Origin of the sequence: Fodinibius salipaludis, from assembly GCF_002287075.1 — a bacterium.
Lineage (GTDB): Bacteria > Bacteroidota > Rhodothermia > Balneolales > Balneolaceae > Fodinibius > Fodinibius salipaludis.
On sequence record NZ_NSKE01000002.1, the window covers coordinates 57,672 to 115,342 of the forward strand.

Consider the following 57,671-nt stretch of genomic DNA (forward strand, 5'->3'; position numbering starts at 1 on the left):
ATTCTTCCGAAACTGTTTTAAAAACAGGTTTTTCATCTTTAAGCCCAACTTTATATGAAAACTCAGAGGCCTGACGTACCACCCGGCCAAAGTATTTATTTCGCTTTTTTAGCGTATCCATAATCCGCTTCTTAAGCGAAATATTTTCAATCTCTGCCCGAATCAATTTTTGATCCTTAAGATCTAAAATTGACGTCGTTCCCTTAACTTGGATTGGAAATCCGTTTTTATGATTGATAATACCCTTAAATTCTTGATCATTGAAGTAGGCATCCTCATCTTCCTTATCAAAACGCCCCTTTATTGAGCTCATATATTTATCAGGAAGAAGATCCCAAATCTTAATCTGTTTTAGTTCATTTTTGCCATAGCCAACAAGTTCACGGAATGCCTTATTTGCCATCACAATATTACCCTGCACATCAATATCTACTACAGTACGCTTTGATTCTTCGCGTAGCTTATCAAATTCCACTTTCTGATCAACAAGCTGCTCTTCGGCACGCTTACGTTTGGTAATATCATGCTGATAGGAAACCCAGTGCGTTATATTGCCCTCTTTGTCAGTCAATGGATGAATATCCCACTGGTTAACAAATTCCGATCCGTCTTTGCGATAATTAATAGCCTGACCAAAAAAGGATTTTCCCTCCTTCAATCGCCGCTTTAATTTATCCAGCACATCACGATCGGTTTTAGGTCCCTGGAGAATACGCGGAGTTTTTCCAATGACTTCTTCCTTAGAGTAACCTGTCATCTCACAAAACCCATCATTTACATATACAATTCTGGGTCCCGGTTTTTCAAGAGTAAGTTCTGTAATCAATATGGAATCGTAGTCACTGCGTATGGCCGATTCAAGGAGACCTAATCTCTTCTCCAGTTCATTGCCTTCCTCGACAATATTTTCTACCAATGATTTAACCTTTTTGAATGACTCTTCATCCTTGCACCATTTTTTGAGTGCATTAGTATCTGGTGATTCCATATTAAAAAATTTACTTAATCCTTGTTTAATAGATGATAATGGGCGATTTATGTGCCAACCTTGCTTTTAATACTTCTAATCAACAAGAATACAAATCCCAATCATTCCGAAAAATTCCACTTTTCTTAAAGAATTTTAGCTAAAAAGTACTTTAACATTAAAATAAACTGGATTTACTGCCGATCATAAAAAAACCTTAGGAAGCCAAAACCCCCCAAGGTTTACATAAAGAGAGCCTCAACAGCTCCTATTTTAGCAACAGTTTAGCAATAGTATTCAGCTGCATATTGGAAGTACCTTCATAAATCTTTCCGATCTTCGCATCACGGTAATACTTTTCAACAGGATATTCTTTCACATAACCATATCCCCCAAACAGATCTACAGCTTGAGAAGTTACATTCTCAGCAACTTCGGATGCATGGTACTTGGCCATAGCCGCTTCTTTCAGAAATTTATTGCCATTTTCTTTAATCCGTGCAGCATTATAAACCAACAATCGAGCCGTTTCAATATCCGTTGCCATTTTTGCCAGTTGAAATTGCACACCCTGGAAGTCAGAAATCGCTTTCCCAAACTGTTCGCGCTCCTGAGTATACTCCAGCGCTGCATCAAGCGCTCCCTGGGCAACACCAATCATCTGTGCCCCAATGCCAATCCTACCCTCGTTCAACGTTTCCATTGCAACCTTATAGCCTTTTCCGACTTCACCCAACACATTTTCCTTCGGAACCTTGCAGTTTTCCAGCAAAATTTCGCAGGTTGAGCTCGCACGAATACCCAGCTTATTTTCTTTTTTTGATACCGAAAATCCTTCGAAATCACGCTCAACAATAAATGCTGTTATCCCTTTATATCCGGCACCGGGATCTACCGTTGCAAATACTAAAAAGATATCGGCCTCATTAGCATTGGTAATCCACAGTTTAGAACCGTTCAGTACATAATGATCCCCCTCCTCTTTGGCCGAGGTCTTCAATGCAAAAGCATCACTGCCCGAACCGGCCTCCGACAAACAATAAGCACCTACCTTTTCGGTAGCCAATTGTGGCAGATAACGCTCCTTTATATCATCACCTCCGAAGTTTAGAAAAGCATTATTGACCAATGTATTTTGCACATCCATAAAAACACCCGCCGAAGCATCCACGCGAGAAATTTGCTCAATCGCTACAATCGACATGAAAAAAGATCCGCCGCCCCCGCTATAACTTTCGGGAATTTCTATTCCCATCAATCCCATATCAAAAAATTGCTGCACCAGTTCGGGATCCAGTTTCGCCTTCTCATCCATCTCCTGTACTTTGGGCTTAATTGCGCTCTCAGCAAAATCTCGTGCCGCATCCTGCAGCATCTTTTCATCTTCAGTTAGCGTTGTTAGTGCGGGCATCTGTTGGTCTACATTTTCCATGGAACAGCTTCTTTATATTCAATTGGGTTCAAAATTTCAGTCTTAATATAGCGATTCGTTTTTAAAAATTCGGCCCTAAATTGAAACCGGTTACATTTCCTGACGCATATTAGTAAAGTAACCACAACCTCATTATTTTCAAGCGTTATAATCAAGACGAAATCCGTATTATGAGCAACTCCGATACAACCAAGCAGTCTCTTTTCGATGAGTTCCCTCCCGTATCAACCGAGGAATGGGAAGAAGTAATTAAGCAGGATTTAAAAGGCGCCGACTATAAAGAAAAACTCCGGTGGGAAACCGGCGAAGGCGTTGAACCACTTCCGTTTTACCGACGTGAGGATATTTCTGATCTCGACCGTACAGCTCCAATTCCAAAATCATATTCGCGCACCGGGGCCAACAGCTGGGAGATACGCGAACCCATTTACGAGGATAATATCCCCCAAGCTAATAAAGCGGCTCGCAATGCACTCGATCGCGGGGCTAATGCCCTGCAGTTTCAAATAAATATTCGGCGTACAGAAGGGATGCTCGGCGGCGATATCCAGGGATTACCTATTCAAAACCAATCCGACTTCACAACACTTTTAGACAAAATTTCCTTAGAAAATACGCCTCTACATTTTGATGCGGGCATAGCTTCACCTTCCCTACTGTCTATGCTTTGGAATGAAGTTCGGACTCAGAATATCGATCCCAAAAAAGTCCGGGCAACCTTCAGCTACGATCCGTTTGTATACCTTCTTCAACACGGACAATATTCAAAAAAACGGAAAGAGGTTGAGCGCGACATTTTCCATATTGCCCAATTTTCGGCAGAACATATGCCCGCTATTCGGCCGCTGGGCGTTAACGCACGATTTTTTCACAACAGCGGTGCTACCATTGCACAGGAATTGGGATATGCTATAGCTTCCGCATCAGAATATTTAGCGATACTATCCGATAGTGAAATAAATCTGGATGATGCCGTACAGTCATTGTCCGTTAGCTTATCAATCGGCTCAAATTATTTTCTGGAAATTTCCAAATTCCGTGCTGCCCGGCTGCTTTGGAAGAATCTTATTGAAGCTTACGGTGTAGACCCGGAAGAGAATCCAGCTTATTTGCACGGAGAAACCTCGCGCTGGAATAAAACACTTTACGATCCATATACCAATATGCTTCGTACCTCCACCGAGGGTATGTCCGGCGCTATTGCGGGATGCGACTCCTTAACAGTCTTGCCATTCGATGAGCACTTCCGTCAGCCCGATGAGTTTTCACAGCGCATTGCCCGCAATCAGCAGCTAATTCTAAGTGAGGAAGCCTATTTTAATAAAGTTGAAGATCCGGCTGCCGGCTCGTATTACATCGAAACGTTGACTGAAGAAATTGCTGAAAAGGCCTGGGAAAATTTTCAAGATATTGAAACGGAAGGCGGACTATTTACAGCCATTGAAAACGGAACGGTGCAATCAGCTATTCAGCAATCGCAAGAACAGCGCAATCAGTCCATTGCCAAACGAGGACGTACATTTGTGGGTACGAACCAGTACACTAATGCTGACGAAAACAGGAGCGATGATATCGGCGGAACCCAACAAACAAGAGCCCTCCGCGAATCCGAAGACATTAGCATAGAAAGTGATTCTGAAAACCTTGTAGAATATCTGGGTGATGCTTTTTCACAACAAGCTAACATTGCAGATATCATTAACAAGCTATTTGACTTAGGCCGTCAGCAATACCGAACGGTGGCACCCTATAGAGGTCCCCAAGCTTTTGAAGAGCTTCGCCTGGCTACTGAAAACCACCAGTCTACACCCAAGGTTTTAAATTTGCCGCTGGGTAATAAAAAATGGCGCAAGGGACGTGCAACATTCTCTTCCAATTTCTTCGGCTGTGCCGGCTATGATATCGAAGACCCTATTGGCTTTGGGGATGTGGATGAAGCTATTGATGCCATTAAAAAAGAACAACCTGATATTGCGGTGATCTGTAGCTCGGATAAGGAATACAAGGAACTCGTCCCGGCTATTGCGGATGCGGTTTCTAACCTTGATGATCCACCGATTTTAGTGCTCGCGGGATATCCGGAAGAAGATATTAAGAAGTATAAAGAAGCCGGCATTGATGAGTTTATTTACTCGAAGTGCAATGTGATTGAAACACTGACCCGATTTCAACAAAAACTTGGGATAATTTTAAATGAAAAATGAAAAATTAAATTGGGATTACCCCATTCTTAATTTTTCATTCTTAATTCCTAATTGAACTATGAGACCTGATTTTTCTGACATAGATTTCGATGCTTCGATTTCTGCCGATCAAAAAGGAAATGACAACGAATCGTGGCAAACAGCTGAGCAAATTCCCGTTAAGCCGCAGTTCACTAAGGCTGATATCGAAAATCTTGAGCACCTTGACTATGCAGCCGGGATCCCGCCGTATTTACGTGGACCGTACTCCACCATGTACTGCTTTCGTCCGTGGACAATACGCCAATACGCCGGATTTTCGACCGCTGAAGAATCTAATGAATTTTATCGCAAGGCACTGGCTCAGGGACAAAAAGGGCTTTCCGTAGCCTTTGACTTAGCTACACACCGGGGCTATGACTCCGATCATCCGCGCGTTTCCGGGGATATTGGAAAGGCCGGGGTCGCTATCGATTCCATCTTGGATATGAAAGTACTGTTCGACCAGATTCCGCTGGATGAGATGTCGGTTTCCATGACCATGAACGGGGCTGTCATCCCAATCATGGCGTTTTATATTGTAACGGCAGAGGAACAGGGCGTATCCAAAGAGAAGCTCTCAGGTACCATACAAAATGATATCCTTAAAGAATTTATGGTGCGCAACACCTACATCTATCCGCCCAAGCCGTCGATGCGCATAGTGGGCGATATCTTTGAGTATACCTCTCAGCACATGCCGAAATTCAATTCCATTTCGGTGTCCGGCTATCACATGCAGGAGGCCGGTGCTACCTCTGATATTGAGTTGGCCTATACCCTTGCTGACGGACTCGAATATCTGCGAACTGGAATCGAAGCCGGACTCGATGTAGATAAATTCGCTCCCCGCATCTCGTTTTTCTGGGCTATTGGGATGAATCACTTTATGGAGGTTGCCAAGATGCGTGCCGCCCGCATGCTTTGGGCAAAGCTGGTAAAACAATTTGATCCCAAAAATCCCAAGTCAATGTCACTACGTACCCACAGTCAAACATCGGGATGGAGCCTCACCAAGCAGGATCCGTACAACAACGTAGCACGTACAACCATTGAGGCTATGGCCGCGGCACTCGGACACACACAATCGATGCATACCAATGCCCTCGATGAAGCCATTGCCTTGCCTTCTGATTTCTCCTCCCGTATTGCCCGCAACACACAGACGTATCTTCAGGAAGAAACTGGCATCACTAAAGCCGTTGATCCCTGGGCAGGATCATACTATGTGGAATACCTGACTGACCGCATTGCACGTCGTGCATGGGAGCTGATCGAAGAAGTGGAAGAGCTTGGGGGTATGGCTAAAGCCATTGAAACCGGTGTGCCGAAGATGAGGATCGAGGAAGCAGCTGCCAAAAAGCAGGCCCGTATCGATTCCGGCAAAGAAACTATTGTAGGCGTTAACAAATATCAGCTTGACAAAGAAGAGCCGATTGACATTCTTGAGGTTGATAATGAGAAAGTCCGAAAGGCGCAGTTAGATCGGCTCGAAAAGCTGCGAGCAGAACGCAATGAAGAAGAAGTACAATCAGCGCTTGACGCTATTACAAAAGTGGCAGATACCGGTGACGGTAATCTACTCGATATGGCAGTTAAAGCAGCTCGCAAGCGTGCAACATTGGGCGAAATTTCCGATGCTATGGAGAAAGCGTTCGGACGTTATACCGCAACCGTTAGATCCGTATCAGGTGTGTATTCTTCAGAGATAGATAAAGACGAAAACTTTAAAAAAGCGCAACAGCTGGCCGATGAATTTGCCGAGCTCGCGGGACGACGTCCCCGTATTATGGTAGCAAAAATGGGGCAGGACGGCCACGATCGCGGCGCCAAAGTAATATCCACAAGTTTTGCCGATCTCGGCTTTGATGTGGATATCGGTCCGCTCTTCCAAACACCCGAAGAAGCCGCACGACAAGCGGCCGAAAATGATGTGCATATTTTGGGGGTCTCCAGCCTGGCCGGCAGTCATAAAACACTCGTTCCGCAAGTACTTGACGAACTTGAGAAATTAGGCCGTGATGACATCATGGTAATTGTTGGCGGCGTAGTTCCGGAACAGGACTATGAGTATTTATATGATAAGGGGGTTGTCGGTATTTTTGGACCCGGCACAGTTATTTCGCTTGCCGCCCAACAGATTTTGGAGATATTAATTGATGCTCAAAACTAATTCATTCTCATTAAATTCTGCGGGGGTCCAAAACCGGCAGGGTTTTTAACTGTCTTTAAATTTGTCTGACGAAACCAAAAATAACAACCCTTCCCTCTCGGTAAATGAGGGTGTTGAACAAAACAACGCTATCAACAGAAAGGGATTGGAACGTTTTAAAAATAAAGGCTCGTCTCTTTCACTGGATGAGTACGTCGATGGCATCAAGTCCGGTAACCGAACCATTCTAAGTCGTGCCATTACGCTTATAGAAAGCACCAAGACAGAACACCGAGAACTGGCACAGGATATCATCGAGCAATGCTTACCCGATACGGGTAATTCCATACGATTAGGAATCACGGGCGTACCCGGTGTGGGTAAAAGCACCTTTATTGAATCGCTCGGCAATCACATCATTGATCAGGGAAATAAATTAGCGGTGTTAGCCATTGATCCAAGCAGCACACGCACCAAGGGCAGTATCCTTGGTGACAAAACACGTATGGAAACGCTTGCCACCAATGACAACGCATTTATTCGCCCATCACCTACAGGAGGTTCCTTGGGAGGTGTTGCCCGTAAAACACGCGAAACCATTTATCTCTGCGAAGCTGCCGGCTTCGACACTATTTTTATTGAAACGGTGGGCGTTGGACAATCCGAGACGACCGTACATTCGATGGTCGATTTCTTTTTGCTATTAATGCTGGCCGGGGCCGGCGATGAGCTTCAAGGAATCAAACGCGGCATTATGGAAATGGCGGATGCCATTGCGATCAACAAAGTTGACGAAGCCAGTGAAAAGGCGGTCAACCAGGCAGTAAGGGAATACAAAAACGCACTGCATCTATATCCCGAAACCAAGTCGGGATGGAGTCCAAAAGTTACCACTTGTTCTGCTTTAACAGATCAGGGTATTTCTGAAATATGGGAGATGGTACAGGAATATATGCAGCAGACCAAGGAAAATGGTTACTTTGAAGACAATAGAAACCGCCAAGCCAAACACTGGATGTACGACACTATTTCCAATAGACTTACTGAGCATTTTTATGATAATCCCGCCGTAAAAAAGAAACAGCAACAGATTGAACAGCAAGTATTAAATGGGGAGATAAGTTCTTTTAAAGCTGCACAAAAACTGCTTGATCTATATTTTAGGAAGATGGAAAATTAGAATTCCTTTAATACCAACACGAGTCCAGTCACAGGCAATTCTGAATAATATTAAACTACTACTCGCTAGATCGTAATACGATATCTCCGTCCTCACTCTCAATTTCGACTTTAGCCTGTCCCCCATTCAGTCTATAAACGGTTCTTTCCTCTTCACCACTTATTTTAGAGAATGCTCCAAAAGTATTGATATCAGTATCATCATGAGCTATATCAATGCTGCCACCTCCATCTAAAATCTCTAATTCCATATCACCGTCATCTATATTAAAGTAGTATTTTCCGGCATCTGATAATCCGGTGCCGAAATATAGGGCTGCATCATCTCCCCGAACATCAATTTCGCTAAACCGTCCGTTATCTACTCGAAACTCTCCATCGTCAAGGGTTACCGCAAGTTTACCCTGCCCTTTATCCATCCGGACAACACCATCATCAATTTTGAATGAAAAATCTTCTCCGGTAGCATTTCTTACGCTGATATCAGAATCATCTGCAACCATATTGATTGCTCCTCCAACATCAGATATGCTATACGTTCCATCGTCGCCCTTTACATCTATTGATACCCCTCTGGGAATCTCAATAGTAATTCGGTATTCCCTCTCAACCTTTCCAAAGCGAAAATTGGTATTGTTACGCTCGGCTTCTTCTATGTAAAGATCTCCGTTCCGTTGTTTTACATTCATCTTAAAATCATCTTCAGATCCCCACTCAATTCCATCTACATCAACACGATGATAAACATTAACATTGGCATCAAACCGATCGCTGGACCTTATTTCAACATCCGCATCATCGCTATCCAAAAAGACCGTTCCGTCTGCAGCGATACCATAATCCTGATCTAAATTATATTCGTTATTTTGAGCTTCTACAGACAGTGCCCCGACCAATAACAGCACTGATATCATTATAGAGACAGAAAATTTCATATGGAAAAAGCTTTTGTTAAAGTTGAAAACAACTTTACGCAAGATATGCTAAATTGTTATAAAAGATAGAGGCTACTAACTAAGCTTCAGCTCACTCTGCGCGGATGAAAAGGCTACATCATCTTCATCAATATCTTGATCCCCGAGGGCTTCTTCCATTTCACTTCGAAGCTTCTGGATGGTCAATCCGCTGGTAAGCGATCCATTTTTAGCAATAGAGATACGTCCCGTTTCTTCGGATACTACTACCACAAAAACGTTATTGGTTTCGGTAATACCTACTGCTGCACGGTGGCGTGTTCCAAATACTGACGAGATATTCTGATTCTGTGAGATAGGCAGATAGCAGCTTGCGGCTACAATCCGGTTGTTTCGGATAACGATGGCCCCATCATGCAGAGGGGTGTGTTTGTTGAAAATAGTTTTTAAAAGCTCGCTGTTTACTTTTGCATCCAGTTTTACCCCAACGTCGACCAGGTCTTGCAGTGTTGAACTGCGCGCAAAGACAATCAGTGCCCCGGTTTTGGTATGAGACATGTCACGGACGGCATCAACGACTTCATCAATAATGGTATTGGGATTGGAGTGCACGAAAAAGCGGTCGAGATTCGTATTCTGTCCCAAGCTATAGAGCAGTTTGCGTATTTCGGGCTGGAAAATGATGAATACTGCTAAAATCCCCACATCCAAAATACCGCGAAGTATAAAGTTGATGGTAGTGAGTCCCAGTGCGCTGACGGCCGCATTAATGATGATGATAAAAACGAGACCGACGGCGGCTTGAATGGCAAATGTACCACGGATCCACCGGTATAGGTAGAACAGCACCATGGTGATAATCAGGACTTCGACGAAGTCCCGGACGCCGAATTCAAGGAAGCCAATGGGGATCAACGGTGTACCTCGTTTTTCTGGATGTTATTTAACGGAATATAAGTATTATTTGGCGAAGTTTTAGGTAGGTATTTGATAAGACCTTATATCATTAAGTGGCAGTTATTAAGATAATGGGAAGGAAGGTTCCCAAAAAAATCATGTCCATTTTTTGTCAGCAAAAAATGAACGAAAAAAACTGTCGGAGGAATCGTAGATTTTGTACTATTTAGAACCTCAAATCAATATATCGCTCTAAATCGTCTATAGCTCTTTACTCAATGTTTCCCGCGATTCACCCCGAACCCCCTTCTTTTTTTCTCCCTATTCCACAAGGCGAATAGCTTGTCCAATATAAATTATAATCTATTTTAAAAAGTCCCTTTGCCCAATTTTAGGAAAGGACAGAGTAGGGTCAGATTTAAATTGCAGTTGGGACCTACTTAACCAATGGGGAGATAATACATTACGCAGAAAACCTACGTAACAAGAAAAGTAATGTTAGTGTCATTCTGAACTTGTTTCAGAATTTCAACCCCTCCTACACTATTCAATCCAGATCCTGAAATAAATTCAGGATGACATGCAGCCTGACAGAATTCATAACGAACGCAGATTCCATCCGATAGACAGCAAACATCTACTCAGCTGATGTAATTGCGTTGAATACCTGTAGCGAATCGTGGGCTTCTTTGACGTCATGCACGCGGATGATGTTGGCCCCATTGAGCATGGCATGGTAATGAACAGCAATGGTACCTGTCAGGCGATCATCAACAGGACGATCGTTAAGAACTTGACCGATCATTGATTTACGTGAGGCACCAACTAAAATGGGACATCCCAAATCCTGCAATTCCTCAAGGTGGGCAATCAGTTTGAGATTGTGATCCAGTGTTTTGCCAAAACCGATCCCCGGATCTACTATAACATTCTTTAATCCCTTCTCTTTGGCCTGATCAATACGTTTCTTCAGAAATTGCTTGATATCTGTAATCACTTCATCGTAGGTGGGGTCTTTTTGCATTGTTTTGGGATTACCCTGCGAGTGCATCATCACGTAACCTGCGTTGTACTGCACGCATAAGTCGACAAAACGAGGTTCTTTTTGAAGTCCGCTCACATCATTAACAAAATGAGTGCCGAGCTTAAGAGCTTCCTCGGCTACGCGATATTTGGTAGTATCAATCGAAAAGAATGTGTCAGGAAATTGTGTTAGGGCTTGTTCGAGAATCGGCAACACACGATCAAGTTCTTCCTGTTCAGTGACAGGCTCAGACCCAGGTCGGGTTGATTCACCGCCTATATCTATGATATGAGCTCCCTGGGAAATCATAAGTCCAATGCGTCCCAGTGCTGCTTCCACTTCATTAAAGTTACCGCCGTCAGAAAAGGAATCGGGTGTGGCGTTGAGAATCCCCATTATTTTGGGACATGAGAGGTCGAGGGTTTTGTCTTTGGTTTTAATCTGGTAAGCCACAGTAATACTGCTTGTTAAAAGATATGAATTATTTGCTCAAGGCTTTGCAAAAGCTAACATGTCATCCTGAATTTAGTTCAGGATCTCAGTTAAATATTTAAAGTAAAATTTACAGATTCTGAAACGAGTTCAGAATGACGCAGTAAATTTCGTTTTGCAAAGTCGAACTTGTTAATAGTTATTAGGCATCCCCAGACAAATAACTAATAACCAATAACAACATTAATCCCAGGTTTCCTGGAGATGTTCGCGCTTATCTTCTACTTCTGCCCACTCGTCAGCATCGGGCAAATCTTCCTTGGTTTGATTGATCACGTGATCGGCCCATTCTTCAGCCAGTCGTTCGTTAAGATCAATATAATGCTCCCACTCCATGGGCACTTCGTCATCGGGATAGATGGCCTCAACGGGACATTCCGCCACACAAGCATCACAATCAATACACTCGATGGGATCAATGGTAAGAAAGTTTGGCCCCTCCCGAAAAGCATCAACCGGACATACCGCCGCACAATTGGTGTATTTGCAGTTGATACATGGTTCTGTTACTACGTATGCCATTGGATTTTAAAAATTCTTTGGTGTTTACAAAATTGGACTAAATATCACGGCTTCTGGGGATAGATGCAACGTTTTATGTTCCCTAAAACTAATTTAGATGGACTCTTAATTTTGTACTTTTCTATTACAGCTTATTGATTTTATGCACAGCAGTATGATGTTTAAAACGGCCTTTCTTTTTTGCCCCTCGTTGGCTTTCTCCCTACTTCGCGAGGAGAAAAACTCTTTGATACAGTCCAAAACTTACTAATAGCGTACCTTTCCCTAATTTTAGGGAGAGGACAGGTGTGGGTCAAAATAATGCCGTTTAAAACCCATCTGCTGATATAAGAGGTATATAGTTATAGCTATAAGGCTAACAGAGTATTGGCTATATAATGACTATAGTTAATAGTATAAACAGCATATAGCCTTAACTATATTCCCCAGATACAGTAATCTATAAGCTTTAAAAGTACTGTTACATTAGATTAGATACATTACTTCAGCAATACCTTCACACTGTCCAGCGATCCATCATTCGGGGCTGGCTTGGTAGCCATTAAATAGTTGATTAGCTCGTAAATGTGGATATTCTGGAAAGTTCCAACTTTTTCACCCTGCTTAAAATCAGGTCCGTGAGCAATAAAAAAGGCCTGCATGGCTTTTTCGTTGTTGTCGTAACCGTGGGTTGCACGAGGTAATGATTCTATAAATTCATCCTGATAATCCTCATCCAGGATCGTATAACCCAAATCAGCAATCATAATAATATCTTCTACCCGCCGGTGATTCTTAAGATGATACCGCTCGGGCAAGTCTTCTTTTTTATATACGCGGTAGTTTTCTTCGGCAGATTTTAGCGCCTGATATACCTCCTCTTCTTCTCCTTCTTTGGGTTGAATTCCGGTCATGGGTCCCCAATTCACCCGTTCCGTATCATCCATATCGATTATTTCATCGAGGCGAATAAGCTTGTCAGCCGATAAATCAACCATACCATGATCAGAAACAATGAGGATATTCGTATTCTCCCACAGATTGTTCGCCATCATCTGATCTTTCAGGTATCCCATAAGACGGTCAGCGCGCTTAATAGCCTGCTTTACCGAATCGGATTCCGTACCGTACCGATGTCCCTTGCTGTCTACATCACTGTAATACAATGTGGCAAAATCAACGGTCTGATCACCGGAATCAGTCATCCATTTCATTACGGTATCGATACGTGCACTGCCGGGCATGTCATCGTCATAGGTTTTCCAGTGGGTGGGACGCATATCCTGAATATCAGCCTCGGAACCTACCCAAAACATGGTCCCCGTTTTAATACCCTGCTTTTCAAGCGTATTCCAGATTGGCTCCCCGCCATACCACTTACCATCTTCTACGGCTTCACGATCCCGAATTCGATACCACTCCTCCCACTTGGGATCGTACATGGTATTATTCACAAATCCGGTATTCTCGGGATATAAACCCGTTGCAATAGAATAGTGATTGGGGAAGGTTTTACTGGGGAAAACGGGAATCAATCCTTCCGCTTGTACCCCATTTGCAACAATAGCATCAAAATTTGGGGTGTCAACCTTTTCCAGATAATTGTACTTAAAACCGTCAAACGAAATAAGCAGTGTTTTTTGGGGATGTGATTGCTGCTCGCTACGGCAACCTGCAAGACCAACAAAAACTGTCAACAGTAAAATCGTAATTGCTCTACGTTTCATAAGCAGCGTGAAGTCATTCATTATAATATTGCTTCCTCGTAAGTGATTAGACGCGAAGATATTACTTTATCAGTCATATATCAGCATTCTTTTGTGAAATGATTTAAAATAAAAAAGGACAGCCCGAATGGACTGCCCTTTAGAAAGTAAATAAAAGACTGAATTAGAAGTTCACAGTAACACCAGCATTAAATCTTCGGGGAAGCCCAAAGAAGACTTCTGCATCATCAGCACTATGATTTACACCATTTGCCTCGTATGCATTATACTGACTATTGTCAGTTGCATCTTGAATATATGTATTATCCAAAACATTGTATATGTTCAAAAAGAGGCGTACATCTGCACCGCTAAATATATTATTCAGATCGTACTGCATATGCGCATCAAGTACGGTATAATTAGGCGCTTTCCAAGACTGCTCTCTGTCAGCAGTGGAAGGATCATTAGGATCATAAGTACGGCTAAATGGGTCAAAATCCGCATAGTGATCAAAGAATGATTTACCAACAATTTGGAAATGGAATCTATTCGTTGGATCGACTGATAAGGTATAAGAAAGTTGACGCTGTGGGGCATTTCCAACTTTAAGCCCATCTATTGAAAGAGCCAACTCTTGGTATTGATCTTGGCTATAATCAGCTAAGTAACGTGCTTGTACATCACTTTGGTACTCCCAAAAGTTGTAAGAACCATTAACATCCAAGCGTAAGTAATTTGTAGGCTTGAATGATGTCTCAAGCTCAATACCGCTATGGCGTTGATCAAGACCCGAAATATTAATTATTCCTTCAGTACCATCTTGTTGGGTAACTCCCCGAGTAAATGAACGATCCTTTCGGTCTGTTAAGTAATAGTTGGCACTAATTGCATACGCTTGCTTTGAATAACGAAATCCACCTTCATAGAAATAATATTTCTCATTTTCAGGATCTTCATTTATAGCACCTGAGCGATCGTCAATCACATTATCAAAAATTGGCACTTTTGAAATTATACCAAAGTTAACAAAGCCATCAAGTGCATCGGTAAAAGAGTATAATCCACCGGTTTTTACTTGATATCCTTGAATATTAGGAGATTCACGATAGAGATTCTCCCCTGGATTTTCAGGATCCTCGGTAAAGTGATTATCATATGTATATTTAATATTAGTTATACCTGCAGTAGCATAAATACTATAACGTTCTTTTTGAAGTTCTCCCTGCAAATAACCACCAATCCAATCAACGGTATTGGTAAAATTGTAATCAACCTTATCTCCTAAACCGGTTCTTCTATTAGGATTAAAATCATTTGCATTATCAATATAGTACTGACCTCCTAACAGATCCCGCACTTCACGATAGTGCTCAATTTCAGCGGTTCTCCAGTCAATACCACCACCTAATTGCAGATCACCAAGGTCCGCATTTACCTTTAGAATATCTCCTACTGACCATTGATTATTACGGCTGTTTCGAAGAATTCCAATTGACTCATAATCATCTTTAGTTCCTGAATCAAAATCATTTTGCCAACTTCTTGCAGTTGAACTATTTACTGCAATTGTTTTATCCCAATCAATTTGATAAGGACTAGGACCAAAGAAAAATGGCTGTTCAGATGAACTAACACCATTCGCGTCTTTATTAAAGACTTCTCCTAATGTTCCAGTTCCACCACCTTGACCACCGGAATAGTAAAGTACATTCGTTAAACTAATACTTTCAGTAAGTTGAGAATACCAGTTTAAATTAATTTGTGGCTTATGGAAAAAGTTTTCACGCTCATTGATTGAATTAGCAGAATAACGATCGCGAATTGAGTTTCCAATCCAACCATCACCGACATATTGCTTCCCATTATAACTACTACTTACAGGCGCAACATTTTGGTTAAAAAAGTACCCTCTGTCCTGAAATTGATTTAATCCTGCATTATCATAAGAGTCTAAATCTCTTGCAAAATCATGGCTAAAAGTAGCAATATTTTGTGCATATAAACGCTGTCCGTGACGCTGTGGAGCCCCTAAAGCAAACAGATCAAGACGGTTATCTTCATTCACTTGGTAAGAAGCACCAAAGTAATAAGCCCACGCATCCGTCCAAGTACCATCCACCATACCTTCACCAGTCTTACGTACGCCTACAGCACTAAAGGCAAACTTATCGTTAATCAAGCCAGAGTTCAGAACTACTGTGCTTTTGCGAAAACCAGCATTCCCTATCTCTTGCTTAAAACGGCCTCCCGCCTCATTCTCGGCTGGATTTGTAATAATATTCATTGTACCACCAACAGAAGGAACGGCAAGGTTTACATTACTCATACCGCGCTGTACCTGCATAGATTGAGCAACATCTCCAATTCCATCCCAGTTTGACCAGTAAACCCAGCCATTTTCCATGTCATTAACGGGAACACCATTAATCATGACAGCTACATTAGTTTGTGAAAAACCGCGTACATTAATACGTGCATCACCTGAACCACCACCTTGAGCAGTAGAGTACACTGAGGGAGTTGTATTTAGTACTAGCGGCAAATCTCGAGAACCTAACTGATTCTCTATCTGTTCTTGACCAACCTCTGCATAAGCTACAGGTGTTTTTTGGTCAGAACGAGAAGCAAACACTTCAAGTGCCTGCAAAGACTGACTTGAAACTTTCATTTCGAAATTGACTTCCACATCAGAACCATCAATAGTAACCTCCTTCCGCTGAGCAGAAAATCCGACCATTGTAACTCGGACTGTATAGGTACCATTTTCAAGATCATCAATTTCATAGTTACCATTGACATCGGCAGAAGCACCGGTTGTGGTCCCTACTACAACAATATTGGCACCCGCAAGTGGTTCGTCAGTATCAGCTTCGGTGACGGTTCCTGTGATAGCATGTTGTGATAATGCTACCATCGGAAACATCAACAAAGCAAAAAGTATACTTGTGTATCTTTTCATAATCAGATAGATATGTTCGTTTAGATTAGTGATTAGTGTTGTGCTTTAGAGAGCACGGTATTTTAAGCAAAATTTAAACTAACAGACCGTTGAGAACAGAAGACAGTTAATTGACTTGGTAGCTCTCAATCGGTCGCTAATATAAAAAACCTGAGTAACTTATTATACTCTTGTCTTTGTGAAGATGAGTATACAAATCCTAAGATTAGCATACTGTTAACTCTTTCTATTGTGTTGTTTCCAGAAACAGCATAACAAGCTTAAAAGCAATATTAAAATACCCCACCAATATTGGTCTCGTAATATTGTGCGTGAATAATTTTTATTTATTCTAATCCTTTACTTATTTCTGTAACATTTTGATAGGTTTAAAACACTTAATCACACATTAAGCGACTTTACTTTAACCGGTCATAATTGATTTGCTTAGAAGAGCTTTTCTCGGAACTTTCTCCATTATTTTCATTTTAAGTAACGTTGGTTATACCTCAAATAAATTTCAAATAATTAATTCATCTATGAAAAAACTACTTTCCGTTATATTATTAGCGGTTTTTGTAACACTATCATTAAATACTATTAGTCATGCGCAGGACGCCGACAAAGACCTGGGTATTGGCTTCATGGTGGGCGAACCCACGGGCCTTACTGCCAAATCATGGACGGGGGGCGGCAATGCCATTGATGTAGGCGTAGCCTGGTCGTTTGGACGGTACGATGCCATTACCATACAGGCAGACTATTTATGGCACAACTATAATGTATTCAGTGATGTTGAACAAGGAAGCTTGCCCCTATACTATGGTATTGGCGGACGCTTGGTACTCGGAGAAAATGACTCCTATATCGGTGCTCGCATACCGGTAGGGCTTAATTATCTATTTGAAGATGCTCCTGTTGGGCTCTTCATTGAAGCTGCCCCCATCCTCAACGTGGCTCCATCTACTGACTTTGATATTGATGGCACGCTGGGTGCTCGATTCTATTTCTAATACGAATTTTACCGTATAAACTTCAAAAGGGATATATCCATTATGGGTATATCCCTTTTTAGATTTCAGGGTAGAGCACTGGAATTAGATAGAGGGAAGGTAAGGTTACTATCCTCATTCCACTGTTCTGCTGCAAAATAAATCAAGATCGCAACGCAAAACGCTGCGATGACCCTCTTTTGATTTCTCCCTACTTTGTAGGAAGAAAAATTCGTTAATGAAAAACCTAATTTCTCAAATCCCTCTTAGAGAAGACAGATTTAGGGAGATTGACTACGTGAACCATCATTTTCAATCCTTCTGTCCTCCTTTTCTAAGGAGGAACTCATTCATTAAACTTATTAAAGGTAATGATACTATGCCTCATTGCAGAAATGGAGCTTAGCCTACTCAACGAAGTTTTTTAACACAGTTAAGGAGAATTGATAATTAATAAATACTGGCAATGAGCCCGATGACCTACAAGATAATCTGATATCCTTCCTTCGCCAGTCCTATTGATTTAAACACACTGCCAAACTCAGTATTCAGATGATCATCCAAGCTGCGAAGCTGTTTATCATCAGAATCGGGGTCGTGATGGGTGATAAAAAGGCGTTGAATATCTAACCGGACAGCAAATTCGACCACATCCTCCCAGGCTGAGTGCCCCCATCCTTTTTTCTCTTTGTAGGATTCACGATCGTACTGTCCATCATGAATCAATAAATCTACGCCACTCAAAAATGCTTCAAGCTTTGTATCATAATCTGACTTTTCAGACGGCTTCAGAATCAGCTCATTATCCGGACAAAAGACAATCTCTTTTCCATCAATAAAAATTTTATAGATAGCTGTTTCAATAGTATGATTGGCTAACATAAAGTCAACATCATAGCCCTCGTATTTCATGCGCTTCATGGGCTGGGTAATATATTCAAGGTTGGCATCAATCATATCCAACGTAACGGGAAAGAACGTTTTGGTAAGATGGCCATCCAAAATATCTTTACAACCACCCTCTTCGCCCTGTTCGGGCATATGAATGCTAAAATGGTTTTTGGAGCCGTAGATAGGTTTAAAAAAAGGAAACCCCTGAATGTGATCCCAATGCGGATGTGTAATAAAAATACGCCCCCATATTTTACCCGGCTGATCTTTAAACTTATTGCCCAGGTTGCGTATACCCGTTCCGCTGTCCAGAATTAAAACATCATCCGTCCCGGGCACATCAATTTCTAAGCAAGTGGTATTTCCTCCATACTCCATATTTTTTTTATCAGCACAAGGAGTGGAACCACGGACGCCCCAAAAGGTGACCGTTATATCTTGCTTAGCTTTGTCCATTAAATTTTATCATTTCATGAACCTTCAACCGTCTGCAGGTTATTACATAACTTCTCCTACCTATCATTAGACTTCTTTATATCTGCTGTATTCCAAGCACAGAGGAAGTTTTGTATAATATCTTATAGGATGATGGAATGAGTTAGAAAAACAAACTACACCATTAATCACCTGACTGTTCTCGAATCTGATCCATTTTTTGTGTGATCGATTCCATCTTTTCCTGTTTACTCTCTAACTTTTCTTCTACTTCTTCGATTCTATTTTCGACCTCATCGAGCAAACTATTTCCACCGTTGGAAGGTTTAAAATAGGTTTTTTTCTCTTTGTACTGCAGAACTTCTTTTTCTAATTGCTTGGCTTCTTTTTTAACCTGACTATATTCTTTGCGAAGCTTTTGGATTTTACTTCTGTCTTCGGGGTCCAAATCAGCCTTAGCCAACTCCTGATCAAACTTATCTCCTGATTTAGCAGCACGCATGCGATCATAAATCACATCACAGGCCTCGCGGTACTCTTTCCACATCTTGTTCTTATGCTTGATGGGAACGTAGCCGACATTTTTAAACTCTTCCTGCAAACCTTTGGCAATATCTACCGCCTCAATAGGATCATCATGTTTGCCCAGCTCGCGCAGTTTCTCAAGAATTTCTTTCTTCTTTTCCAGATTTTCTTTGCGCTCCTCTTTCACTTCTTTGAAGTGCTCCCGGCGACGATCATAAAACTCATCCATCGCCCCCTTGAACTTCTTCCAAATCTTTTCTGACTTATCACGCGGCACCGGACCAATCTTCTTCCAACGATCCATAAAGCTCTGCATCTGCGAATGCCCCTTTTCAAAATCATCGGTATGCTTTACTTCATTCGCCTTGTCAATAAGCTCCAGCTTCTGCTGATAATGCTCTTCTTCCTGCTCACTTATTTTATCCTGATTATTTGCCTTCCGCTCATTAAAAGCATCCGTAGCCGACTTAAAGCGTGACCAAAGCTTATCCTCCGCACGCTGTGGCAAGTTCCCTACCTTTTTCCACCGGCGGTGGAGCTTATTAATTTTTCGAGCAGCCGTCGCCAGATCCTCCTCTTCCAGCAACGCTTCGGCCTCTTCAATAATCTTTTCCTTCTTATGGGTAAATTTATCTACCTTACTTTGATGATCGGGATCATATTTATACTTCCGATCGTAATACTCATCCTGCGCACTTTTATATCGGTCCCATACTTTGTTTGATTTTTCTTTGGGCACACGACCAATCTTTTTCCACTGCTTAGTCAGGTCTTCAAACCTTTCCTCAATCTCATCCCAATTTTCCGTTTCGTGCGTCATTGACTCAGCGACATTCTCCATCTTCTCAAGAACTGTCAACTTGAGCATCAGGTTATCTTCCTCTTTCTGACGCTTCTGAACCAAGCGGTCTACCTTATGATCATTGAACGTATCGAGCAACTCCTCAAAACGTTCATCAAGTTCCTCTCCTTTCCCATTGGGCAGCGGACCCGTACTGTTCCACTGTCCTTTCATCTGACTTACCCGGCGGGTCGCGGTCCAGGTCTCATTAGAAACAATGCCCTCAAATTCTTCCAGGAGCTCTTTCTTAGTTTCGAGGTTTTCCTGCTTTTTCTTTTCGAGCTCAGCATAATGCTGCTCTTTTCGCTCTTCAAAATCATCAACAATATCGTTGAACTTTTTGTAGAGCTTTTTCACCTGCTCATCACCGGTATCGGGACCTTCAGCCCAGCGGTGACTTAAATTATCGAGCTCTACTGAAACGTACGACCAATCATTCTGCTTGGCCAGCTCTTGAGCCTTACTTACAATTTCCTTGTAATAATCCAGCGGACTTTCTTCATCCGAAGACTCTTCAACAGCATCATCTTCGTCAACTACTTCTTGCTCTTCTTCAGCCTCTTCTTCAGCTGTATCTTCCTCATCCTGCTGTGGTTCAACTTCGACTTCAGTCTCCTCGTCAGCAGCTTCTGCTACTTCTTCATCTTCAGTCTCTTCTTGTGCTTCAACTTCTTCGGTCTTAGTCTCTGAAACCTCTGGTGCAGGAGATTCTTCATCATCAGCCTCCTCTTCTGCCGCTTCATTGGCTTCCTCTCCCTTTTCTTCTTCAGCTGATGCAGCATCGGTTTCCTTTTCAGTCAGATCCGATTTTTTCTCTTCGACCTGCTTTTTCAATGTGTTGTAATCCCCTATAGCCTCGCTGTTCTCAATCTCATCTTCAAGCGCTGTCAGATCCTCAAGCGTTACATCACCGGCAAGCGTTTCTTCGATCCTTGCTTGAAGCTTCGAAAAGGCATCTTTCAGCTCAGAAATCTTATCCTCAAGATCATCGGGACTTACTTCGCAAAGCTTCTTACGATCAACTTGCTCGTCCCCTTTTAGGAAAAGCTCATTATTTTGGGTTAAAATTACGTATTCATCCTCATATGCATGTTGGGATGTTTCCTTGTTCTCTTCCATAGTAGTATCCACGGGTACCTCTAATTCTAACGCTTGTCGATTCGAAATTTTACTTCAAAACTCATAGCTGCTTTTGAGTTTAACCAAGATAATATTTCTGTGGAACTTATTACAATCCATCTCGGATATCAAAACATCCACAAATAAAAAAGCCGACCCACGTGGGCCGGCCTACTAATTATTCCCTCTTTTAAAAACAGAAACTAATTCTCGTTGTGGATATATACATCGCGCGAGGGAAAAGGGAAATTGATACCCTCTTCATCAAATCGCTCTTTAATTCGTTTGGTCAAGTCAAACTTAAGTGCCCAATAGTCCTCTTTTTTAACCCATGGGCGAACATTTAGATTTACAGAGCTTCCTCCCAGCTCCGAAACGGCAACCTGTGGGGCCGGCTCCTCCAAAATGCGATCATCCTCATCAAGTACGCCTTTAATTGTTTCCATGGCGTGATCAATATTGTCATTATATCCAAAGCCGATAACCATATCCAATCGCCGGATATCATTTACAGACATATTCTTAATATTTGTGCCCCACACATTTGAGTTGGGTAAAACCATGGCCACATTGTCGAACGTATCCATCTCGGTAGTAACAAGGCCAATTTCTTTTACTGTGCCCGAGACCCCTGCAATATCAACAGCATCCCCGACATTAAAAGGACGCATAATCAACAACATCACACCGGCAGCAACATCCGCAAGCGTTCCCTGCCAGGCCAAACCGATCGCCAAGCCGGCTGCACCAAGAACGGCCACCAAACTGGCTGTTTGAATCCCAACCATACTTAATACAAAAATTACAACAACAGTAAGACCAAGAATTTTGGTTACTTTAGCAAGTAAAGGAGTTAAGGTAGCATCTATGGTTTCAGATTTTTCAGCCCGTTTGCGCACCTTTTTACTTAACCATCCCGCCACACTCCAGCCAACAATCAGTACAAAAACCGCAGCTAATACCTTAAGCCCATATTGAACTAATATTGGTACAATACTATCAATAATTGAATTAACCTCTTCCATACCCTATCTCCTTTGACATTAGTTAATGTTCTATTAAAAAAAGAAGGCAGCCCAAAACGGACTGCCTTACAGTATATTAAATTCAGTATTATTCTTTGACGATTTCCCGGATTTCTGAAAAGCCTTTTTTAACGTCTTTCCAAAGCTTTTCGCTATCCTCCTTTATTTCCTCAAAAACATCATCGCCTGAGTTCTTAATCTTATCCAGTTTTGCACGCAGACGAGACCGTTTCTCTCGCAGCTCATCCATTCGATCTTCGAGCTTAGCTTTCAGATCCTGAGACTCCTTATTAACTCTCTTTTGGAGCTCATCAATCTGGGTATTCCATTCTCGGAGCTGCTTCTCTAACTTGTCGATGTATTCTTCTCGTGAAGCCATAATAATATTGTTTTTAGTTTGATTTAGTTATCTCACCTATTCTAAATGGCTGCGCAACATCCAGGCAGTCTTGGAATGTACTTTCAACCGTTCCGTCAAAAGATCGATTGTTGCTTCGTCTTCTGCATCGTTTGCGGGTTGAAGTGCCTCCCGGGCAGTACGCATTACCTGCTCATTACCTTCTGCAAGGCGCCGAACCATTTCCATCGCATCCGGCTCATCTTGTTGTTCATCTACAGATGTTAATTCCTTAAACTCTTTGAATGTTCCCGGGGCCCGGTACCCCAATGCCCGGATGCGTTCGGCAATTTCATCGACAGCTTCGGCAAGCTCTGTGTATTGCTCCTCAAATTGTTCGTGTAACGAATGAAAAAGCTCACCCGTTACATTCCAGTGATAATTGTGTGTCTTCAAATACAACATATACGAATCGGCCAATACCTTTGAAAGTGCATCGGCAATAGCTTTACGATTTCCCTGACTGATTCCAATATTAATTTCCATCGGTTTTTCTCTCTTTGTTTTGGTACTCATAACTGAACACCTTAATACTTTTTGATTCTAATTATTCCCACAGTTGCAGTTTACACTGCAGCAATAATGCTTATTCTTACTCTTAAAATACGCTTGCAAGAGCTCACAAAAGAATTCTTTTAGATCCTGTAAAAACATGCTGCTCTGTTGTTTGATTTCACCACATTGTTAATACAGGAATATGAGATTAATCATTCCAAGAAACCAATAAAAGGTACTTATAGAGAATATAGATATTCCCTGATAACTTAGGAATGGAAAAAAGAAAATATCTATAGCGCAATCTGCAGATTCAACTGAATTTGGGAGAAATCAGCCCCTTGGTCAACAGGATATATATAGTTCAACTGCACTTCAGAAAAGTCCGTCGGAAAGATATTAACTCCGCCAACAATAGACTCTGAGCTGGCTCCGATAAAATCTCCTTCAAAATAATCCCAGCGGGCAAGAAGCTGCGTTTTCGGCGTTACAAAATATCCGCCCGTCACATAGTACCCATAAGGATTGTATTTCCAACCGGCATCAGCATTAATGGTTGAATAAATAAATTCACCGGCTAACATCATTTTCTGATAACTGATACGCGTATCGGCTCCAAGCAACAGTTGTTCGCCCTCAAGCTGCGACAACAATCCCGCCCCTGATGTAGGATTATCACTCTCTTCATAAGAGGCATTTAATCCCATTATAAATGTATTATTTGAATTGTCGCCAATTTCTGAATTCGTCTCTATCCTTGCCGTATACAAAAACTTGTCGTCATCATTGGCATTAGTACCAAAGCCATTGCCGTTAAACATTCCAGCCGTATACTTAAACTTACCATCCGCCACCTTGCCCTGCATTTGAAGACCAACCTGTCGTTTGGGCGCCAACTGGTTAACAACCGACGACCGGTTAACAAAATCAGTCGCCGCTGCCCCCGTCAAGTATTCATAACTGAACGGAGACTTAAATAATCCTGCTTTTACTGAAAAGTTTGGCGTCACATTATAATACATATTTGCATCAAGCAGGGCAGTACTACTCACAAAATTTGTCTGCAGCTGGTAGCCGAACTTATTGTCGAACTCTCCATACACCTGCAGACGCGCATTGCCGACAGAGAATCCATTTTCACCGGTTACACGCTCAAACTGATAGTCGCCTATTGTTTGGAGTAATCCGCCAATCGAGAAATACTCATTTTTAAGCTGATCATTAAACTGCTCAAAATCAGATGATGGTTTATCCTGGGCCTGCAATGACATCCCCATAAAAAAGAACAGTCCAAAAAGAACAATCGATTTAAAAAGGTTAGGAGCATCTGTAGTCATAAAAAATAGTATTCGTTGGTGAGGTTATTTACTTCTAATGAATAAGAAATTGTTCAAAATCGAAAGTACAGCGACCGTTCCATTTTGGCCAAGAGGGCTAACCGGACTCTGCTTCTTTCTTCCATCGAAATCGATCAATCAGACGCATCATATCAGCCGGGATTTTGGCCTCAAACTGCACTTCTTTTCCATGTCGTGGGTGCTTAAAGGCTAATCGGTAGGCATGCAGCGCCTGACGGTTAATAAGCGGCTCCCCCTCTTCTTCGGGTGCGTAATGCTGGTCGCCCACCAACTGGTGACCAATATGTTCAAACTGTACGCGGATCTGATTTTTCAATCCCGTATCCAGCTGTACTTCCACCAGCGTGTTCTCCAGAAAGCGCTCCTTCACCTTGTACGACAACCGCGCCGGAGTAGCCCCCTCTTCACTGGGATCAACAACAATATTTCGGAAACCATCCTTAATAAGCTTTAAGTGATGCTCTAACACTCCCTCGTCTTCTTCAATCACACCACGCACAATTGCAAGATAGGTACGCTTGGGCTCATGATTACGGAACTTCTCAACAAGATCATTATAGGCACGCTCATTTTTAGCAAACACCATCAATCCGCTGGTATAGCGATCAATACGATGCACTACGCCCACACGAACACCGTGCTTGGCCAAATGATCGGCAACAAGGTCGTATAAATTCTTAACGTCACTATCGGGAATAGGAACGGCAAGTAATCCCGCCGGCTTGTCGACGACAAAAATATCTTTATCCTGTTTAACAATGTAGAAAGGTCGTTTTTTAGCCATCACAAACCAAGCCCAAGCGGCAGATAATATTAAATCACTTGCTACTCAACACCGTGCACTTCCTTAAGAATAGCTTTTGCCTCTTTATCATTCTTCTGCATTACCCGGTGCTGCAAGTTTGTAACAATCTCTTGCTGGGCCTTATCAAAAGCCATCTCCTTGGCTTCTTGTTCAGTACCCGTACGCAGCAACTCATAAACATCATCAGCCCGAATAACACTATAGAGCTTATCCTCATTAAAAGCATGAGCGCGCCGCTCCTCGTATTCCTTAAACAGCTCAGGGAACTCATCGCTGCTCTCGGCCCGGTCAATGACTTCAACATCCTTGGGACCTTCAGCGCTAAGTGGGGTTTTACAGAGATAAAATAACTTGTGCTTGTAATTCATAATCCAAAAACCTTAGTCAATTTTAATACCAATAACATTCAAACCGCTTTAATGTAAGAAAAAATCTTCGCACCTTCGTAATTCTTCACCCACAAAATTTTATTCAACGCACGTTTTTATGCAACAACCCGCCCTCAAAAAATTACGTAGCGCTATATCAACCATCCTGCTACTCCTTTTTCTTTTGGGAGGATGTTCCTCTCCTGCCACAATACAAGAAGCCGGCCAAGACAAATCATCCCAAAACCAGCAACAAAACAGTGCCGATAAAACCTCGGACCCTCCCGGGTTCTGGCTGCTTCCGCAAATCGACGGCCCCCTTTATGATAACCTACAATCACAAGGCGTTACCCTATCACAAAAAGAAATTTATACTCCCGAGGGTAACTCGCTCAACCAAGCCGTAGTAAAAATAAAAATCGGTGAAAGTCAGGCCGGCACCGGATCATTCGTATCTTCAAACGGACTATTACTCACCAATTACAGCACTGCCATTCAAGGGATTGCACAAAACAGCGATCGCAACCAAAATTATCTCCAGAATGGTTTTTATGCCCAATCCCGCGAACAAGAAATCCCGCTCGAGAACTTTAGCCTGCTCATCACTATTGAACAGGAAGAGATTACTGACCGGATCAACCGGCAGCTTGCCGATTCACTGACCTACCGGCAGCGACGACAACAAAAGCAGAAAATCGAGAAACAAATTATTGCAGATCGACAATCCCGTAACAACAATTTAGTCGTAGAGATCAACGATACCTGGAGTGGCAACCGACAGTTTATGTCGGTCTATAAAGTAATTCGAGATATCCGGCTGGTACATGCCCCATCCAATCCCAACATAAAAAATGCTGCAGATTACGCCTTTTTGAGAGCGTACGAAAGTCCAAATGGACGAAACAAAACTTATAACAAATCCAACGTTCCGTTTCAGCCGGAAAAGCACCTGGCAATTGCTGATGAGAAAGTTGCTCCTCAAGATCTTACGTTAACCCTTGGCTTCCCCGGCGAAACACAGCGCTACGAAAGCAGCTACGCCATCGACTTCTACCGGAAAAACCGCAACCCCGTACTAATTGATACCTACAAAGCCATCCTCGATGCAGAAGAATACGCTGCCGGCCAGGATTCTGCCACAGCTATTCAAAACGCACCGCTTCGCTCCTCACTAAATCACAACCTGATATACTACCAAGCGCTACAACAGGGTATTGATGAACACCATATTATTACAAAAAAACAGACAGAAGAAGAACAATTTAAAAAGTGGATCAAACAGGACTCACTACGCAATATTAAATACCGCCGTGTGCTAAGTCAGCTTGAACAATCTTATAGAATAGCATCCCAAACCGGCGACTTGCTTTTTGCATTGGTCAATACCATAAACAACAATAAACTCCTGCAAATAGCCGGACTGTACAATTCGTATTACGAGCATATAAGTGATCCCACTAATACTGAAATCAGCAGCACTAAGAAAAAAGGAGTTTTGCAGCGACATCAAAGCATACTCAGTGAAACCAATATCGAAGCCCAAACCCTGATGCTTGGGGACATGCTTTACACGCTCGCTACCCTGCCCGATGGAAAGGTCCCCTTTCATCTTATAGAACTATTTAGCAATAGCCAGGAAAATGCCCTTAAAAAAGAAATTACCTCTTATTTAGAAACACAAAGCAGCCAGTCTATAGTATACGACCTGAATCGTGCTAAAGAGTTTCTAAACCTGCCTGCAGACAGTGCTCGTAACCATCCAAAAGATGAGCTGGTCAAACTTTATAATGAGCTATTGAGCAGCTATCAATTCAGCCGGAAGAACTATTCGCAGCATGTGCCCTACCTTCGGCCGGCGCAAAAATTATATGTGCAGGGCCTCCTCAAATTCCGTGGCGAATCGCTCACCTATCCCGATGCTAATGGAACATTGCGGCTGAGTACGGGCCGGGTAAAAGAATCGGGGGATAAGAATAGTATTGTAAATTTTGTATCGACCACCGATATTTCAGGCGGTAGTTTTGGCAGCCCGGTACTAAACAATAACGGAAATCTTATTGGTATCGTAGCAAAAAGAAGCCCCAAAAGCATGATCAATGATCTGCTTTATATGCCCAAGCGTTCCCAAACCGTTAACATGGATATTCGCCATATAATCTCCCGAATATCGGAAATGTATAATAACTCAAGCTTGTTAAAAGAAATGCAGATTTCGGATAGCAGAACCAATTAATCCTTAAATTATTACACATCAAACCACGCTTTTTTAGCACATGGGTTTTGATATTACGATAACACTCCTTGTTCTTATTCTTGCATTTTTGGCTTTAGTATTTGACATATGGACTCCCGATGCTATCCTTATGACGGCTGTTGGAGTTGTTACTGCAGCAGGAGTTATTAGCCTTGAGCAAGCGGTTCGTCAATTTGGCAACACCACCATTTTAGCCCTTGGCACCTTATATATTGTTGCCGCATCCCTCCGTAACAGTGGTGCGCTCGATTATGCCAGTGAGTTCATTCTTGGTAAAGGCAGTCAAAACATCAGAAAAATATTATTCAGGATGACGCCAGGCGTTTCAATTTATTCGGGATTTCTTAACAACACCCCAATAGTTGCGATGGGTATACCCGCTATCCGTCGGTGGGCACGTAAATACAATGTCTCATCCTCAAAACTGCTTATACCATTATCATATGCAGCTATTTTAGGGGGCATGTGTACATTAATCGGAACCAGCACAAATCTAATAGCTCACGGGTTGCTACAGAGTAACAACTTAGCTGGATTTTCATTTTTTGAATTAGCATGGTTAGGAGTTCCCTGTGCTATAATTGGCTTAATCTATATCATTATTTTTAGTCCAAAGCTTACCCCTGACCGCAGTGATATTCGTGATGAGGAGGAAGCTCAGCGTAAATCACTGGTTGAACTTGAGATAACTGAAGAAGCTGCCCTTGTTGGAGAAACGGTGGAAGAAGCGAACTTACAACAACTGCCGGGGTTTCAACTTGTACGCATTAACAGGCATGACAACGAAATCGCCCCCGTACCCGAAGATGAAAAGCTTCGCGTAGGAGATCACTTATTTTATGCTCCCCAAAAGGGATTTTTGGATCTTGCCCCAGACCTTACTGATTATCCCGGACTAAGACTTGCCTTTAAACCGCCGCGAGATATTAAACGAGACGAAAAAAAGAACCGGGAACTCCACCAAGTGGTTGTTAAAGAAGGTTCTCGATTAGTGGGATCCACGGTAGAAGAGGCAAAGCTTTTAGATCGTTTTGGCGCTGCCGTCACCGGTGTAAGAAGAGGCGAAAAACGGATACGTGAAAACTTGGGGGATTTTGTTCTCCGTCCCGGGGATGTATTACTGTTAGATACGAAACGCGGGTTCCAACAAGCCCATGAAGATTCTCAAGACTTTTACCTGACAAGTGAGGCTGGTGGTGAGGCCCCTTCTTCTAACAGTGGAAAAGACCCAAAAAATGATTTAGGCAAAGATCTATATGTTTCTCTATTCGTACTTGCTGGCATCATTACATCAGTAACCGCTGGAATTTTCCATATTGCATTAGCTGGCATTCTGGGGGTAGCGGTATTACTGGCTTTTAATGTTATTGAACCGGGTGATGCAAAAGAATCAATCGACTGGACCGTGTTAATTGTTATTGGCGCTGCTCTGGGACTTGGCAAAGCGATGGAGGTCAGTGGGGCAGCAGAATTGATCGGTAATGGGATGCTTAGCATAACCAGCGATTATGGCCCCCGAATTATACTTACTGGACTCGTTTTGGTTACCGCTCTACTTACCGAGACCATTACGAATAATGGTGCAATAGCCCTAATGTTTCCCATTGCACTATCCGTTGCTCAATCACAGGGATTTGATCCTCGAGCATTTATTGCCAGCATTACTCTGGTATCTTCTATGGCCCTGTTAACTCCTATTGGTTACCAGACCAACCTAATGGTATATGGTCCGGGCAATTACAAATTTACCGATTTCTTTAAGGTCGGCTTTCCCCTTGCCATAACACTTTGGATTATTGTAATCATTTTAGCCCCTATAATATGGCCGTTATAAAATCTATATTGTTAGCTATTGTTTAATTTATATAGACAAAAAAATTCTATAACTATTATCTTTCGGGTTCAATTTACCTTATTGGGATTTTATTCATAAATGGAAGAATGGCTACGAAAAACATTTAGAATTGCCGAGTGGCTACCCAACTATGACAGTCAAAAGTTTGGCGGCGATCTTACAGCCGGCCTTACGACGGGGGTCATGTTTATTCCCCAGGGGATGGCGTATGCCGTTATTGCAGGCGTCCCACCCATCTACGGACTATATGCCGGTGTTATTCCCTTGCTTATCTATCCATTGTTGGGTACCTCTAAAAACCTTTCTATCGGTCCTGTAGCCATCGACATGCTGATTGTAGCTGCGGGTGTTAGCCTTCTTGCGGAACCGAACACTGATCGCTATATCACGCTCACAATCTTACTTACCATGATGGCTGGTGGCTTGCAACTGTTAATGGGATCAATGCGACTCGGATCGGTCCTTAATATTTTCTCACGACCGGTTATTGCTGGCTTTACACTTGCGGCGCCCCTCATCATTGCATTTAGCCAGGTTAACAATTTATTCGGGATTGAACTTTCTCAAACCCAGTATATTATTGTCATTATTGAAGATCTTATAAGTAATTTTGACCAAATCCATTGGCAAACGTTCACATGGGGTATTGCTGCCATTGCGATAATGGCCATTATACGGTATGTGAAACCTATATTTCCTATTTCAGTTGCTATACTAACCGCCAGTATCCTTTTATCTTGGATGACGGGAGCCGATCAGCTCGGCATTCAGTTGGTGGGGGATATTCCAACGGGATTACCTGCTCTTTCGCTCCCCGATATCAATTTTAACAATATGCGTGAACTTCTTCCCACTGCCCTGACCTTGGCCCTGGTACAATTCATGAGTGTTGCTTCACTGGGACAAACATTTGCAAAACGCCACAACTATATTATTGATGCCAACCACGAGCTGGTAGCAATTGGCGCATCCAATTTCTTTGGCAGCTTCTTTAAGTCGATCCCCGTATCCGGTAGTTTTTCTCGTTCAGCGGCCTCGGAACAGGCAAACGTCCAAACACCGTTGGCCAACATCATAACTTCTGTTGTGATCATTGCTACCCTCTTGTTTTTAACCCCTATTTTCTACTTCCTGCCGATGCCGATATTAGCGGCCATAATTATTGTCTCGGCCCTCAACCTTATTGATATTGAGGAATTTAAATTTCTATATAAAACCCGATACAGCGAAGGACTTATTGCGATCTTTACGGCTGTTAGCACGCTGCTTATTGGTATCCAAGAAGGTATTTTGCTGGGCGTTGTTGCCTCGATGATTCACATGCTCTATAAATACAGTCGTCCCAATGTAGCAGAACTTGGCATTATTCCGGGTACCCGGCTTTTTAAAAATCTGGAGCGCAACCCTGAAGCCAAACCCATTGATAGCCTCATGATTCTCCGCGTTGATGCCTCTTTCTCTTTCGTTAATGCCGATTTTTTCCGGGATTACATTATCGAGAAAAGCCGGGAGCGCAATAAGTCAACGCGCTATGTTGTTATTGACGGCAGCACTATAAACACTCTCGATACCACAGCTATTGAACAAATTAAAACAATGGTGGGCACCCTTAAAAACTGGGATATCGAGCTTTATATTGCCGGTCTTAAAGGACCTATACGGGATATTGTCAATAAGTCCGGACTACGTGAGTTTATGGGTAAAGACCACTTTTATCGTGATCCACACGAAGCTGTTTCCCACATCCTCGAACTCATTGACGAAGAAGATGAAAGTTCTCGTCTTTCTGATTACGAAGACGTCACCGGCTAATTATTTATCCAGTTTTCGTAACAACTCGGGAATCATCATCCAACGAAAACGAGCCGTCCCCGGTTTTATCTGCTTCCATTCTATTGCGGGGTGCTCAATGCTAACCAATCCCCCTGACGAGATTCGCGCCACATATTCTCCTTCACCATTACATAAAAGAGAAGCTGTTTCTTCGAGCAGAGGATTGTGCCCAACTATCATTATACGATCTATATTTTCTGACGCCTTTTGCACCACCGAAAGATAATCTCGTGCCCCTCCATAATACAGGTCTTTATTCCAGCTGATAATATCAGATGTTAAATCAGCAGCCTTTGTGAGAAGCTCGATCGTTTCTTGAGCCCGCTTAGCAGTAGATCCGATAATATATCCGGGTCGGACTCCTGCCTGCTTGATAAACAATCCCATTCTTGATGCATCGACACCTCCCTCTTTGGCCAACGGTCGATCAAAGTCTTTCTGTTTTCCAGCTCCATGGAGTGACTTCGCATGGCGCATCAGCATTATCGTCTTCATAATTTCTATTTCTTACCTATGAGTAAATCTTCTGAGAACCAATCTAACCCACATTTTAACTGAATCAAAACCATCGTCGTTACATTACGCTTTTGACCACAAATTTATTTTAAGGATATGCTTGGGAGCAAAATAGGTAAGCGTAGCACCGCGGGCTAACATAAAAAGCGTCATTCCCAACCACAGAGCATGATTCCCCAAATAATGAACGCCAATAGCATAGGTAGGCAAAAATACGACAAGCGTAGCAACAATCATGGAATCGCGCATTGGTCCGGTTGCCGTTGCCCCTATAAAAATACCATCCCATATGTATGAAAAACTACTTACTACAGGACCAGCAATCGTCCACAGAAAATAAACCATCGCTGTATCGATTACATCCTGCTGGTTGGTAAAAATCTGCAGGATTCGTACATCAAAAACAGCATATACCAATGATGCCGTCACGGCAATGCCCGTGCCCCAAATAAAGCAGTATTTCACGGCCAGCTTCACACGCTTTTGTTGGTTTGATCCCGTATAGCGACCAATCAGACTTTCAGCAGCATAGGCAAATCCGTCAATGCCGTACGAGACAATCATCCAGAGCTGCAACAGTATAGAGTTCGCAGCCAGCACCACATTTCCAAACTCAGCAGATTTTGCCGTAAAAAAGGAAAAGGTAAAAATGAGGCACAACGTGCGGATAAAAATATCACGATTTACCGTAAAGAAATTTTTCATGGCCTCCAGCTCCAGAAGTAGATCATGCACATAACCGCTCAACCAGCTTCGGTACTTATAGATCAGCAGGACCACTGCCAGCGTTATCCCGGCATACCGAGCAATAAGCGTTCCCATCGCAACGCCGTCAACGGTCATTCCCATACCGTAAACAAACAGCACATCAAGTCCGATATTAAGACTGTTCAAAAAGATAGTGACAATCATTGGATAACGAGCATTCTGCATCCCCAGAAACCAACCGTTAATAGCATACAGTGACAACGTTGCCGGGGCGGTAAAAATACGTATCTCAAAATAGATGCGGGTGTAACGCTCCACTTCGGGGGATGCCTCTACGAGCCAAAAACTAAGGTCGGCAATCCATGCCTGCAGCAGTACAATTAAAACCCCAAAAACAATGGCCACGGTTAACGCCCGTGTCAGTGTCATAATGCTCTCGGTCTGATTTTTCTCTCCAAAAGCCTGGGCCGTAATTCCGGTCGTACCCATCCGCAAGAATCCGAATCCCCAGAAAATAAAATTAAAGATCATGCTCCCTACAGCAATCGCTCCCAGATAATATGCTTCTTCGAGATGCCCTACCAGTGCCGTATCAACTGCTCCAAGCAGAGGCACGGAGAGATTGCTAATAATATTGGGAATCGCCAGGTTTAGAACTTTCCGGTTCAACGGACTTACAAAAATTTATCGTTTACATTAGCTGATGAATTGTAGCACAGGCATTTTGAAATGGCTAAATATAACTTAATCACAATAGAATTACGATTCTGTAAGGCCGGTGATTTTCCCTTTTTATTTTTTACCGCAATTAAATTCTATCCCCGGTCAATTGTTTTTATTTTGATAAAAATCAGATCCGAACCAAGAACATATGGAAATAAGTTACTGGCAAAGTCGATGGCGAAAAGGGAATACCGGCTGGCATATGGATACTGTTTATCCGCCCCTTCCCACCCTGTGGAGTCGCCTTGGTATTAAATCTGATGCACGAGTTCTTGTACCGCTCTGTGGCAAATCCCTGGATTTACTGTGGCTCGCAAAACATTCTGAAACCGTTACCGGCGTTGATGTATCTCCGAAAGCTCTGCACCAAGTGATGCAGCAACATAACGAGCCATTTGTTCAGGATTCCAGTCACGGCTTTACAATCTACCGTTCCGATTCCCTGGAATTATGGGAAGGAGACTTCGTAAAACTACCGGTAACCCAAATTCCTCCGCAAGATCTTATCTACGACAAAGCTTCTATTATAGCTTTACCTCCTGAGCAACGACCACATCACGCCAAAAAAATTATTGATCTCTGTAATACTGATACCCAAATTTTGATACAAACCTTTGAGTACAATCAAAGTGAGATGAACGGTCCGCCCTTTTCGGTGGATGAACAAGAGCTACAAAAGCTCTTTGGCAACCAGTTTGAACTTGTATGTATGCGCGAACAATCAAAGCTGGAGGAGCTGCAACAATTTAAGCGGCGAGGATTATCTTCTTACCTAACAGAAAAGATTTTTCACCTGACACCATCAAATCGTGGATAAGAACATACATTCGGCATAAAAATTAATATCGGAAAATATTTTCCATTTTAGACTTCCAGTTGCATATCAGCAAGTCGGCATGTATTTTCAAAGTCATATTTTCAAAAACCACTTTAATTATATACGTATCTGCACATGGATATTGAAAAGCGTAACAGAATATTAAGTATTGTACTGGCAATAGTCATCATTGTATTAGGGTATTGGCTGTACCACTCAATTGTTGACCCTTACGAAGAAGTTATTGAACGCGAACAGATGACCGAACAAGTTCGCCATCGAATGGGGCTTGTTCGCGATGCCTTGGTCCAATACGAGCAGGATAAAGACAATTTCCCTCCTACTGAGGGCGGACTCGACACTCTTGTAAGCTATTTAAAAACGGATTCTCTGATGGTCGCCAATGGGGACTCTCTTTTTGCACCAGCAGATCCAAATAAAAGTTTCAATCCGGACTCGCTGATATATTCACCGAGACCACCCCACAAGAAATTCGAGTATGCGCTCAACGATACCCTACGTCCGAATATTTATCTATTAGAAGATCCGGATACCGAAGATCGCATCGGGTCGCTTGAAAAAACTACTGAACTTAATGCTGCCAGCTGGAAATAATGACAGATGGAGGAACAACATCCTTGCTTAGGACTTTGCTTTTTTGAAAATCAGCTCTTTTATGCTGTCAACGATCCAACAAGTTCACAAAAGCTGGCGCATATAGGATGTTACGACTTTAACTTTGATATTACCGAAACGCTGCTTGGAAATTCCGAGCAGCACTTTCGGGGTATCAAGCAAACTATTGATCAGTTCAAGGAAGAGTACGAAATTCGTCATCTACGTATTCTTTCACTTCCTACTCAAGAATGCTGGACCTCAGTCCCCAAAATCGTTTATGACGATTCCGATGAACGAGAAAAACACATCAACATTTTGATGAGCGGGATTGACCGCAAAAACATCCAGCCCACCTGGTACACCCTAAGCAATCAAGATTATAAGTTTCTATTGCTTCGGAACAATCAATCCTTCGAAGGGTTTCGGGAATTAACCGGGAATACGTCCACAACCGACCTGGTCAGTGATTTTGAAATTGGTTTGCGCTGGGTTCAACATGCAAATCCCGGCGGATCGTTTATGACGGTCTGTTGTTACCAAGACTGCATTTCTGTAGCTTCATTTATTCTCGGGAAACTGCGCGGAGCCACCTACATTCCCTACGACGAAGTTCAGGATTTGCCCTATCTGTGGCTTCAGCATACGAAGCAACTTAACTGGATGGGCGGCCTGCACGAAGAGATTTATGTCTATGGTCAAAATGCTTTTCAAGTTATTGAAATCCTGGAACCTTTTTGGGATGATGCCGGAACCATTACCAAGATGGACACCCTTGATAAAATTCAAATTGAAGCTGATGAACAAACATATGGCTTTAACCTTGAGTCGGCCTTCCCCGCCATAATGTTAGCTCTCGATTATGATTGATAGCTGAATTGATTCGGCAATTATCTCTGTCAGTATTATTTTTTGTACCTTTACATCTAAATAGGGTTTTCAAAAACAGAATCAGCAGCATATGCGCATCATTACCGGCACGCTAAAAGGCCGTCAGATAAATATTCCAAACACGTTAAACGTTCGTCCCACGGCGGCCCGTACCAAAGAAGGGCTTTTCTCGATACTCGATGCCCGAAAGTATATCCGCAATGCTAATATTTTGGATCTTTTTGCCGGGTCGGGCAATCTGGGATTTGAAGCTATCTCACGGGGGGCTTCAAAAGTACTATTTGTAGATAACGACCGCAGGAATATCAAGCATATTGAAAGTGTAGGGCGGGAGTTTAATGTAAGTGATCAAATCAGGACAGCGACATCACCGGTAGAAAAGTTCTTGGAAGGCATGCCGCTCCCCTACGATATCATTTTCTCTGATCCACCCTACGACTATGAATATATGCACGAGATGATCGAAACCATTACCTCTGATGGCTGGCTTGCAGAAAATGGGTGGTTAATTCTGGAGCACGATAAGCGACATGATTTTACCGATCATCCGCACTGTTCCTATTACAAAGAATATGGACGCACCCATGTAAGTATTTTTCTTGATCAACCAGGAATTGAATTTTAAAATCTACTATTTATGGAAACGCTGGCCCTGTATCCCGGTTCATTTGACCCCATCACCTACGGACATCTGGATATTCTTGAACGTGCAACCGAACTTTTTGATGAAGTCATTATAACCATTGCCGTAAATAATAAGAAAGAAACCGTCTTTTCGGGGGATGAGCGCGAAGCCCTCATCAAAGAGTGCTTAACAGACAAACCATGGGCCGAAAGAGTTGAGATTCAACAGTTTACCGGCTTACTGGTTGATTTTGCTAAAGAACGGGATGCCCAAACATTGGTGCGCGGGGTTCGACAAGTATCCGATTTTGAATACGAATTCCGCATGGCCCTTACGAATCGGCGGCTGGCGCCCGAGGTTGATACTGTTTTTCTGATGCCCAACGAGCAGCTTACCTTTATATCGGCGTCGTTGGTTAGAGAAATTGCGTACTGGGATGGCGATTTATCCTCTTTTGTGCCCAATCATGTGGCACAAGCACTGCACGAAAAATTCAAGGATAAAGAAGAGAAGTAATTCATATTGACTTCTACTCAGTAACAATTCGTTAGGCTGCCAATCTCTTCTTATCAACACTTCCGGGATATCCATCTCATAAACACATAGAAATAGAGCGCACTTTTTGCTATTTTCAGTACTTTCTAAAACTGATCTCAAGAACTGATTTGATAGCGTTATGATCTCAAAACGAGCGCAAGCTGTTTCTCCCTCCGAAACTCTGGCCATCTCAGCCAAAGCAAAAGAACTAACGCGTCAGGGTAAGTCTGTCGTCTCGCTCAGTGCCGGCGAACCCGATTTTAAAACGCCCCAACATATTTGCGAAGCTGCTATTAAAGCCATTAATAATGGCTTTCACGGCTATACAATGAATACCGGCACGCCTGAGCTGCGGCAAAGTATTGCTAATAAACTACAGCGCGACAATAAGCTCAATTATGATCCTTCTCAAATTGTCTGTACCAATGGTGCTAAACAAGCTTTAGGCTTTAGCATGCTGGCCATGGTAGACGAAGGTGATGAGGTTATCATCCCCACGCCCTACTGGGTCTCATACCCGCAGATGGTAAACGTAGCGGGTGGCACTCCGGTAACCGTACGTACCTCATTTGAAAACAACTATCGCATGACGCCCGAGCAGCTCGAAGATACCATCACCGAAAACACCAAAGCGGTAATGCTCTGTTCGCCCTCTAATCCCACGGGCACCTGCTACAGTGCCGATGAACTTAAGGCTTTGGCGGATGTACTGGCTGATCATCCAGAGGTGAATATTATTTCGGATGAAATTTACGAATACATCGTTTTTAAGGATGAGCATGTGAGCATCCTAAACGTTGCACCGGAGCTCAAAGAACGCACAGTACTCATTAACGGATTTTCAAAGGGATTTGCGATGACCGGCTGGCGACTCGGATACCTGGCAGCACCTAAATCATTTTCCAATGCCGTTGCTAAAATTCAGAGTCAGGAAACTTCAGCCCCATCCAGTATTTCACAAAAAGCAGGCGAAGCGGCTTACCGCGGAAACCTTAATGCCGTCCGCAATATGCGCGACTCATTTGAAAAACGACGAGATTATATCGTGGATGCGTTATCAAATATCGACGGACTCAAATGCTTTAAACCATCTGGTGCTTTTTATGTATTTCCCGATATCTCTCACTATCTCGGTACCACATCATCAGATGGAACTACCATTGAATCAAGTACCGATTTGTGCATGTACCTGATCGAGCAACACGGGCTGGCCGCCGTACCCGGCGACGCTTTCGGGGAACCTAACGGCCTGCGACTCAGTTATGCATCATCCATGGAGGATCTGCAAGAAGCGGTCAAACGATTACAAACAGGACTGCAAGATTTAACATAGCATACTGTAAATTTGTACGAACAAACGAGTTTGGCACATTTTATGCTATTTCTCACTGCTATTAGAACCAAATAAAAGTATTATCAACTATGCCAACATATAAGTACAAACGCGAAGACGGAACGACCTTTGAAATCAAGCAAAGTATTAAAGACGACGCTCTCGAAGAATGTCCCGAAACCGGACAAAAAGTGAAGCGCGTAATTTCCGGCGGTGGCGGCGTTGTATATAAAGGTGACGGCTTTTATGTTACGGATTACAAAGACAGTGACCGTAAGGAAAAGCGTGCCAAAGAAAAACAGCAAGCCAACGGAACCTCAAACAGTTCAAACGGGACTACCTCAAAAACTGAAAACACCAATTAATTCAATATCAAGCGTGTGAATGAATCTCGCTCCCAAACACATGAAGAAGCATTAGAGCAATTTATTTTGCTTTGGGGAGAGATGGCATCGGCCTGGGGCATTAATAAAACGATGGCCCAAATTCACGCTCTACTATATGCCGAGTCTGATCCGCTGGATACCGATGCTATTATGGATCAGCTGGATATAAGCCGCGGTAATGCCAACATGAATCTGCGCAACCTGCTGCAGTGGCAACTGATCCACAAGGTACATTTCAAGGGCAATCGCAAAGATTTTTACACCGCTGAGAAGGATGTCTGGAATATCGTTTCCACCATCATCAGGGAGCGACAGCAGCGTGAGGTAGCACCCATCCGGCAGAATCTGAACAAAACTCTCGACCTTTTTGAAGAGAAAGAATCCCTCTCTGAAGAAGAGCAGAATTTCCGGGAACGTATCGAAAAATTTACCGAGTTCCTGGAGATGTTTGAGCGGTTTACGGAGGCTCTCCTGCCGTACATCAACAAGAAGAACCTGAAATTCTTAAAGCATCTGGTTAAACTGGCCGAGATGAAACATTCCATCACAGGACCAAAACCGGATTCTTCATCACCACCTCAACATCATGAGTAAAAAAACAACGCGTGAAATTGGCGATGAGGGCGAAGAGCTGGCCGTCGCCTATCTTGAGTCAAAAGGCTATACCATTCTGGAGCGGAACTATCATTTTGAGCGCGCCGAGGTAGATATTGTAGCCTATGATAATGAGATGTGTATCGTGTTCGCTGAAGTCAAAACACGCTCCTCAAATACCTTTGGCGAACCGGAGGAATTTGTAGATGAAGAAAAGATTCAGAATGTCTATAAAGCGGCCGAAGCATGGATTTACGAGCGTAAAATGGATGGTGTCCCGGTACGATTTGATGTAATTTCCATTCTACAGAAAAATAATGAAGCTCCCGACATCAAGCACTTTGAGAATGCTTTTACACAAGGACGATAACACAGGCCTTTAATCTTCTTGTTGACGAAAGAGTCGGGAACGCAAGTCTTTCAACTTCTCCAACTGCTCAACAAATTTTTCGTCATCCAGCAACGTTGAACGCTTCTTTTTATCAAGCAGTTTGGATTCCAACAGATCTTTTCCCCGCACAAATAAAGGGGCTGTTGCCAGACTTGCCAGTATATAACCGCCTATCCACGGCAAGCTTACTCCTGCTAAAAACAGGATAAACGCTATCAGTATATAATAGAACGGCAACATTAATCCCACTAAAAATTTTACAGAAGCCTCAAATGCTTCGTCCTCCAAGTAGCTGTTTACCAGCCACCGGACAAGCTGATAGGGCGGCGCATTGTTAAGCAATGAAAAAAAATAACCAGGACTCAGTATCACATCCTTAAGATCAAACGAAACCGGATCCACTACATCCCGGACAGTCAGATCATATTGATCAGCTGTTTCCAGCAAAAACCTCGACTCCTCAACCAACTCGCCATTTAGCTGATTGCTAATAACTGTTGCGCGACGATTCACCAGCTCAGGATCCAACAACTCTTCCCGATTGGACTCCAGATCATCCAGCATCAATTGGTATAAATCATAGTACTTCTTATTGGGAATATGCAGTGTCAGCTTTTTGAGGCGATCCTCAATCTGCATTTTCACCTGATGGGCAGTCTCGCGGTCATCATCCTGATACGCCTGTTTGTACTGTAAAGCCGGAACCGGCTCACTATACTCTATGCGTACGGGTGTTCTCGACTTCCGATGATTGCCATAACTGATGCCAACCGGTACAATCTGCAGATCTAATTCCCAGTTGTATTTCTCTTCCACGCCAAAAACAATACGCGTAAATCCTTTGCTAAGCGGACGTATGCGTCGCCCCATAACTTGACTTGCCTCAGCAAACACAAGCAGCGCATCATTCCGAGCAAGGCACTGATAACACTCTTCAAATATTTTCTCATTGCGTTTTATAGTTCCGAAACCATCTCTGGCGCGATAAACCGGAAGCATGTTCAGCGAATAGAAAAAACGATCCAATATAGGATTGCCAAAAGCCTCGGCACGGGTCAGAAAGTGGACAAAATGTCTCGTGTTGTTAACTATATGCAACGCATCCAGAAAAGAATTCTGATGGTTTGCAATAAACATAACCGGTTTATTTTCCGGCACATGTTCTCTTCCAATCACCTTTATATCCGAATAAAAAAGGTGCAATGCCGGACGTATAACACCATACCTGAAAAACTGATACCAGAGATAATTCTTACGCATTGCTAAAAACTTGTTGTAAAGCTGATTTTCCTATCGACCAGTACCACCCAATTCCCAAGCCGGTAACGATATGCCAAATGCCCCACCAAGCTGCGACAAGAGCCATACCTCCCAATCCCTCAAAAAAGTTAAAAATGAGTAGCAGTCCCAAACCGGAATTTTGGATGCCGGTTTCAATAGCAATTGACTTTCGATCTTTATAAGGTAGATTAAATATCGATGCCAGCGCATATCCGCCCGACAGGGCAAAAGCGTTGTGGAAAAATACAAGAGCAATTACCAAATGCACATAGCTCAAAAAATTATCAAAATTCATGGCAAAAGCTACGAGCACAAATCCCGCAAAAAAGATAATTCCAAATCCTTTAATATAGCTTGAAATCCTTTGGGCCACCTTTTCTCGATAATGACGAACGGTCATTCCCAATATAAGTGGAATACCCAGAATTAAGCCAATGATCTTAAAAACTTCCCATAAATTTATATGGATGTCTCTCAATATGATACTGGTAGGTTCATACAAACTGGCCCAGAGCGTGAAGTTAAAAGGAGTCATAATAATGGCCGAAGTGGTAACTATGGCCGTCATACTTACCGACAACGCTGCGTTGCCCTTGGCCAACAGCGAAAAAAAGTTTGATACATTGCCACCCGGACAAGCTGCTACCATAAACATCCCCAGAGCCATACTCGGATGCGGTTCAAAGAAAATCACCAGCAGAAATGTAATCGCCGGCAACAAAAAAAACTGCGAAAAGATACCTACTATGGTAGATTTGGGATCTTTAACAACGCGTTTGAAGTCTTTAATCGACAACTCCAGTGCCACGCCAAACATAATTACAGCCAGCGATATATTCATCACCAGCAGCCCGCCTTCACCTAAATTCAAGCGTAAGGCGTCAATAGATTCATTCATAGTTTATCAAATTAATAATCACAGTCTACCTATCATTACAGTAGACATCTAAGCACTTGAAACTGCTATTTAAATAAAACAAATTTTACTGCATTTCTCAGTTATTTCTACTTTACAACTACGTTAGGACGCAATTTATCCATGGTTTTGGGACCAATGCCCCTGATATTTTCGAGTTGATCGATATGGGCGAACTGTCCGTTGTGTTCACGATATTCAATAATTCGCTGGGCATAGGCAGACCCAATGCCGGGTAACAACTTCAGTAACGAAGCATCTGCCGTATTAATATTAATAGGAAAAGCCTCTGAAGGCTCAGAATCATCCAAATCTTCATCACGCAGAAATTTTCTCCCTACCTTTTCGGAATTTCTCCACATCCCCGCCTGTTGCCGCTTTGCCTGCTCGGTATACTGTTTGAAAGCTCGCACCGAATCGGGGTGTTGCGCATAGTACTGCTCGTGCTGACCAAACCCCTGCTGCAGTAAGTGTTTGTTTAATGGTATGATTTTGCCCTTCTCCGTTTTTAGCCTCACATATGCCTGAAATGCACCATAACCGGCATCCGGGCGATCACCCGACGCTCCCTGCAGCTTCACTTCCCCACCGGATATTAGGTTCCGCAGATAACCCGAGGCTTCACGGGCATAATAGTCCGAGGAATCTTGCCCCGCATAAATACGCGGTACATTTATACCCAGAAACTCCACACCGTATCCAAACCCCGGCAGGACCTCTATCGCAAACTCACCTCCGTCTGACACCTCCTTAACCGGGTACCAGTGATCCGGATCAATAACGGGAGCAGGCACATCGGCCTCTCGCTGCGCACGCCGCACAACCCCACTAAAGTCCTGATAGAATTGATTCGTAATCCGATCGGAATGAATAATAAGCAGATTTTCATCATTATTAACTTCGGCATTTTTTGAGAAATTATACGAACCGGCAACTGTTACCCCTTTATCGGATGGATCCGGATGTTTGGCATCCACCAGCATAACCTTGTGATGCAGTTTCCGCATCTCATTAGCGGGAAGAATCATCCGGTTTTGCACCTTGGCTTCCGGTGATGCCCAGATATCGCCGTTGTTCTTATATCGATAATAAAACATCGGATCGATAACCCCGTTAAGTTCGATTTCTCCCGTGGCCGACATCTGCCAGATTGTTCTGCTGAGGGGTATACTCGGCGTAATTGCAAATGCCTGGAATCCAACATCATGCTGGGCTTCTGAACGAACCACCTCTACCAACCGATCCATAATACTGGGCTTGCTACCCGATCGGTTGATAGGCGAAAAATAGAGTTCTACTTTCGTGTCATCCACAAAATAGGTGTTCTCACCCACGTACGATTTATCTTTGTGATATTTTGATTTTGCCGGATTGGGTGTTTCATCGTTATCACCCCACATCTGTTCAAACTCATGAAGATAGGCCTTGGCAACACCGCTATCTTTAATAATGATGGTGTTATTGGTATTATAGGCTCCCGTATACGTCAAGTTTGTTGATCCCGTCCAAACCTTATCATCATGAGGTGTGGGACTCAAACCATCAATAACTGCAAATTTATGGTGCATGTCGGCACCGGCGTTAACCAAATCGTTGTCATCAATATCACCGTCGGGTTCATACACGTCCCCATCATCATCGATTGAAATAATACCGGCCTGCCGAAGTGTAACCCACATAGCTGAATCAATTTCAGCTGCATCGGTTCGGTTATAATTATCTGTCACCACTCTTACCCTTACACCCCGCTTGGCCGCTTCCGCCAGTGCTTTACCGATGCGCGGATGCTCCAGATCATAAATAGCCAAATCGATACTATGATTCGCCTCATCAATAAGCGATTCGAGCGTAGCCAGCAGGTCAGCGTTACTTTTACTCATATTCCCAGGCAATGCCACTGAATAATCAGCCGGCTGATTAAAATAAACCTTGATCCATTCTACCGAACTGGTGTCCTGCAAAGCCCCTTTTGCCTGCAGATAGAGCGGCGACAAAATAAAAAAGCCACATAGTAGAAAGAGCCTGCCCTTCATTTGGTTGTGTTTGATCTATAATTTGTAGTATTTTCGACCCTAATGTTCGCCATTACTATTGCCTAAAGCAACTTCGCTGATGAATTACGAATTACTGAACCCCTTACGGTGGCGCAAATCTTTTCTGGCCCTTATTCTGGGCGGCATTGTCGTGGTATGGTTTACCTTTATCGATACCTATAGCATTTGGGCGCGTATCGAACTCAACCAGCGCAAAGCAGAACTCAAGGAAAAGAAGGAACAGCTAAAAAATGAAACACAGGTTCTTAAGCAAGAAATTGAAAACCTTGAAACTGATCCTTTTCTGCTGGAACGTATTGCCCGCGAAGAGTATGGTATGAAGAAAGAAGGTGAAACAGTTTATAAAATCAAAGAAGTTGATTAACTGCGCCTCTGGTGACACTTCGTTTCTTTTCACTTCTGCTTTATACTATATAAGCTTACATTCTTCTTAACATCCTAACTTTGCTTAACGCACTACCGGCATCAATCGCATGAATACATCGTTCAAATATTTTTGCGGATATTGGGGATTGATGCTGTTGCTATTCTTGGGGACCAATCAACCCCTTTGGGGACAAGACACGACGGCAGTTCAGGATACTTTGCAAGAACAAACGGTCCCCCAAGGCCGGCCGGGCGCTCAACAAGGCCAGCAATCGGTAAGCCAACCCGAACAAGAAGGGCAAGTTAATTTTCAAGCCAGTGATTCACTGACTTTTGACTTTGAACAGAATCGCATTGCCACCCTTTTTGGCGATGCCAATGTTGTCCACAGCTCCGGCGAACTAAAGGCTGGAAAAGTGGCTATGAACCTCGACAGCAGCCTGGTAAGCGCCAACACCCAGACACCACAAGATACCCTCTCACAACCTGTCCTCATCCGCGACGGCGACCGTGTGCGCAGCAACAAGATTGATTTTAACTATAAAACCGAAAAAGGTCGGTTCGAAGTTGCCCGGGTGGGTGTGCAGGACGGTAACCTCATCGGAACAAAGGTTAAAAATGAAAGTCCCCATGTAGTATATCTTGAGGATGCTATTTATTCTACCTGTCAACTCGACCACCCGCATTACTATATTCAGGCCGCAAAAATGAAGGTAGTCGATGAAGAAGAAATTTTCTTTGAGCGGGCCCGGCTGTTTATTCTTGATATTCCCTATCCGCTCATTTTTCCTTTTGGCTATCTGCCCGGCAAGTTTGATCAAAAGCAATCGGGATTACTCGAGCCAACTTACGCCTACCAACAGCGTCAAAGTCGAGGCATAGGTCTGCAAAATTTCGGATGGTTCCAATATTTCAATGACTACCTTACGGGACAGGCTTCGGCAGATATTTTTACATCTGGCTCTTATTACTTTAATGCACGTTCCAATTATCGCATCCGTGATAAATTAAATGGTAGTATCGACATTGGATATTCCAAAGAGAACAGTGGACTTGAACCTACTGATCCTAATTTTACTACGAATGTTCAGAAGTCACTCAGCCTTAGCCACAGTCAAGATTTTTCACCCTATGCCAATCTTGATGCAAATATTAATTTAAGGACCCAAGATTACAACCAGCGTAACTCCTATGATCCGGATGAGCGCGCTGAAACAAGCACCCGATCGAATCTTAACTATCGGTATCGACATCCCGAAGGTGATTACAATTTTAATGCCTCTATTCGACATAACCAGAATTTTGCCACTAATGTAACTACCCTTTCGGGACCTGAAATAACCTTTAACCCCAAACGATTCACACCATTTTCAGGGGACCAGCAAACTACCGGGGGAGAATCAAGCTGGTATGAAAGCCTTACTGTAAACTATCAAAACAACTTTAGTTCAGATTTTGAGTTTGAACCAACAGCGGGCGATTCTGCAACTGTCAATTGGTTCGAGTCGCTGATCGACCCCGCCAAATATCGGGAAGCAACAGATAATGACGACCATTATAACTTCGGGTTTCGTCAACAGGTTGATATGCGGATGAATCAACTTATCCCCAGCCAATATATCAATGTAAGTGCCGGTGGTGACTATACGGAATACTGGTACCCTACTTCAACCCGGAAAACATTCAACCGGGATTCTGTTCGCGTAGAAGAAGAACAAGTTCGTGGATTTACCTCAGCCAGGGAATTTAGCACAAACCTAAATTTTAGTACCAAGCTTTATGGTTTGATGAATCTGAATATAGGTAACTTCCAGAGTGTCCGCCATGTTCTTACTCCATCAATCTCTTTTAGCTACAGCCCCAATTTTCAAAGTGACTCTTGGGGATATTATCGCACGGTACAAACGGATACCGCTGCTTCGCCAGGTCAGGAGCCCCCAACACAACGATATTCCATTTTTGAAAACGAGGTGTATAGAGGACCAACCGGCAGAGAACAGCGCTCAATCAATTTCAGCCTTAATAATACCTTTGAAGCTAAAAAGGTAGAGCGGGATTCGACCGGCGAAAAGAAAGAAAACATTATTAATCTTATTGACCAATTAAGTCTTAGTTCGAGCTATAATTTCGCGGCCGACAGCCTAAAACTAAGCAACTTAAATACAAGCTTAAGAGCCAAAATTTTACCGGGATTAAATATTCGTGCCAACGCTAACTTCAACTTTTACGATCGCAATGATCAGGGTGCCCGGATTGATGACTTTTTAATTCAAACAGACAACAAACCATTTGAACTTACATCTTTTTCCACCAGTACCAGCTATTCGGTTAAGTGGGGTGAAGGGGGCTTTCAATCCAATGACAAACCTCATTATCCGCAACAGTATAATCCACTAAACCAGAGCATTTTTCATCCGGTAGATCCCCATTTCAACAGACAACCGGTGCGTGGCTTTAATTCTCCGCTCTCTTTTTCTATTGATTTCAGTTATCGATGGAACTTAAACCCATCCCCTAACGCAGATAACAATAAATCAGCTACAATAAACGCCCGTAATATCAACATCAAACTTACGCCAAAATGGGATTTCCGTACTCAAATAGGATATGATCTCGTAGCAAAAGAATTCACTCCTTCTCAGTTTTCATTAAGTCGCAATCTCCACTGCTGGGATTTGTCGTTTACCATGAATCCGTTTGGGGATAATCAGTATTACTTCTTTTCGCTGCGCGTAAATGCTGGACAGTTACAAAGCATCTTCCAAAAACTGCCGGGACTAAACAACCTTGAGCGATCTTCCAGCAACAGCGGTCGCCGACCACGTGGATTTTAGATATTATTTATAATAATTTTTGAGTGAGAATTAATTCACTCGTTTGAAATGAACATTGGGGACTCGCTCGAAGAAAATCAATTCACTCAATTTTACGGTTTTAAACCGGGCATAGTGAATTCTGGGTAGAGACCGTAGGGAGAACAGGATAATTCTATACCGGTTTATTTTGTCGAAATAGATCTTCTTGAGAAGGACCATTAGAATTATCCCTCCCGAAGGTCAGAGTAGTTCCAGAATTCCAAGCCTTGATCTTTTAGTTCCTTTTGCATCAAGGTAAAAGGAATACCAGAATACAATTTGGAAACCGAAAATAAATCTATCCTCTACTATTCAATAGAAATTTTTATATCCCTCGATTCTCGAGGTATTTCACCACATATTTCCCCAGCACATCAAACTCCAGGTTCACTGTATCACCCACCTCTTTTGCATTGAGATTGGTATGCTCATAGGTATAGGGAATAATAGCAACGGTAAAGGTATTATCCTGCTCATTGGCCACCGTCAGACTAATCCCATCAATAGCAATGCTACCGCGTCCTACAATTAAATTACTGTGCTCTTTAGGATATTCAATCGTAAACAGCCAATCCGTTCCTTCCTGATCTATATTTTTAATGGTGCCGGTTGCATCCACATGTCCCTGCACAATATGGCCGTCAAGCAGCTGATCGGGGCGGAGCGACCGCTCGAGATTAACCGAATCATCTTTCTGCAAATCCCCAATATTGGTTTTTCGAAGCGTCTCAGCTACACTTTGCACGGTAAACGTTTCAGCATCACACGCCGTAGCCGTATGACAAACACCGTTAATACTAATACTCTGATCAATGCTCACTTCATCAGCAAAATCACTGGCAATGGTGATTTCCTTACCATCTTCAAGTGAGGTAATCGTTTCAATCTGTCCAACCGATTTTATAATTCCTGTAAACACGTTTCTAATTCTTTCTGATTGTGATTAAAGATATCCGGTAAACAACAGATCGTTACCTACCTGTCGCCACTGCACATCACGAAATTCCATAATTTCTGACATCCTGTTGATGCCGACTCCCATCACTGATTTAGTGCCACCACCCAGCATTTTAGGAGCAATAAAACATTCCACTTTATCCACTAATCTCTGGCGCAATAAGGCCGAAGCCAAATTCTGTCCGGCTTCAACCAAAATAGAGGTCACAGGCAGATGAGCCAATTCACGCATTGCTTCATCTAAATCAGTATGACCGCCTTTTTCATCCACCAATAGCGTCTGACCCCGAAAATAATCCGATTGCAGCATGTTTAACATCGGATCGGCTTCATTTTCAAACTTTTCTTTGTTATGGGTCAGCACAATCGTCTTTTCCTCGTACTGATCGGTAAACAAGTTCAAATCGCGTGGGAGATCCAACGGACCATCAATGACTATGCGCTTGGGTTGGCGCCCCTCAACATGGCGCACCGTAAGCCGGGGATTATCGAGTAAAGCAGTATTACGCCCCACCATTACCGCATCATATTGGCTACGCCATTTGTGAACAAACGCCCGTGATTCGGGTCCGCTAATCCACTCCGAATCCCCATCGGGAGCAGCAATATATCCATCCAGCGTCTGTGCAATTTTTAGCGTTACAAACGGACGATTATGCGTCTGATAGTGCAGAAAAAACTCATTCAGTTGTTGAGCCTCTTCTTTCATCAATCCTACATCAACCGTGATGTCATGATCGCGCAAATACTGAATGCCTTTCCCAGCCACTTTGGGCGTAGGATCTTCCATCGCTATCACAACCCGGCTGATCGGAAGATCGGCAAGGAGTTCGCAGCAGGGCGGTGTATTCCCATGATGGGCACACGGTTCCAACGTAACATACACAGTAGCACCTTTTAGCAACTCAGGGTTGTTAACCGAATCGACCGCATTTCTCTCGGCGTGCGGCTGACCGTAGCGCTCGTGATATCCCTGACCAATTTTCTGACCGTCAGCAGATACAATTACGCATCCCACCATAGGATTGGGGGACACATAACCCGCACCTCGTTCAGCAATCTCAAGCGCCAGCTCCATCCATTTTTTATCTGATTTGCTCATAATAATATCACTAATCTATTGCCGCAATCATCAAATCTCTTCAAACAAAAAAGGGCAAGAAGCGTTCCTCCTTGCCCTGAAAATACATTTAATATTTTTCTATTACTTAGCCGCGCAGCAATTGGGCTCGGTTATCTTCAATATCCGCCTCTTTCTTAAGTTGCTCAATCCAGGTATTCATAAATGCCTGATTTTTCTGCCGGCGTAATTGCTGACGAATACGCTGTCGCTCATCAGCTGTGAGATTATCAAGATCAGCTTCGTACAGTTCATCCAACTGCACTACGAAAGCCGCTGATGTACCTTCAATTGCCGGGGATTGTTCACCTTCATTCAGGCCAAAAATAGCACCCACAACTTTAGGCTCTCGTCCTGCACCTTCAATTGTTGCATCACTTTTAGCAAGCGATTCTACAGTCATTACTTCTTTACCTGCTGCCTCTGCTATACTTTTCAGATCACTATTTTGACTAATAAGATCTTCAACATTGGTAACAATCTGCTGCTTCCGCTTATTATTTGTTACAACCGTTCTTATTTGATCTTCAACCTCCTCAAAAGGTTCAACTCCGGCCTCTGTAATTTCGTTTACTTTAATAACCACAAACTGCTCGTTTAGCTCCAGGGGATCGGAAATCTGCCCTTCATAAGCCGATTCCAAAAATCGCATGATCTGTTGACTCTGCCCGATACCAGATATAAAGTTGTTGCCTTTTGTAGCAAATGCTTCACTGATCTCGAGATCACGCCGCTCCGCCTCTCCTTTAAAACCATCTTCCTGGGCATAAAAGCTGAAGTCATCAGCTGTTTCGGCGCGAGCATCAATTGTTGCAATCGGATCTGCTGTAATATCTCGACCAAAAACCGTAAACGTTACCTCATTGGCGGTTTCATCCAGTTTCTTAAGCAAAAACAGTCGCCCCCCATCCTGAATTACATCCGTAACTTTGCCAACTGATACATCTAACACCGGTTGATAGAGTTCACGAATCTCATCTTTATTCGCCGTTTTTACACTATATTCCATATCGGACTGATAGCGATTAAAAAAGAGCGAATCGTTCTCCGCTGTAACAAATTCAGACTGCAAGCGATTCATTTCCTCAAATGTACGGGTTGTATCCTCCTTGGTAGGCGTTTTATCAAAACTCACATATGTGATGCGGTATGATTCTTTTCGCTCATACTTATCCTGATTATTGTTGTAGTACTCCCGTAAATCATCTTCAGATACCGAAATTTCACTATTGCTGACATCAGCGTAAGGGAACCGCACAAAAGAAACATCAGCACGCGTGTTATTGCGGATATAATACTGCTCAACCTCATAATCGCTCACATCCATCGACGATTGCAGATAATTATTCATTTTCTGCTGCTGCCGCTTTTGACGCATCTGCTGCTCAATAGAAATAAGCAGCTGCGTATTTTCCGGAGCTTCCGCCCATGATTGCAGTGCTACTCTATCAATAGTTCCATCTTCATTAGCAAAATTCTGCCGAATAAGCGGATCGGGGTTCGGGCCCGTAATCATATCTACTACTTCCTGATCGGTTACATGAATGCCCAAATCATCCATCTTATCCTGGAGCAATCTGCTATTCACCAAATCATTCCATGACTGTTGTTCGTACTGCGCACGAACTTCGGGGGTCATAGAATTACCCGTTCGCTCAGAATACTGCTGAGTATAATACTGCAGGCGGTTATTATATTCTTCCAATGAAATTGATTCACCATTTACCGATCCAAGTGTTCGCGGCCCCTGCTGAATAACATCAAACATGTTCGTATCAGCCAACATCCATAACACTCCGAATGAGAAAATAAGTACCCAGAGAATAACACTGGTACTTTTTCTCATTTTATCCATTACACCCATAAAATCCTCTTATCTACGTCTTAATTGGTTCAAAAATGACATTCTTTGTGCTGCTTACAAGCTTCCAAATATACAAGAAGGCAATACTAAGAGCAATCTGACAAACCCAAAAATTATTTACATACAGATTCGCAATATAGATTATTGCCCGGTGCTACGCCATAACTTTTAAAATACCTCGATAAGCCGCATATGCTTAAGGTATTTCCGAGGATTTTCATTGATATTTTTAATCAACGAATCCATCTCCCCGGTCATACTTTCTAAATTATCATACAACGCCGGATCGTTAATCATCTTTCCAAGACTTCCTTCCCCGTCATTAATTTTGGTAAGAATTTCCTGCAGCTCGTTATTCGTTTTATTCAGATCCTTGCTAAGAACTTCAAGCTCTTTCAAAGATTTATCCAGGCCCGTGAGCACAGAATCAACTTTTGATTTATTACGGGAACTCATCGTATCCACATTCGCCAAGAACCGCTCGGCATGTCTGATACTTGACTCTATCTCGGTACGCCTGTTATCAAGAATAGTGGCTATATCATCGGATGTGTTATGTAGGTTTTGGAAAACACTGTCTATTCGCCCTTTGGCATCATCATCGAGCACATTATTGAGCTGAGCCAGAAAACGATTTAACTTTTCAAATGAGTCTGAAACATCCTCGCTGAGCTCCTGTCCTTCATCTTTAAAAACTTCCATCATACCTGCCCGGTATTCTCCCTTTATTGTATCCCCATACTCAAGCATTTCAGAAGAGTCACCTCGTTCAACGATAATGGCTTTCTCGTCCAACAGTCCTGATGACTGCAGATAGGCTACTGAGTTGCGAGGGATATCTACCCCGAGCTCGAAACTAAACGTTACAGCCACACTGTCATCTTCAGTCAGTTCCATTTTCTTAACGGAACCCACCTTTACTCCATTTATATAGATATAGTTTCCCGGAGAAAGCCCGTCGGTACGATCAAAGGTGGAATGGATAACCTGCGACTGCCGAAATACGGGCAGATCACTCATTAGGCGATATCCGATAAAACCCAATACAATAGCGGCTAAAATTGTTATTGCTACTTTTAATTCGTTGCTAATCTTCAAAATAACTCCTGTTAATTTCTTATTTGATACTCGCTTGCAGTAATGAAGTCCATCAGTTCCTTATTGTCACTTTTACGCATTTCACCTACCGTACCATACCAGCACATTCCCTGATTTTCAAGGAATACTACTTTTTCGGCAATTTCGAGCACACTATGAATGTCGTGAGTAACAACAATAGATGTAATATTTAAGTTTTCGGCCATTGAGATTATCAGCTTGTTAATCTCAGAAGAGGTCCTCGGATCAAGTCCGGAAGTCGGTTCATCATATATTAAAAAATCGGGCTCCAAAATAGTAGCCCTGGCCAAAGCCACACGCCTGCGCATGCCTCCCGACAGCTCGGCCGGTGATTTTTCACCGGTTCCTTCAAGATTTACCAATCCAAGTGCTTCTTCTACTTTTTTAGTAATATCTCCTTCGGAATAATCTGTAAAATAGCGCAGCGGAAACGCAATATTTTCAAAGGTATTAAGCGAATCAAAGAGTGCCGAACCCTGAAATAAAACACCAAACCGCTGACGCATTTTCCGTAAGGCTACATATTCCAGATCAAATACATTCTCCCCGTCAATGATTACTTCTCCGGAATCAGGATACATCAACGCATTCAAATGCTTAACCAGCACCGATTTTCCACAACCGGAGCGTCCAATAATGGCTACGGTCTCACCATCCTCAATATCAAATGAGACATCCTCCCACACGAGGAGATCACCAAAACTCTTTTTTAGATTTCGTATTTCTATCATCGCAATTTATTGAATCTTATAAGAACACGGCTGCCAGTACGAAGTCGGCCAATAATACGTAAATACAGCTTAAAACTGTAGCCTGTGTGGTACTATTTCCTACTCCTTCGGCCCCCCCGGAGGCATAATATCCCTTAAAACACGATACGGAAGTTATTACATATCCAAACACAAAAGCTTTAAGGATACCAAAGGTAACATCCCAGGGATAAAAGAATTGTCGTGCGCCCTGTATAAACTCGGCAGGTGGAATAGCCCCTGAAATAGCTCCCGCAACGATACCACCTACTATTCCCGAAATACTGGCAAAAATATACAGCATGGGAAACATAATTAATCCCGCAAGTACACGAGGCAGTACCAAAAATGAAACGGAGTTAAACCCCATCGATTCCAGAGCATCAATTTGCTCACTCACGCGCATAGTCCCCAGCTCAGTAGCAATACGAGCTCCCACCTTTCCGGCCAAAACCAAACTTGTAATCACCGCAGCAAGCTCAATAAGCAGAGATTCAGAAGTAATAGCGCCAATAATCGAAATCGGAACAAAGGCAATTTCAAGTTGATAGGCCGTTTGGATAGTCATTACGGCACCGGTAAAAACCCCCGTCAATAATACGATAGGCACTGATTCATACCCAATTTTTAAAAGCTCGTTAACAAGATTTTTCTTGTACGTATCTACCTCATATAGCGAGCGTAATGACCTATATAATAGCAGGCTGTACTTTCCTAATTTTTCTAATGCTTCCATATATCATATTGTGCTAAAAGAACGCTGGAAACTATTAAATTTATACGTCGTTGTCATTTCATACGCTTTAATTTTTCAACTATATTAACCTACTGCAAATTAATCACAACAATAACCATTATATGTTCCGTTTTTACGACGATATCATTGACAGTATTATAGTGGTTAGAATCACTATAGCTATTAGTATATTGGTTGTTGTGTTTATAGTTGGTTCGCTTGGCTACCACTTTATTGAAGGCATGCAATTCTTTGATGGATTTTATATGACCTTCATCACCATAACCACTATCGGATTTGCAGAACTCACAAACCTCTCACAGGGTGGACGTATTTTGACGATGGTTCTTTTTGTAATGGGGATCGGAGTCATCTCATATATTGCCTCTCAAACCACACAGCTTATTTTTGAAAGTGAAATTTTTAGATTACGTGCTATGAAAAAGCAACTAAAAAAAATGGAACGCCATTATATTATAGCCGGCTATGGCCGTATAGGTCATCGCATAGCCGAAGTACTTCAAGACGCTAATATATCTGTTGTGGTAATTGATAACAGGGAAAGTAGTATTGAACGAATTAAGGATGATAAATTATTATACGTTGATGGAGATGCACAAGATGAAGATGTACTAAAAGAGGCCGGTATTGAAAGGGCCAAGGGATTGGTTTGCACCCTCTCCCGCGATCAGGATAATGTATTTACAACGCTCATAGCTCGAGAATTAAATCCTGAACTCTTTATTCTTGTGCGCACGAATCACCATCATAATACTAAAAAAATTAAGCGAGCCGGTGCCGACAAAGTGATTTCTCCCTACGAAATTGGGGCCGACCGAATGGCGAATGTTATTCTACGCCCGAATGTTGATCAATTTATGGATCAAATATTGGGAGGCACTACGCAAGATCATGTATTTGATGAGGTGAAGATTTTCGAAGGATCTGATCTTGCTGACAAAACTCTGGCCGAAGCGCAAATTCGGCAAAAATATTTTGTGGTTATAATTGCCATTATTCCTGAGGACCAACAGAATATCCGATTTAATCCCGGTAGCGATGATAAAATTTCAGTTGGTGACTCACTTATTGTTCTGGGAGATATTGAGCGTATTAAACACCTTCGTGAAGAAGGGTGTGAAGATTTTCGAACGCTTGAAGAAAGGGTCTCCAACTACGATTTCATAAATGAAATAAATACATCTGAAAAAAATATACAATCTGCATGATACGATATTTAACGGCTGGCGAATCGCATGGCCCACAACTTACAGGCATTGTCGAAGGCATACCTGCCGGACTCCCTATCACTGAAGAGGAAATTGCCCTACACCTGGCACGTCGCCAGAAAGGATACGGCCGCGGCGGACGCATGGCATTTGAAAAAGATCGCGCCGAAATTTCATCGGGGGTCCGTTTCGGTAAAACAACCGGCGCCCCCATTGCTATGCAGATGCCGAATCGTGCCCACGAAAAAGATGACTCTAACTGGCCCAAAGTGTTAGCAAAAGAAGGAGATGGTGAAGATGTCGAAAAGATTACCGTCCCTCGTCCCGGCCATGCCGACTTAACGGGCGTGCAAAAGTATCGTTATGATGATATACGTCCCGCCATCGAGCGTTCCAGTGCCCGCGAAACAGCCATGCGCGTAGCTTGCAGCTCAATCGCTCGAAAATTCCTTAAGCATTTTGGCATTGAAATCGGTGGACATGTAACCCGTATCGGCAGTGTGGGCTACGAGAATTCCTGGGAAGATGTGCGCGAAATTGTTGATCCACTTGCTGCACAAGGGGCAGAAACGATCTTTGAAAAATCAGACGAATCTCCTGTACGTTGCCTCGATGAAGAACTTACCCAAGAGATGCGCGAACTGATTATCAAACGTCGAAAAGAAGGCAGCTCACTCGGCGGACATTGGGAGGTCGTTGTTACCGGTCTGCCGGAAGGTCTCGGCAGCTTTGTCCACTGGGATCGTAAACTCGGAGGACAAATAGCCCAGGCTGTTATGGGCACCCAGGCTATGAAAGGTGTGGAAATCGGGCAAGGATTTGAGTCCGGTCGCCGGCACGGTCAGGTTGTACACGACGAAATTATGTATGCAGATGACACTTATAAACGAAAAAGCAATCGTATGGGCGGACTCGAAGGTGGCGTAACAACGGGCATGCCCCTGATTATTCGCGGCGTAATGAAGCCCATCCCTACCATGCTTACACCCATCGACACCGTGGATATCGAAACCAAAGAAAATAAAGATACCCGATACGAACGCTCGGATGTATGTGCCCTGCCTCGGGCCATTGTTGTAATGGAAAGTGTAATTGCGCCCGTGCTGGCTAATGCGTTTCTGGAAAAGTTCGGGGGCGATTCAATCGAGGAAATCGAAGAACGATATCAAAACAGAAATAATTGAAAAATAGAAATTAATTAAAACACCACATACTTTATTGATTTCTGTATCTTATTACCGGAACATAAAATACCTCGTACAACTTTAACGTTACCGTAATACGTTATGAGTTCAGATCAAAAATCAAAGATAAAACAGCTGGCCCGGCAGATTAAACACAACCCCGGGGACTCGTTTTCGAAGTTCGCTCTGGCGCTGGAATTCCGTAAGGAAGGAGCGTTTAAAAAGGCGCGCATTTTGTTTGAGGATATTCTGTCGAGCGATCCCGAATACGTAGGAGTTTATTACCACTTGGGCAAATTGTATGAAGCGCTGGACAGACTGGACGATGCACAAACCTTGTATCAAAAAGGGATAACGGTAGCTAATGAACAGGATGAACAACGCACAGAGAAAGAACTAAAAGAAGCGCTGCAACAACTTAAAATGGAAATGGAAGAACGATCGAGCTGATGAGGATGATGAAACCATTATTACTTTTTTTCATTGTATTTCTTGGGCTTACAACACTTACTCTGGCCCAAAGCCAATCGCATACCGTAAAGCAGGGCGAAACCCTGTTTAGCATTGCCCAACAGTATGATAACGAAGTGGAGCAAATAAGAGAATGGAATAATCTGCGCGGCAATGAACTTTCGGTCGGACAAACGCTGCTTGTTAGTGCCCCCTCACCTGATTCTGCCATCACACATACTGTACAACGACAAGAAACGCTTTTCTCGATATCCAAGCAGTATAACGTGAGTATTGCCGAAATTAAAAACTGGAACGAACTCTCGACGAATAACCTCGAAGTAGGTCAACAACTTACGATTTATCCATCCGAACCCAACAATCAGGAACAACAGTCGCTGGTGGTTGAAAATAACCCCCAAAACAACAGCTATTATACCGTCAAAAGTGGCGATTCGTTGTACAAAATTGCTCAAGAACATGATATGTCTGTTGAGGAAATAAAGTCACTAAATGATCTGACGTCCAATACCATCAGGGTGGGACAGCAACTAACAGTCCGCGGTAAATCTTCACCGCCGCCCTCTGTCGCTGACGAGGGTATTGAGTCTTCGCCCCAGGGTAAGTTTATGGTTCATACCGTATCCGGAGAGACAAAAACGCTGCAGGATCTGCTCAATAAATTCCGGATGGACGAACAGGAGTTTCGGGCATTGAACCCTTCGATAGATAAAAACCGTTTTAAAGATGGAAGTGAAATCACTGTCTTGGCTCCACCTACCAGAACCTACGAAAATCCTTATTTGATGAGTTCCGGTATGCAGGATTTGGGTTCTACGGCAGTGTCTCAATACAGTAAAAATGAGCGTGGAAATCCAACTACCAACGGTGAACTGTACAACCCAAATGACTTAACAGCAGCCCATTCTAACATCTCGCTTGGATCTGTTATCTACATTGAAAATAACGACAATAATCGGGGCGTATATGTGCGCATCAATGATCGACATTCAGGAAACGGGCTCAAGCTGTCAT

At 42.9% G+C, this 57,671-nt stretch carries 48 protein-coding genes and 1 pseudogene (2 of these 49 cut by a window edge); 22 read left to right on the top strand and 27 right to left on the bottom strand.

All coding sequences use genetic code 11. The annotated features are described in order from the left end of the window. Positions 1–988, bottom strand: partial view of a PAS domain-containing protein gene (locus CK503_RS02660; protein ID WP_095605249.1) — the 5' portion only. The gene continues 278 nt to the left of window position 1, outside the view; the window shows 988 of its 1,266 coding nt (coding positions 1–988); its start codon is at positions 986–988; its stop codon lies beyond the left edge, outside the window. A 247-nt stretch (positions 989–1,235) separates the two neighbouring features. Beyond that, positions 1,236–2,399, bottom strand: a complete 1,164-nt coding sequence (locus CK503_RS02665; RefSeq protein ID WP_095605250.1) for an acyl-CoA dehydrogenase — start codon at positions 2,397–2,399, stop codon at positions 1,236–1,238. 170 nt (positions 2,400–2,569) lie between these two features. On the opposite strand from CK503_RS02665, the gene CK503_RS02670 reads away from it, so the two are divergent. The 3 genes from CK503_RS02670 (at position 2,570) to meaB (ending at position 7,953) form a co-directional block, all read left to right on the top strand. Beyond that, complete coding sequence (locus tag CK503_RS02670; protein WP_095605251.1) at positions 2,570–4,603, top strand: methylmalonyl-CoA mutase family protein; 2,034 nt, start codon at positions 2,570–2,572, stop codon at positions 4,601–4,603. Positions 4,604–4,661: 58 nt separating this feature from the next. Beyond that, a complete protein-coding gene (gene scpA / locus CK503_RS02675) occupies positions 4,662–6,794 on the top strand; it encodes a methylmalonyl-CoA mutase (protein ID WP_095605252.1) in 2,133 nt (710 codons plus the stop codon). A 61-nt stretch (positions 6,795–6,855) separates the two neighbouring features. Next, positions 6,856–7,953 carry a methylmalonyl Co-A mutase-associated GTPase MeaB gene (meaB, locus tag CK503_RS02680; RefSeq protein ID WP_095605253.1) on the top strand — a complete coding sequence of 366 codons (1,098 nt, stop codon included), beginning with the start codon at positions 6,856–6,858 and terminating at the stop codon, positions 7,951–7,953. Positions 7,954–8,011: 58 nt separating this feature from the next. Here the strand turns inward: meaB and CK503_RS02685 are convergent, their stop codons facing one another. The 6 genes from CK503_RS02685 to CK503_RS02710 all read right to left on the bottom strand — a co-directional run bounded on the left by CK503_RS02685 (position 8,012) and on the right by CK503_RS02710 (position 16,448). Continuing rightward, positions 8,012–8,887, bottom strand: coding sequence for a DUF4097 family beta strand repeat-containing protein (locus CK503_RS02685; RefSeq protein WP_095605254.1), 876 nt, complete (start codon positions 8,885–8,887; stop codon positions 8,012–8,014). Between the two features lie 75 nt (positions 8,888–8,962). Next, positions 8,963–9,781 (bottom strand): diadenylate cyclase CdaA, encoded by an 819-nt coding sequence (cdaA, locus tag CK503_RS02690; protein ID WP_095605255.1) that lies wholly within the window; start codon positions 9,779–9,781, stop codon positions 8,963–8,965. A gap of 619 nt (positions 9,782–10,400) precedes the next feature. After that, positions 10,401–11,240, bottom strand: a complete 840-nt coding sequence (gene folP / locus CK503_RS02695) for a dihydropteroate synthase (RefSeq protein ID WP_255233309.1) — start codon at positions 11,238–11,240, stop codon at positions 10,401–10,403. A gap of 222 nt (positions 11,241–11,462) precedes the next feature. After that, positions 11,463–11,801 carry a DUF3470 domain-containing protein gene (locus CK503_RS02700; RefSeq protein ID WP_095605256.1) on the bottom strand — a complete coding sequence of 113 codons (339 nt, stop codon included), beginning with the start codon at positions 11,799–11,801 and terminating at the stop codon, positions 11,463–11,465. A 479-nt stretch (positions 11,802–12,280) separates the two neighbouring features. After that, positions 12,281–13,528, bottom strand: a complete 1,248-nt coding sequence (locus CK503_RS02705) for an alkaline phosphatase family protein (RefSeq protein ID WP_255233310.1) — start codon at positions 13,526–13,528, stop codon at positions 12,281–12,283. Between the two features lie 142 nt (positions 13,529–13,670). Beyond that, complete coding sequence (locus CK503_RS02710; protein ID WP_095605257.1) at positions 13,671–16,448, bottom strand: TonB-dependent receptor; 2,778 nt, start codon at positions 16,446–16,448, stop codon at positions 13,671–13,673. 518 nt (positions 16,449–16,966) lie between these two features. On the opposite strand from CK503_RS02710, the gene CK503_RS02715 reads away from it, so the two are divergent. After that, positions 16,967–17,440 carry a hypothetical protein gene (locus tag CK503_RS02715; RefSeq protein ID WP_095605258.1) on the top strand — a complete coding sequence of 158 codons (474 nt, stop codon included), beginning with the start codon at positions 16,967–16,969 and terminating at the stop codon, positions 17,438–17,440. A gap of 459 nt (positions 17,441–17,899) precedes the next feature. Here CK503_RS02715 and CK503_RS02720 read toward each other — a convergent pair whose 3' ends face one another. The 8 genes from CK503_RS02720 to CK503_RS02755 all read right to left on the bottom strand — a co-directional run bounded on the left by CK503_RS02720 (position 17,900) and on the right by CK503_RS02755 (position 25,678). After that, a complete protein-coding gene (locus CK503_RS02720; RefSeq protein ID WP_255233311.1) occupies positions 17,900–18,766 on the bottom strand; it encodes an MBL fold metallo-hydrolase in 867 nt (288 codons plus the stop codon). 163 nt (positions 18,767–18,929) lie between these two features. Then, positions 18,930–21,242, bottom strand: coding sequence for a DUF349 domain-containing protein (locus tag CK503_RS02725; protein ID WP_255233312.1), 2,313 nt, complete (start codon positions 21,240–21,242; stop codon positions 18,930–18,932). Between the two features lie 191 nt (positions 21,243–21,433). After that, positions 21,434–22,255, bottom strand: coding sequence for a mechanosensitive ion channel family protein (locus CK503_RS02730; protein ID WP_095605260.1), 822 nt, complete (start codon positions 22,253–22,255; stop codon positions 21,434–21,436). Positions 22,256–22,343: 88 nt separating this feature from the next. Beyond that, positions 22,344–22,634 (bottom strand): sll1863 family stress response protein, encoded by a 291-nt coding sequence (locus CK503_RS02735; RefSeq protein ID WP_095605261.1) that lies wholly within the window; start codon positions 22,632–22,634, stop codon positions 22,344–22,346. Positions 22,635–22,670: 36 nt separating this feature from the next. Then, the gene (locus CK503_RS02740) at positions 22,671–23,168 is read right to left on the bottom strand and encodes a Dps family protein (protein ID WP_255233313.1); all 498 of its coding nucleotides are present in this window, start codon (positions 23,166–23,168) and stop codon (positions 22,671–22,673) included. A 272-nt stretch (positions 23,169–23,440) separates the two neighbouring features. Next, a complete protein-coding gene (locus CK503_RS02745) occupies positions 23,441–24,484 on the bottom strand; it encodes a porin (protein WP_095605262.1) in 1,044 nt (347 codons plus the stop codon). 97 nt (positions 24,485–24,581) lie between these two features. Continuing rightward, positions 24,582–25,289: an RluA family pseudouridine synthase gene (locus CK503_RS02750; protein WP_095605263.1), complete on the bottom strand. Its 708-nt coding sequence runs from the start codon at positions 25,287–25,289 to the stop codon at positions 24,582–24,584. A gap of 41 nt (positions 25,290–25,330) precedes the next feature. Then, the gene (locus tag CK503_RS02755) at positions 25,331–25,678 is read right to left on the bottom strand and encodes a hypothetical protein (RefSeq protein ID WP_095605264.1); all 348 of its coding nucleotides are present in this window, start codon (positions 25,676–25,678) and stop codon (positions 25,331–25,333) included. A 118-nt stretch (positions 25,679–25,796) separates the two neighbouring features. Between CK503_RS02755 and CK503_RS02760 the strand changes: the two genes are divergently transcribed. The 3 genes from CK503_RS02760 (at position 25,797) to CK503_RS02770 (ending at position 31,599) form a co-directional block, all read left to right on the top strand. Continuing rightward, on the top strand, positions 25,797–27,911 hold the full coding sequence (locus CK503_RS02760; RefSeq protein ID WP_095605265.1) for a S46 family peptidase: 2,115 nt from the start codon (positions 25,797–25,799) through the stop codon (positions 27,909–27,911). A gap of 40 nt (positions 27,912–27,951) precedes the next feature. Continuing rightward, positions 27,952–29,766, top strand: coding sequence for an SLC13 family permease (locus CK503_RS02765; protein ID WP_095605266.1), 1,815 nt, complete (start codon positions 27,952–27,954; stop codon positions 29,764–29,766). Positions 29,767–29,865: 99 nt separating this feature from the next. Beyond that, positions 29,866–31,599: a SulP family inorganic anion transporter gene (locus tag CK503_RS02770; RefSeq protein WP_095605267.1), complete on the top strand. Its 1,734-nt coding sequence runs from the start codon at positions 29,866–29,868 to the stop codon at positions 31,597–31,599. Here CK503_RS02770 and CK503_RS02775 read toward each other — a convergent pair whose 3' ends face one another. Further along, complete coding sequence (locus CK503_RS02775) at positions 31,600–32,115, bottom strand: SixA phosphatase family protein (protein ID WP_141239867.1); 516 nt, start codon at positions 32,113–32,115, stop codon at positions 31,600–31,602. A gap of 84 nt (positions 32,116–32,199) precedes the next feature. After that, positions 32,200–33,513 (bottom strand): MATE family efflux transporter, encoded by a 1,314-nt coding sequence (locus tag CK503_RS02780; protein WP_095605269.1) that lies wholly within the window; start codon positions 33,511–33,513, stop codon positions 32,200–32,202. A gap of 202 nt (positions 33,514–33,715) precedes the next feature. Here CK503_RS02780 and CK503_RS02785 point away from each other — a divergent pair, with 202 nt between their 5' ends. The 9 genes and pseudogenes from CK503_RS02785 to CK503_RS02825 all read left to right on the top strand — a co-directional run bounded on the left by CK503_RS02785 (position 33,716) and on the right by CK503_RS02825 (position 39,735). Then, a complete protein-coding gene (locus tag CK503_RS02785) occupies positions 33,716–34,384 on the top strand; it encodes a class I SAM-dependent methyltransferase (RefSeq protein WP_095605270.1) in 669 nt (222 codons plus the stop codon). A gap of 135 nt (positions 34,385–34,519) precedes the next feature. Further along, the gene (locus CK503_RS02790) at positions 34,520–34,999 is read left to right on the top strand and encodes a hypothetical protein (protein ID WP_095605271.1); all 480 of its coding nucleotides are present in this window, start codon (positions 34,520–34,522) and stop codon (positions 34,997–34,999) included. 6 nt (positions 35,000–35,005) lie between these two features. Further along, entirely contained in the window at positions 35,006–35,869 is an 864-nt protein-coding gene (locus tag CK503_RS02795; protein ID WP_095605272.1) for a hypothetical protein, read from the top strand. Between the two features lie 88 nt (positions 35,870–35,957). Next, positions 35,958–36,515, top strand: a pseudogene (gene rsmD, locus CK503_RS02800) (16S rRNA (guanine(966)-N(2))-methyltransferase RsmD); the annotation flags it as partial. 12 nt (positions 36,516–36,527) lie between these two features. Next, positions 36,528–37,031: a pantetheine-phosphate adenylyltransferase gene (gene coaD / locus CK503_RS02805; RefSeq protein ID WP_095605274.1), complete on the top strand. Its 504-nt coding sequence runs from the start codon at positions 36,528–36,530 to the stop codon at positions 37,029–37,031. Between the two features lie 160 nt (positions 37,032–37,191). Then, entirely contained in the window at positions 37,192–38,385 is a 1,194-nt protein-coding gene (locus CK503_RS02810) for a pyridoxal phosphate-dependent aminotransferase (protein WP_095605275.1), read from the top strand. An 89-nt stretch (positions 38,386–38,474) separates the two neighbouring features. Then, the gene (locus CK503_RS02815) at positions 38,475–38,750 is read left to right on the top strand and encodes an FmdB family zinc ribbon protein (protein WP_095605276.1); all 276 of its coding nucleotides are present in this window, start codon (positions 38,475–38,477) and stop codon (positions 38,748–38,750) included. 15 nt (positions 38,751–38,765) lie between these two features. Further along, on the top strand, positions 38,766–39,365 hold the full coding sequence (locus tag CK503_RS02820; RefSeq protein ID WP_255233314.1) for a GbsR/MarR family transcriptional regulator: 600 nt from the start codon (positions 38,766–38,768) through the stop codon (positions 39,363–39,365). Continuing rightward, positions 39,358–39,735, top strand: a complete 378-nt coding sequence (locus CK503_RS02825; RefSeq protein ID WP_095605278.1) for a YraN family protein — start codon at positions 39,358–39,360, stop codon at positions 39,733–39,735. The genes CK503_RS02820 and CK503_RS02825 overlap by 8 nt, the downstream gene beginning before the upstream one ends. A gap of 9 nt (positions 39,736–39,744) precedes the next feature. Here the strand turns inward: CK503_RS02825 and CK503_RS02830 are convergent, their stop codons facing one another. From CK503_RS02830 to CK503_RS02840, 3 genes are all read right to left on the bottom strand, one after another. Next, on the bottom strand, positions 39,745–41,016 hold the full coding sequence (locus CK503_RS02830; RefSeq protein WP_095605279.1) for a 1-acyl-sn-glycerol-3-phosphate acyltransferase: 1,272 nt from the start codon (positions 41,014–41,016) through the stop codon (positions 39,745–39,747). Next, positions 41,009–41,935 carry a bile acid:sodium symporter family protein gene (locus tag CK503_RS02835; protein ID WP_095605280.1) on the bottom strand — a complete coding sequence of 309 codons (927 nt, stop codon included), beginning with the start codon at positions 41,933–41,935 and terminating at the stop codon, positions 41,009–41,011. Before CK503_RS02835 ends, CK503_RS02830 begins: the two co-directional genes overlap by 8 nt. 107 nt (positions 41,936–42,042) lie before the next feature. Beyond that, complete coding sequence (locus CK503_RS02840) at positions 42,043–43,986, bottom strand: phospholipase D-like domain-containing protein (RefSeq protein ID WP_095605281.1); 1,944 nt, start codon at positions 43,984–43,986, stop codon at positions 42,043–42,045. 79 nt (positions 43,987–44,065) lie between these two features. Here CK503_RS02840 and CK503_RS02845 point away from each other — a divergent pair, with 79 nt between their 5' ends. Together CK503_RS02845 and CK503_RS02850 are read left to right on the top strand one after the other, a co-directional pair. Continuing rightward, positions 44,066–44,371 (top strand): FtsB family cell division protein, encoded by a 306-nt coding sequence (locus CK503_RS02845; protein WP_095605282.1) that lies wholly within the window; start codon positions 44,066–44,068, stop codon positions 44,369–44,371. Positions 44,372–44,480: 109 nt separating this feature from the next. Further along, complete coding sequence (locus tag CK503_RS02850) at positions 44,481–47,207, top strand: putative LPS assembly protein LptD (RefSeq protein ID WP_141239868.1); 2,727 nt, start codon at positions 44,481–44,483, stop codon at positions 47,205–47,207. A 346-nt stretch (positions 47,208–47,553) separates the two neighbouring features. Here CK503_RS02850 and CK503_RS02855 read toward each other — a convergent pair whose 3' ends face one another. The 6 genes from CK503_RS02855 to CK503_RS02880 form a co-directional block, all read right to left on the bottom strand. Beyond that, a complete protein-coding gene (locus CK503_RS02855; protein ID WP_095605284.1) occupies positions 47,554–48,147 on the bottom strand; it encodes a riboflavin synthase in 594 nt (197 codons plus the stop codon). 24 nt (positions 48,148–48,171) lie between these two features. Next, positions 48,172–49,287, bottom strand: a complete 1,116-nt coding sequence (gene ribD / locus CK503_RS02860; protein WP_255233315.1) for a bifunctional diaminohydroxyphosphoribosylaminopyrimidine deaminase/5-amino-6-(5-phosphoribosylamino)uracil reductase RibD — start codon at positions 49,285–49,287, stop codon at positions 48,172–48,174. 106 nt (positions 49,288–49,393) lie between these two features. Then, the gene (locus tag CK503_RS02865) at positions 49,394–51,160 is read right to left on the bottom strand and encodes a SurA N-terminal domain-containing protein (RefSeq protein WP_255233316.1); all 1,767 of its coding nucleotides are present in this window, start codon (positions 51,158–51,160) and stop codon (positions 49,394–49,396) included. A gap of 177 nt (positions 51,161–51,337) precedes the next feature. Further along, positions 51,338–52,267 (bottom strand): MlaD family protein, encoded by a 930-nt coding sequence (locus CK503_RS02870; protein WP_095605287.1) that lies wholly within the window; start codon positions 52,265–52,267, stop codon positions 51,338–51,340. 11 nt (positions 52,268–52,278) lie between these two features. Then, complete coding sequence (locus CK503_RS02875) at positions 52,279–53,019, bottom strand: ABC transporter ATP-binding protein (RefSeq protein ID WP_095605288.1); 741 nt, start codon at positions 53,017–53,019, stop codon at positions 52,279–52,281. Between the two features lie 16 nt (positions 53,020–53,035). Further along, complete coding sequence (locus CK503_RS02880; RefSeq protein WP_095605289.1) at positions 53,036–53,773, bottom strand: MlaE family ABC transporter permease; 738 nt, start codon at positions 53,771–53,773, stop codon at positions 53,036–53,038. A 122-nt stretch (positions 53,774–53,895) separates the two neighbouring features. Between CK503_RS02880 and CK503_RS02885 the strand changes: the two genes are divergently transcribed. From CK503_RS02885 to CK503_RS02900, 4 genes are all read left to right on the top strand, one after another. Beyond that, on the top strand, positions 53,896–55,002 hold the full coding sequence (locus CK503_RS02885) for a potassium channel family protein (RefSeq protein ID WP_095605290.1): 1,107 nt from the start codon (positions 53,896–53,898) through the stop codon (positions 55,000–55,002). Then, on the top strand, positions 54,999–56,186 hold the full coding sequence (aroC, locus tag CK503_RS02890) for a chorismate synthase (RefSeq protein ID WP_095605291.1): 1,188 nt from the start codon (positions 54,999–55,001) through the stop codon (positions 56,184–56,186). The genes CK503_RS02885 and aroC overlap by 4 nt, the downstream gene beginning before the upstream one ends. 102 nt (positions 56,187–56,288) lie before the next feature. Continuing rightward, positions 56,289–56,636, top strand: a complete 348-nt coding sequence (locus CK503_RS02895; protein WP_141239869.1) for a tetratricopeptide repeat protein — start codon at positions 56,289–56,291, stop codon at positions 56,634–56,636. Between the two features lie 5 nt (positions 56,637–56,641). Continuing rightward, a protein-coding gene (locus CK503_RS02900) for a LysM peptidoglycan-binding domain-containing protein (RefSeq protein ID WP_176466187.1) crosses the window boundary here: on the top strand, positions 56,642–57,671 show its 5' portion. It continues 68 nt past the right edge of the window; only the first 1,030 of its 1,098 coding nucleotides appear in the window; its start codon is at positions 56,642–56,644; the stop codon falls past the right edge of the window.

Bases quoted from the DNA above. Each gene is read 5' to 3' on its own strand.
- aroC (WP_095605291.1), top strand. From the start codon at position 54,999: ATGATACGATATTTAACGGCTGGCGAATCGCATGGCCCACAACTTACA.
- CK503_RS02810 (WP_095605275.1), top strand. From the start codon at position 37,192: ATGATCTCAAAACGAGCGCAAGCTGTTTCTCCCTCCGAAACTCTGGCC.
- CK503_RS02740 (WP_255233313.1), bottom strand. From the start codon at position 23,168: ATGAGTACCAAAACAAAGAGAGAAAAACCGATGGAAATTAATATTGGA.
- CK503_RS02745 (WP_095605262.1), bottom strand. From the start codon at position 24,484: ATGACTACAGATGCTCCTAACCTTTTTAAATCGATTGTTCTTTTTGGA.
- coaD (WP_095605274.1), top strand. From the start codon at position 36,528: ATGGAAACGCTGGCCCTGTATCCCGGTTCATTTGACCCCATCACCTAC.
- CK503_RS02785 (WP_095605270.1), top strand. From the start codon at position 33,716: ATGGAAATAAGTTACTGGCAAAGTCGATGGCGAAAAGGGAATACCGGC.
- CK503_RS02765 (WP_095605266.1), top strand. From the start codon at position 27,952: ATGGGTTTTGATATTACGATAACACTCCTTGTTCTTATTCTTGCATTT.
- CK503_RS02845 (WP_095605282.1), top strand. From the start codon at position 44,066: ATGAATTACGAATTACTGAACCCCTTACGGTGGCGCAAATCTTTTCTG.
- CK503_RS02665 (WP_095605250.1), bottom strand. From the start codon at position 2,399: ATGGAAAATGTAGACCAACAGATGCCCGCACTAACAACGCTAACTGAA.
- scpA (WP_095605252.1), top strand. From the start codon at position 4,662: ATGAGACCTGATTTTTCTGACATAGATTTCGATGCTTCGATTTCTGCC.
- CK503_RS02885 (WP_095605290.1), top strand. From the start codon at position 53,896: ATGTTCCGTTTTTACGACGATATCATTGACAGTATTATAGTGGTTAGA.
- CK503_RS02715 (WP_095605258.1), top strand. From the start codon at position 16,967: ATGAAAAAACTACTTTCCGTTATATTATTAGCGGTTTTTGTAACACTA.
- CK503_RS02685 (WP_095605254.1), bottom strand. From the start codon at position 8,887: ATGAAATTTTCTGTCTCTATAATGATATCAGTGCTGTTATTGGTCGGG.
- CK503_RS02735 (WP_095605261.1), bottom strand. From the start codon at position 22,634: ATGGCTTCACGAGAAGAATACATCGACAAGTTAGAGAAGCAGCTCCGA.
- CK503_RS02835 (WP_095605280.1), bottom strand. From the start codon at position 41,935: ATGAATGAATCTATTGACGCCTTACGCTTGAATTTAGGTGAAGGCGGG.
- CK503_RS02850 (WP_141239868.1), top strand. From the start codon at position 44,481: ATGAATACATCGTTCAAATATTTTTGCGGATATTGGGGATTGATGCTG.
- CK503_RS02875 (WP_095605288.1), bottom strand. From the start codon at position 53,019: ATGATAGAAATACGAAATCTAAAAAAGAGTTTTGGTGATCTCCTCGTG.
- CK503_RS02760 (WP_095605265.1), top strand. From the start codon at position 25,797: ATGCAACAACCCGCCCTCAAAAAATTACGTAGCGCTATATCAACCATC.
- CK503_RS02825 (WP_095605278.1), top strand. From the start codon at position 39,358: ATGAGTAAAAAAACAACGCGTGAAATTGGCGATGAGGGCGAAGAGCTG.
- ribD (WP_255233315.1), bottom strand. From the start codon at position 49,287: ATGAGCAAATCAGATAAAAAATGGATGGAGCTGGCGCTTGAGATTGCT.
- CK503_RS02795 (WP_095605272.1), top strand. From the start codon at position 35,006: ATGGAGGAACAACATCCTTGCTTAGGACTTTGCTTTTTTGAAAATCAG.
- CK503_RS02730 (WP_095605260.1), bottom strand. From the start codon at position 22,255: ATGGAAGAGGTTAATTCAATTATTGATAGTATTGTACCAATATTAGTT.
- CK503_RS02770 (WP_095605267.1), top strand. From the start codon at position 29,866: ATGGAAGAATGGCTACGAAAAACATTTAGAATTGCCGAGTGGCTACCC.
- CK503_RS02815 (WP_095605276.1), top strand. From the start codon at position 38,475: ATGCCAACATATAAGTACAAACGCGAAGACGGAACGACCTTTGAAATC.
- CK503_RS02720 (WP_255233311.1), bottom strand. From the start codon at position 18,766: ATGGACAAAGCTAAGCAAGATATAACGGTCACCTTTTGGGGCGTCCGT.
- CK503_RS02790 (WP_095605271.1), top strand. From the start codon at position 34,520: ATGGATATTGAAAAGCGTAACAGAATATTAAGTATTGTACTGGCAATA.
- CK503_RS02865 (WP_255233316.1), bottom strand. From the start codon at position 51,160: ATGGATAAAATGAGAAAAAGTACCAGTGTTATTCTCTGGGTACTTATT.
- CK503_RS02840 (WP_095605281.1), bottom strand. From the start codon at position 43,986: ATGAAGGGCAGGCTCTTTCTACTATGTGGCTTTTTTATTTTGTCGCCG.
- CK503_RS02710 (WP_095605257.1), bottom strand. From the start codon at position 16,448: ATGAAAAGATACACAAGTATACTTTTTGCTTTGTTGATGTTTCCGATG.
- CK503_RS02775 (WP_141239867.1), bottom strand. From the start codon at position 32,115: ATGAAGACGATAATGCTGATGCGCCATGCGAAGTCACTCCATGGAGCT.
- CK503_RS02750 (WP_095605263.1), bottom strand. From the start codon at position 25,289: ATGGCTAAAAAACGACCTTTCTACATTGTTAAACAGGATAAAGATATT.
- CK503_RS02705 (WP_255233310.1), bottom strand. From the start codon at position 13,528: ATGAATGACTTCACGCTGCTTATGAAACGTAGAGCAATTACGATTTTA.
- CK503_RS02700 (WP_095605256.1), bottom strand. From the start codon at position 11,801: ATGGCATACGTAGTAACAGAACCATGTATCAACTGCAAATACACCAAT.
- CK503_RS02830 (WP_095605279.1), bottom strand. From the start codon at position 41,016: ATGCGTAAGAATTATCTCTGGTATCAGTTTTTCAGGTATGGTGTTATA.
- CK503_RS02880 (WP_095605289.1), bottom strand. From the start codon at position 53,773: ATGGAAGCATTAGAAAAATTAGGAAAGTACAGCCTGCTATTATATAGG.
- CK503_RS02895 (WP_141239869.1), top strand. From the start codon at position 56,289: ATGAGTTCAGATCAAAAATCAAAGATAAAACAGCTGGCCCGGCAGATT.
- CK503_RS02755 (WP_095605264.1), bottom strand. From the start codon at position 25,678: ATGAATTACAAGCACAAGTTATTTTATCTCTGTAAAACCCCACTTAGC.
- CK503_RS02670 (WP_095605251.1), top strand. From the start codon at position 2,570: ATGAGCAACTCCGATACAACCAAGCAGTCTCTTTTCGATGAGTTCCCT.